We start from the raw sequence: 57,671 nt of genomic DNA on the forward strand, positions 1-57,671 counted from the left end.
GGGTGCTTCCGCACCCGCCGGCCCCGTCCACGGCGTACCCGACGGCCGTTGCCCTCCGGCAGCGTCCTGACGCGCTCCTCGGCTGTTAGGCCTCGCGGGAGCCCGCGTACATGTCGTCGATGAGGTCCTTGTACTCGCGCTCGACGACCGGCCGCTTCAGCTTGAGGCTGGGGGTCAGCTCGCCGTGCTCGATGTCGAGGTCACGCGGCAGCAGCCGGAACTTCTTGATGGTCTGCCAGCGCTGCAGACCCTCGTTGAGGCGCTTCACATAGCCCTCGATGAGCTCCACGGCCTGCGGGGAGGCCACCACGTCTGCGTACGGCTTGCCACCCAGTCCGTTCTCTTCCGCCCAGCCGAGGATGGTCGGCTCGTCGAGCGAGATGAGGGCGGTGCAGAAGTTACGGTCCGCACCGTGCACCAGGATGTTGGAGACGAACGGACACACCGCCTTGAACTGTCCCTCGACCTCGGCCGGAGCGATGTACTTGCCGCCGGACGTCTTGATCAGGTCCTTCTTGCGGTCGGTGATCCGCAGGTAACCGTCCTCGGACAGCTCGCCGATGTCGCCGGTGTGGAACCAGCCGTCGGACTCCAGCACCTCGGCGGTCTTCTCGGGCAGCTGGTGGTAGCCCTCCATCAGGCCGGGGCCGCGCAGCAGGATCTCACCGTCCTCCGCGATCCGGACCTCGGTGCCGGGGAGCGGCTTGCCGACGGTGCCGGTGCGGTAGGCCTCGCCCGGGTTGACGAAGGAGGCGGCGCTGGACTCGGTGAGGCCGTAGCCCTCCAGGATGTGGATCCCGGCGCCGGAGAAGAAGAAGCCGATGTCCGGGGCGAGGGCGGCGGAGCCGGAGACACAGGCGCGGAGCCGGCCGCCGAAGGCCTCACGGATCTTCGCGAAGACGAGGGCGTCGGCGACCTTGTGCTTGGCACCGAGCCCGAACGGCACAGAAGCCTTGCCGGTACGGCGGAAGTTGTCCTGCGACACCTTCGCGTACTCGCGGCCCACGCCTGCCGCCCACTGGAAGATCTTGTACTTGGCACCGCCGCCGGCCCGCGCCTTGGCCGCCACCCCGTTGTAGACCTTCTCGAAGATCCGCGGGACGGCTGCCATGTAGGTCGGCTGGACGACCGGAAGGTTCTCGATGATCTTGTCTACGCGGCCGTCGACCGCCGTGACATGACCGACCTCGATCTGGCCGGAGGTGAGGACCTTGCCGAAGACGTGGGCGAGCGGCAGCCACAGGTACTGGACGTCGTCGGCGGTGATCAGGCCGGTCGCCACGGTGGCCTTGGCCATGTACGACCAGTTGTCGTGCGGCAGCCGTACACCCTTGGGGCGCCCGGTGGTGCCCGAGGTGTAGATCAGGGTGGCGAGCTGGTCGGCGGTGATCGCGGCGACCCGGTCCGTGACCGCGTCCGGGTTCTTCACCAGGTACTCGACGCCACGGGACTCGAGCTCGGCCAGCGTGAGGATCCAGCCCTCGGGGTCGCCCTCCACGGGCTCCGCACCGGCCGGGTCGATGACGATGACATGGGCCAGGTCGGGCAGCCCGGCCCGGTTCTCCCGGGCCTTCGCCAGCTGGGCGGCGTCCTCGGCGATCAGCACACGGCTCTCGGAGTCGGCCAGGATGAAGGCGGACTCCTCGGTGTTCGTGGACGGGTAGATCGTCGTGGTCGCGGCGCCCGCACACATCACGCCGAGGTCGGCGAGGATCCATTCGACACGGGTGGAGGAGGCGAGCGCGACGCGCTCCTCCGGCCGGACACCCAGCCCGATCAGGCCGGCCGCGATGGCGTGGACTCTCGTCGCGGCCTGCGCCCAGGTCAGCGACTTCCATTCGTCCGGTCCCTGACCGGAGGCCGACGGCACGGGGTAGCGGTACGCCTCACCGTCCGGGGTGGCCGCCACGCGGTCGATGAAGAGAGTCGCCACGGAGGGCGGTCGGTTATCGATCAAGGTCTGTGTGTCGCTCACGACGTCCTCCGGGCCTGCGGCATTGCTACGAGGCTGCTGGGTAATGGTGCTGAGTGCTGGGGGGCTGCTGCCTGCTGTTCCTGCTTCTCGTTCCCGCTCGACCTGCTTGTTTAACTGGTGAGTAACTAACGGGTGGTGATCAGAGTAGAGCGCGCGGGTCCGCGGCGTAAGAGGCAACAGGCCGCCGCTTCATAACGAACGGGCCCCCGCGCCGCAGGCGTCTGCGACACAGGGGCCCGTTGGGCTACTCCCGGGTAGATACCAGGAGCGAAGGGCGGCGTTACTTCTTCGGCTTGCCCTCGCCGGCCGACTCGTCGGTCGACAGGACGGAGATGAACGCGTCCTGCGGCACCTCCACATTGCCGACCATCTTCATCCGCTTCTTGCCTTCCTTCTGCTTCTCCAGCAGCTTCCGCTTCCGGGAGATGTCACCGCCGTAGCACTTGGCGAGGACGTCCTTGCGGATGGCGCGGACGGTCTCACGGGCGATGACCCGGGCGCCGATGGCGGCCTGGATCGGCACCTCGAAGTTCTGCCGGGGAATGAGCTTCTGCAGCTTGGCGACGAGCCGGACGCCGTACGCGTACGCCTTGTCCTTGTGCGTGACCGCGGAGAACGCGTCGACCTTGTCGCCGTGCAGCAGGATGTCGACCTTGACGAGCTGGGCGGACTGCTCGCCGGTGGGCTCGTAGTCGAGCGAGGCGTAGCCCCGGGTCTTGGACTTCAGCTGGTCGAAGAAGTCGAAGACGATCTCGGCGAGCGGCAGGGTGTAGCGGATCTCCACCCGGTCCTCGGAGAGGTAGTCCATGCCGAGCAGGGTGCCGCGCCGGTTCTGGCAGAGCTCCATGATCGCGCCGATGAACTCGCTGGGCGCCAGGACCGTGGCACGCACGACGGGCTCGTGCACCTTGTCGATCTTGCCCTCGGGGAATTCGCTCGGGTTGGTGACGATGTGCTCGGTGCCGTCCTCCATCTCGACGCGGTAGACCACGTTGGGGGCGGTGGCGATGAGCTCCAGACCGAACTCGCGCTCGAGCCGCTCACGGACCACATCGAGGTGGAGCAGGCCGAGGAAGCCGACGCGGAAGCCGAAGCCGAGTGCCGCGGAGGTCTCCGGCTCGTACACCAGGGCGGCGTCGTTGAGCTGGAGTTTGTCGAGGGCCTCGCGCAGGTCCGGGTAGTCGGAACCATCCAGCGGGTACAGACCCGAGAACACCATCGGCTTGGGGTCCTTGTAACCGCCCAGCGCCACGGTCGCCCCGTTGTGCAGGGAGGTGATCGTGTCACCGACCTTGGACTGCCGGACGTCCTTCACCCCGGTGATGATGTAGCCCACTTCGCCCACACCGATGCCGTCGGCCGGGGTCATCTCCGGGGACGAGACGCCGATCTCCAGCAGCTCGTGGGTGGCACCCGTGGACATCATCCGGATGCGCTCGCGCTTGTTGAGCTGACCGTCGATGACACGGACGTAGGTGACAACACCCCGGTAGGGGTCGTAGACCGAGTCGAAGATCATCGCGCGGGCCGCCTCGTCCGCCTGCCCGACGGGGGCGGGGACGTCCCTGACCACCCGGTCGAGCAGGGCGTCCACGCCGACACCGGTCTTGGCGGACACCCTCAGTACGTCCTCCGGCTGGCAGCCGATGAGGTTGGCCAGCTCCTCGGAGAACTTCTCCGGCTGCGCGGCCGGCAGGTCGATCTTGTTGAGCACCGGGACGATGGTGAGTTCGTTCTCCATCGCGAGGTAGAGGTTGGCGAGCGTCTGGGCCTCGATGCCCTGCGCCGCGTCCACCAGGAGAACCGTGCCCTCGCAGGCGGCGAGCGAGCGGGAGACCTCGTAGGTGAAGTCCACGTGCCCCGGGGTGTCGATCATGTTGAGGACATGGGTGGTGCCCGTGTCCTCGCCCGTGTTCGGTGCCCACGGCAGACGTACCGCCTGGGACTTGATCGTGATGCCGCGCTCGCGCTCGATATCCATCCGGTCGAGGTACTGAGCGCGCATCTGCCGCACGTCGACCACGCCCGTCAGCTGAAGCATCCGGTCGGCAAGCGTCGACTTGCCGTGGTCGATGTGCGCGATGATGCAGAAGTTGCGGATCAGCGCCGGGTCGGTACGGCTCGGCTCGGGCACGTTGGTAGGAGTCGCGGGCACGCAGGGTCCTGATTCTTGAGACGCCGAACGCCGTGTCTCGGGTCGTTGTCGGGTCGGACGGATCTATACGCAGCTTCCATCGTCCCACGCCTGCGGGGCTGAGACCGGTTTGGGCCGGTCATGGGGCGACTGGTATCGTGGGCAGCTGTGCCTCGTGGCCCTCAGAAGCGGCGTGGCGCACATAGAAGATCCAACGAACCTGAAAAGGCTCTTTCGTGGCGAACATCAAGTCCCAGATCAAGCGGAACAAGACGAACGAGAAGGCGCGCCTGCGTAACAAGGCCGTCAAGTCGTCGCTCAAGACCTCGATCCGCAAGGCCCGTGAGGCTGCCGCTGCCGGTGACGTCGAGAAGGCCACTGTGGCCGTCCGTGACGCGTCGCGCCAGCTCGACAAGGCTGTCTCGAAGGGTGTCATCCACAAGAACGCTGCCGCCAACAAGAAGTCGGCGCTGGCGCTCAAGGTTGCCGCCCTGCAGGGCTGAGCTACTGATGTGATCGCCGGAACGGACTCAGCGGGCCCTCTCTCCCGCTCCTGACCGGCACTCCGTGCCGCACACCGAACCTGCGTTCGCCACGCGGGTGCGGCACACCAAGCGTGAACCGGAGGCCCCGGTCGCCGTCCTCCCCAGGACGGCGACCGGGGCCTTCGGTCTGTGCGACGCGATGCGGCGTGTGCGATGAGTGCGGCAGCTATGCGTTGCGTGCGGTTATGCGTTGCGATGCGCGCAGCTAAGCAGTGCGGCGCTATGCGGTGCGGCGCGTGCGATGGGGTGCGGCGGCTACGCGTTGCGTGCGAACCGCGCGGCGCGCGCGGTCATGCGTTGCGGTGCCTGCGATGCGCGCAGCTATGCGTTGCGGGGCGTGCGACGCGCGCAGCTATGCGTTGCGATCGCGCCCGAGTCGGTCCTAGCGCCCGGACCGGGCCGCGTGCGCGACAGCCACCACGGCTTTCTCCAGGGCGTAGGCAGGGTCGTCCCCGCCACCCTTGACCCCGGCATCGGCCGTCGCGACCGCACGCAGCGCCGCTGCCACCCCGTCCGGCGTCCAACCGCGCATCTGCTGGCGCACCCGGTCGATCTTCCAAGGCGGCATGCCGAGCTCGCGGGCGAGGTCCGCAGGCCGTCCACCCCGGGCGGACGACAGCTTGCCGATCGCGCGCACACCCTGTGCGAGCGCGCTGGTGATCAGGACGGGGGCGACCCCGGTGGAGAGCGACCAGCGCAGTGCCTCGAGGGCCTCTGCCGCCCTGCCCTCGACCGCACGGTCGGCGACGGTGAAGGAGGAGGCCTCAGCGCGGCCCGTGTAGTAGCGGGCGACGACCGCCTCGTCGATGGTGCCCTCGACATCCGCGGTCAGCTGCGAGACGGCGGCGGCCAGCTCCCGCAGATCGCTGCCGATGGAGTCCACCAGGGCCTGGCACGCCTCGGGGGTCGCGGAGCGTCCGAGCGCCCGGAATTCCGACCGTACGAAGGAGAGCCGCTCGGCCGGCTTGGTCGTCTTGGGGCAGGCGACCTCGCGCGCCCCCGCCTTCCGTGCCGCGTCCAGCAGCCCCTTGCCCTTGGCCCCGCCCGCATGCAGGAGCACGAGGGTGATCTCCTCGAAGGGCGCACCGAGGTAGGCCTTGACGTCCTTGACCGTGTCGGCGGAGAGGTCCTGCGCATTGCGGACGATCACGACCTTGCGCTCGGCGAAGAGCGACGGGCTGGTCAGCTCCGCGAGCGTGCCGGGCTGCAGCTGGTCGGAGGCGAGGTCCCGGACGTCCGTGTCGGCGTCGGAGGCGCGGGCGGCTGCCACCACCTGCTGCACGGCCCGGTCCAGGAGCAGGTCCTCCTGGCCCACGGCGAGTGTGACGGGGGCGAGCGGATCGTCGGTGGAATTGCGTCTGGTGGCCATCGCGGTCCAGCATCCCACGCACGTGTGACAACGCGGCGGGGATGCCGGCCCGGCCGTACCGGAGAATGACCGGGTGAGCGATGTGAGACATGTGCTGGTGCTGCCCGACCGTGACGCTGCCCAGGAGGTGGCCGAGGACCTCGGCGACCGGTTCGGCGTCACCGAGGAGCCCCAGCTCGTACGCGACGCCCTGGCCGGCGAGGACGATGCCGAGGACGCCCAGTGGCTGGTGGTCGTGGAGGATCCGGACGGACGCCTGGACTCCGCGGCGCTGGACGCGTTCGCCGCGGAGTACGAGGGGTGGTTGGAAGCGCCTTAGCGGCGGGCCGCCCCGGGTCGCCGCCCAGGAACGGGCCTGCGCCACCGGATACGGGTCAGCGCCACGGAAACGGTCAGCTCCTGGGACCGGGGCGGCCCCCGGGAACGGGTCAGCTCCTGGAGACGGGGCGGCGCCCGGGAACGGGTCAGTTCCTGGAGAAGGGTTTGCTCTTGGGGATGATCTGGATGTCCATGTCGACCTCGATGCTCGAGCCGACCGCCGCGATACCGCGGGCCAGCATCGTCTGCCAGGTGAGGGTGAAGTCCTCGCGGTGCAGTTCGGTGGTGGCCCGGCAGGCGGCGCGGGTCTCACCCTCCAATCCGTTGCCCAGACCGAGGTACTGGGTGTCCAGCGTGACGGTGCGACTCACACCGTGCAGGGTGAGCGCACCGCTGATGCCCCAGCGGCTGCCACCGCGATGGACGAAGCGCTCGCTGTAGAACTCGAGGGTCGGGTAGCGCCCGATGTCGAGGAAGTCACCGGAGCGCAGGTGGTCGTCGCGCATCTGGACGTTCGTGTCGATCGACGCGGCGTCGATGATGACGTGCATGGCGGAGTCCTCCATGCGGTCGGCGATCCGGACGGCGCCGGCGAAGGTGTTGAACCTGCCGTGGATGCGGGCCATGCCGATATGACGTGCCGTGAAACCGATCTGAGAGTGCGTCGGCTCGATATCCCAGTCGCCCGGGTCGGGAAGCTGCGGAGGCACGGACACCTGGAGGGTCACGTCGCCGAGGCTCGCGTGACCGCTCTCGGCGACCGTGACCGGGCCGTGGAACGGGGTGAACCCCTCGGCCGTGACAGCGAGCCGGTAGTCACCTGCGGGAGTGGTGGCGACGATGCTCCCGAAGGGGTCCGTCTCCCCGCCGACGACCTTGCGGCCCGCACTGTCGGTGACGACGAACTCGGCATGACGCACCGGTTCGTTGACGGGGTCGAGTACCCGGCAGCTGAGCAGACCAGCGGTGCGCGGGACTGCGAGTCCGGCGACGGCGCTGCCGAGAGTGTTTCCGGACCTTGCCTTGTTGCCTAGCCAACGGCCGAACATGCGCGCGCACTCCCAAGGGCGGTTCTCACCTCGGACCCCTGACAGCTGGACGTCGTTGTCGGAGCAGCGGCCCGCCGACGAGTGGATATTCGATCACTGATGCAACGTTCGAGGCAAACACGGGAGCTCGTAGGGGGTTGTGACGAGGTGTTACCGAAGGTCCGAATTGATCGTTCCACTTGTGTGTGTCGCACATGTCACGCATTCGGACTCCGGCGCACTTCGGGCAGCACGGCGAGGCGCAGCCCGAAGTGCTCGTCGTAGGCGGCCAGCACCTCGGCATCGGTGCCCAGCTCCGTCTTGTGCCGTTCACCCCGGACGGTCGTGACCAGGGTGCGGCCGCTGAGCGTCACGCGCCCGGTGCCGGTGAGCCGGGAGCAGACGAGGGACCGCGTGAAGTGGGAATCCGGCGAGGTCCGGTGGTACCAGGCCCCTGCCCTGAAGTCCGCCAGTGTTCGCGGGCGGAGATCGAGACGAAACTGCCGCGAGCCCCCGCGCAGCAGATCGAGGTCCCCTTGCGGGGCGGCTCTGAACCGGAACACACCGCAGGGGTCCTCCTGTTCGGTCCGGTCGTCCAGCGCGAGCGGCCGCACGGCGTGGTCGCCGAACCCGACATCGGCCAGCCAGGGGCCCGTGTCGTCGTCGGTCTCCACGCGCAACGCCATGTGGTCGTACGGAATGCCGAGCCTCCCGCCGTCGCCGAAGGCCCGCGCCTGGAGCAGCGTGACGCGGAAGCCGAGCGCGCTCAGCAGCGCGGCGAAGGCACCGTTCAACTCGTAGCAGAAACCGCCCCGCCGCTCCGTCACGATCTTCTCGATGAGCCTCTCCTCCTCCAGGACGATGTCCTCGCCACGGTGGATCGAGAGGTTCTCGAAGGGCACCGTCATCAAGTGGCGGAGCTGCAGCTCGCGCAGAGCCGCCGTGTCGGAGCGAGCGGGGCGGGCGGCACCGATGCGCTCCAGATAGGCATCGATCCACGCGTGGGGGGAGATGGCGGACGTCTCCCGGGGCTCCAGCGATTCCTTGTTCATGACGGAAGTCTGTCCCGGTCCGCGGGACTGCGCCATCAGTCACGGGTCCTAGGACCGACGACGGAGGTCGTGGGCACGGCTGGTGGATAGCGTAGGGACCATGACGATACGAGAGTCGGCACGCGGCCCGGAGCAGCGCAAACAGGACGTGCTCGATCGCCTGGAGAAGGACGAGGACGCCTGGGTCGCCACGGCCTCCGCGGAGGGCGTGCCCTGCCTGGTACCGCTGTCGTTCGTGTGGGACCGCGGAACGCTGCTGCTGGCCACCCGGCGCACCAATCCGACAGCGGTCAACGTGACGCCGTCCGGACAGGCCAGGGTCACCCTGGGCCACACCCGTGATGTGGTGCTCATCGAGGGGACGGCCGAGATCGTGGAGGGGGTGGAGCTCCCCGCCGAGTCCGGGGACGCGTTCGCCACGAAGCTCCACTGGGACCTGCGAGGCCGACCCGCCTGGGTGTACCTGCGCATCACCCCGGACGCCGTCAAAGCGTGGCGGGAGGAGAACGAGCTGACCGGGCGCGAGTTGATGCTCGAGGGGACTTGGCTGATCTGACAGGTGGCCGCGGCGCCGACCGGGCAGGGCGCTCATGAGCGCCCTGCCGCACGCAGTTCGGCCCCGGCACCCGCCACCGCGATCGCACCGTCGGTGTCCGTCCGCAGAACCTTCGCGCCCCCTGCTCCGAGTGCCTCGACCGTACGGGCCGCCGGATGCCCGTACGGGTTGTCCGCACCGCACGAAATGAGGGCGAGCCTGGGACGAGCGCTGCGCAGGAGGGCGGTGTCCTGGTACGCCGAGCCGTGGTGCGCCACCTTGAGCACGTCCACCCGGGGCAGCGTCGGGTAGTTACGCAACACCGCCTGCTGTGCCGGGGGTTCGAGATCGCCGAGGAGCAGCAGGGTCAGCCCGCCGGACCGCACGAAGAGGGTGACGCTGGAGTCGTTCGGCTCCTCGGTGACGAAGGCGGGCGCCGCACCGTGCGAGTCTGCTGCCGGCCAGAGAACCCGCCAGTCGAGCGGGCCGAGCCGTCGGCGCTCCCCGGGGATCGCCGCTACCACGGGAATGTGCGCCGCAGCCGCCGTCCTCTTCACGAACGAGGCCTGGCCCGCCGGTTCGTCGAGACTCGTCGTCTGGATCGCTCCGACCTGCCTTCCACGCAGCGCACCCGGCAGACCCCGCACATGGTCGGCGTGGAAGTGGGTGAGCACAAGGAGCGGCACGCGCGTGATGCCGAGGTCGCGCAGGCACCGGTCGACGAGGCGGGGATCGGGGCCGGTGTCGACGACCACCCCCGCGCCTTTGCCCGCTGCGAGCACCATGGCATCTCCCTGCCCCACGTCGCACATCGCGAACGCCCAGCCCTGAGGGGGCCATCCGGTCACGATCCGGGTGAGCGGCACCGGTCTCAGTACGACGAGGACCAGAAGGAGGGCTGCGGCCGAACAGACCCAGGGATGGCGGGCGAGGCGGCGGGCCGACAGCACCGCGACGGCGGTGCCACCGGCCAGGAGTGCCGCCCCCGGCCAGCCTCCCGGCCAGTCGGCCTCCGCCCCTGGCAGGCCCGCTCCGTAGCGGGCCACGGACGCGATCCATCCGACCGGCCATCCTGCGACCAGGGCGAGCAGTTCGGCCACGGGCATGGCCACGGGGGCCGCCACGAGCGCAGCGAACCCCAGGACGGTCGCGGGCGCCACCGCGAATTCGGCCAGCAGATTGCAGGGAATCGCCACCATGCTGACCCGCGAGGCGAGGACCACGACCACGGGGGCGCACACCGCCTGAGCGGCGCCCGCGGCAGCCAGCGCCTCGGCCAGCCGTGGCGGAACCCGATGCCGTTGCAGTGCGCTGCTCCACCGCGGTGCGAGAGTCAGCAGCGCCCCGGTGGCCAGCACGGACAACAGGAATCCATAACTGCGGGCCAGCCACGGGTTGTACAGCACCAGCAGCAGAACAGCGGCGGCCAGCGCGGGAAGGAGTGATCTGCGGCGGCCTGTGCCGATGGCGAGCAGCGTGATCAGACCGCAGGCAGCCGCGCGCAGAACGCTCGGCTCGGGGCGGCAGACAATGACGAAGGCGAGTGCGATCCCGCCGCCGATCATTGCGGTCATCCGCAGGGAAATCCCCAGCCGGGGTGCCAGACCGCTGCGTTCGCTGCGCAGGGCCGTGCCCGGTGGGCCGATGAGCAGGAAGAGCAGAATCGACAGGTTGGCGCCGGAGACGGCGAGCAGGTGGGTGAGGTCGGTGGCCTTGAAGGCGTCGTGCAGCTCGGGCGGGACCCGGGAGGTATCGCCGACCACCAGCCCCGGCAGGAGTGCCCGCGCATCGGGTTCGAGCCCGTCCGTCGCCTCCCGCAGGCCGGCGCGCAGCTCTCCCGCCGCGCGTTGGAGGAGCGTCGGCCGGCCGATGATCTGCGGCGCCTCGTCGGCGTCCGTGCCCAGCACCGCGGCAAGGCGCTCCCCGTCGTGGCGCGGTGGTGCGAGCCGCCCGCTCAGACGGAGCCCGGTCGACGGCAGCAGCCGACGCCACTGTGCTGCCGTGTCACCGGGCGCGACCATGACGAGGACAGGGGTACGGAGCCGGGTGACGGCACCCCCGGGAACCGTCAGCCGGTCAACCTCGGCGTTGAGGAGCAGGGATACCGGGGTGCTGTGGTCGCCCCGGACCTGCGGCTGGGTCTGCCGCGGGTCGGACGTGACCGTCACCTCCGCCTCGACCCGGGCGTAGTCCCGCGCCAGGCCGGGAACGGGGCCGCTCCGCACATCCGCCGCATGGAGCCCCGCCGCAGCGGCGCCTGCCGCTGCACAGAGCAGTACCGCGGCCGCGGCTGTGGCCCTGGCCCCGGGCCGCCGTGCCCCGGCGGCTCCCCCCGTGGGCCGGTCACCGCCGGTGCCCCCACCGGTCCCGGCTCCTGCCGTCCCTGCCGGCAGCCGGGGCTCCCGTCCACCCCGGGCCGACAGCCTGGGCGCGGCCAGGAACACCAGGGCGACGCAGGCACAGACGACGGCCCCCAGAGCCACCCATCGGCCCGGCACCACAAGGGCGAGCGCGGCCGCAGCCCATGCCGCCAGGGCAGGCGGGACGAGCCGAAGATCCACCGGACCTTCCTGCCGCGGATCGGCGGCACCCAGTCGGCCACCCGCGACCGTATGGACATCGACGCTGCTCATGGCCGGACCAGCGGCCGGAGATCCGCGAATCGGCGGTCACCGATCCCGTTCACCTCGCGGAGTTCGTCGACGGACCGGTAACCCCCGTGCTCGGTGCGGTAGTCGACAATGTGCTGGGCGAGTACGGGTCCGACGCCGGGGAGCGTCTCGAGCTGCTCGACGGTGGCCGTGGTGAGGCTCACCGGTGTCGTGGGTCCCGCCTGTCCGGCACCCTCCCCTCCGCCGCCCGCTGTTCCGCCCGCGGCGGGCTGCACAGCGGGCATGCCCACCACTACCTGCTCACCGTCCGCCAGAACACGCGCCCGGTTGAGTGCGGTGACATCCGTGCCCTCGCGCACTCCTCCCGCTGCGCGCAGAGCGTCGGCGACGCGTGAACCGGCAGGCAGATGCTGGATTCCCGGCCGCCGCACCTTTCCGCTCACATCGACAACGATCAGTCCGCCCGCTGCGACGGTGGGGGGCGGCCCGGCAGACGGCCCGGGCATGAGACCGGGACCTCGGGGATCCGAGGACCCCGGCGCGGCGGCGTGAGCTGCTGTGGCCTCCTTCACCTGCTCGGGGGCGTGTACGGGCTGGGGCCGCGCCGACCAGAAGTGTGTGGCAGCAAGGGCCGCGGCCCCTGCCAGAACAACGGCGAGCGCTGCGAGTGCTCTTGGTTCCAGACCGCACCGGAGCTGCACCCACAGGGGTAACCGCTCCCGCAGGGCCGGACCGACAGCCCGCCACCGCGACACCCCTCCGGCGCCTTCACCCACGGGCGGTGCGCCACGAACCGGGTCCGGCTCCGCCGCCGCCCGGGCGGCGGCAGGCCGTGCCTCCGGCGTGGGAGCCGACGCCCAGGAGGGAATCGTCCTTGCACCACGAACACGCGCAGAGGCGGGGCCGGGAACGCGAGCGGGCGCCTGCGGGGACGCGGAAGCGAGGGACGGCCCCCGGGCCTGGACCGAGCCCTGGGAAGTGGCCGCCCTGGAGATGGCCGGGGTCGGCGGTACGACAGGAGGGCGGGCAACGGCAGTGGTACGGACTACGGCCGGGGCACGGGCTGCGACCGTGTCAGGGATAGTGGCCTCGGCGGAGTCGACGACCGCGGCAGGGACGGCCGTTCCCCTCGCGTGTCGGCCGCCCGCCCCTCCGTACGCCCCCATCAGCGCGTCCGCGCGGCGACGTGAAGCCGCAGCTACCGCAACATCACGCCCGCGCCCGGCCCTGCGCCGATGGCCGTGGCGGGCACCCGGTCCGGTGCCCGCCCCTCCCCCGGGCCTGACGCCGGGACCGCTGCCCGAACCCGGGCCCCTGCCCGAACCGGGCCGGGCATGTTCGGCCGGGTCCGGAATCCGGCCCGGCCCGGGGAACGGTCCGGGCCCGTGCCCGGGCTCGCGTGTGGCGCGGCGTGTGGCGCGGCTGGTCGGTCGGATGGTTGCACGGCTGGCTGCGTGAAGTGATCGAAGGGCCATGCCTCACGACGCTAGGCACTTCTCCCGAAATCTGTTTGGAAGCCTCAATTCCGGTGGATAACCCACTGGTTGTGGATATTTCCCTCACTCGCCGGAGTGAGCCCGGCCGGACGAGCAGGGCAGATCAGCAGGACCGGTAATCCGCAGGGATAGATCAATGGTTGCGATCAGCAGGGCAAGATCAACAGAGCAGGATCAGCAGGAGGGACCAACGGGAGGAGGCAACGGCCGGGTCAACGGGGTGAGACCACTGCCCCCAGCAGACCAGGACCGGTATGCGCCCCGATCACCGCGCCCACTTCGCTGACATGCAGCTCGACCAGCCCCGGAACCCGCTCGCGCAGCCGCTCGGCCAGCCGCTCCGCACGCTCCGGTGCGGCCAGATGATGCACGGCGATGTCCACCGCACCCGATCCGGCCTGCTCGGTAACGATCTCCTCGAGCCGCGCGATCGCCTTGGAAGCCGTCCGCACCTTCTCCAGCAGCTCGATACGTCCGCCGTCCAGCGTGAGCAGGGGTTTCACCGCGAGTGCGGACCCGAGCAGCGCCTGAGCAGCACCTATGCGCCCGCCCCGGCGCAGGTAGTCCAGCGTGTCGACATAGAAATACGCCGATGTGCCCGCCGCCCGCTTCTCCGCCGCCGCGACCGCCGCGTCCAGGCCACCGCCCGCCTCGACCGTCTCCGCCGCGGCAAGCGCGCAGAACCCCAACGCCATGGCGACCATTCCGGTGTCCACCACACGCACCGGAACCGGCGCGTCCTTCGCGGCGAGAAGTGCGGCGTCGTACGTGCCGGAGAACTCGGCCGACAGGTGCAGGGAGACGATGCCTGTCGCCCCCGCCTCGGCCACGGCACGGTAAGTGGCGGCAAAAACCTCGGGGCTGGGCCGGGACGTGGTCACGGAGCGACGTTTCTGCAGCGCCAGAGCCAGCGACCTGGCCGAGATCTCCGTGCCCTCCTCCAGAGCCTGATCACCCAGGACGACGGTCAGGGGCACTGCGGTGATGCCGTGCCGTTCCATCGTCTGGCGCGGCAGGTAGGCCGTTGAATCGGTGACGATCGCGACATGGCGGGACATGAGCCGGAGATTACCTTCCGGGACGGGGGCACGGCAGCTCGGGCCCGGACTGCCGATCATTCCCGGTCGGTCCGGAAAGAATCCTGCCGGTCCCGGCCACGCCGCTCCGTCTCAGTTCGTGGTCTCCGGCCTGGCGGACTTCTGCCACGGGTACCCCGTCTGCAGTCGCGGGTCCGGAGGCGTGAGCGCCTGCGGCGCCTCTCCCTCGGCCGGGCCGCTCCAGCTCTGCCCCGTCGCACCGTCCTGTGCCGCCGACTCCTCCGTCGTCCAGTGCCGCAGAGCACCCGCCTCCACGTCGATCTGCGCGTTCAGCGCCGCCAGATCGTCGTCGGCGAACTGCCGCGCCCGGTCACGCGCCGCCCAGCGCAGCGACTCCGCCGAGTGCGTGATGCGCTCCGTGCGCTCCTTCAGGCTCGGCAGCAGCGTGGCGACCGTCGCCCGGTCGGGTTCGCGCTCCAGCCGCTTCAGTTCGCTGTCGAGCTCACGTCCGTGCGCACTCAGCCGCTGGAACAGCCCCATCGACTCCGAGAGCGAGGAATCCTCTGCCACCCCCGCGCTCAGTGCGTCCTGGGTAGCCCGCATCGACGTCCGCAGAGCGAGCCGCAGCTGCGCAAGCTCCCCCTGGACGCCCGGCTGCCCGTAGCTCTTCGCCCGCAGCGCGGTGTCCTCGACGGAGCGGCGCGCCTGCGTGATCGTACGGTCCACGCCACGCTTGGCGGCGCGGACGGCCTTCACTCCGGCGTACACCCCGAGCGCCATGAACGCGACGAAAAGCAGCGTCAGGATCAGGATCACGGCTTCCATGAACGCCCCTCGGTTCTTGATTCGGCTGCCGGTGTGCGGTCGCCCCTTCTACGGTAAACGGAACGGGCAGGCCAGGGGTTCCTTCGGAACCCCCAACCTGCCCGTAGGGGAAAGCCCCAAGGCCGGCCCGACAACCGTCCCGCGACCGCCGAGCGCGGTCCAGAAGCCGTAACGGACCGGGTCAACGGGCCTCCGCCGTCACGCAGGGACGATGTTGACCAGCTTCGGAGCCCGCACGATCACCTTACGGATCCCGGCTCCGCCCAGTGCGGCCACGACGCTCTCGTCGGCCAGCGCCAGCGCTTCCAGCTCCTCGTCCGTGATCGACGGGGAGATCTCCAGGCGTGCCCTGACCTTGCCCTTGATCTGCACCACGCAGGTCACGGTCTCGTCCACGACGTACGCCGGGTCGGCGACCGGGAAGTCCTGGTGCACGACGGACTCGGTGTGGCCCAGTCGGCGCCACAGCTCCTCCGCCACGTGCGGAGCCAGCGGTGCGACCAGCAGCACCAGCCGCTCGGCGACCGACCGCGACAGCGGGCCGCCCGACTTCGTCAGGTGGTTGTTCAGCTCGGTGACCTTGGCGATGGCGGTGTTGAAGCGCATCCCGGCCATGTCCTGGCCGACACCGTCGATGGCCTTGTGCAGTGCCCTCAGTGTGTCCTCGTCGGGCTCCGTGGCGACCACGGTGACCTCACCGGTCTCCTCGTCGACGACATTGCGCCACAGCCGCTGCAGCAGCCGGTACTGGCCCACCACCGCACGCGTGTCCCACGGCCGTGAGACATCCAGCGGGCCCATGGCCATCTCGTACAGACGCAGGGTGTCCGCCCCGTACTCACCGCAGATCTCGTCGGGCGTCACGGCGTTCTTCAGGGACTTGCCCATCTTGCCCAGGACACGGCTGACCTTCTCGCCCTGGTAGTAGTACGCCCCGTCGCGCTCCTCGACCTCGGTGGCCGGGACGGCGATTCCACGGCTGTCCCGGTACACGAAGGCCTGGATCATGCCCTGGTTGTACAGCTTGTGGAACGGCTCGGCAGAGGAGACGTGCCCCAGGTCGTGCAGGACCTTGGACCAGAAACGCGCGTACAGCAGGTGCAGCACGGCGTGCTCGGCACCGCCGACGTACAGGTCGACGCCACCGGTCGGCCGGCCCTCCCGCGGTCCCATCCAGTACTGCTCGATCGCCGGGTCGACCAGCTGGCGGTCGTTGTTCGGGTCCAGGTAGCGCAGCTCGTACCAGCAGGAACCCGCCCAGTTCGGCATGGTGTTGGTCTCGCGGCGGTACTTCTTCGGCCCGTCGCCCAGGTCCAGCGTGACGTTGACCCAGTCGGCGTTCCGGGACAGCGGGGTCTCGGGCAGGGTGTCGGCGTCCTCCGGATCGAAGGTGCGGGGCGAGTAGTCCTCGACCTCGGGCAGCTCCAGCGGCAGCATCGACTCGGGCAGCGGGTGGGCGATGCCCTCCTCGTCGTACACGATCGGGAAGGGCTCGCCCCAGTAGCGCTGCCGGCTGAACAGCCAGTCACGCAGCCGGAAGTTGACGGTGCCCTCTCCGACGCCGTGCGCCTGCAGCCATTCGGTGATCTTCGCCTTCGCGTCGACGACGCCCAGACCGTCCAGCGAGATCTCGTCGTTCGCCGAGTTGACCAGCTTCGCCTCGTACGAGGCGAAGGCGTTCTCCCACGTCGAGGGGTCCGTGCCGCGGTCGTCCGACGGTTCGACGACGCAGCGCATCGGCAGCTCGAAAGCGCGCGCGAAGGCGAAGTCCCGAACGTCGTGCGCAGGTACGGCCATGATCGCGCCGGTGCCGTAGCCCATCAGGACGTAGTCGGCGATGAAGACAGGGACCTTTGCCCCGCTGACGGGGTTGGTCGCGTACGCGCCGGTGAATACACCGGTCTTGTCCTTGGCCTCGGCCTGCCGCTCCACATCGGACTTGGCGGCGGCCTGCTTGCGGTACGCCGTCACGGCCTCGGCCGGGCTCGCGTGACCACCGGTCCACACCGGGTGGGTGCCCTCGGGCCAGGCTGCGGGGATGATCCGCTCGACCAGCTCGTGCTCGGGTGCCAGCACCATGTACGTGGCCCCGAACAGGGTGTCCTGACGGGTGGTGAAAACGGTGATGTCACCGGCTCCGTCGACCGGGAAGTCGACGCGCGCACCCTCGGAACGGCCGATCCAGTTGCGCTGCTGCAGCTTGATGGCCTCGGGCCAGTCCAGCCCGTCCAGGTCGTCCAGCAGCCGGTCCGCGTAAGCCGTGATGCGCATGTTCCACTGGCGCAGCTTGGCCTTGAAGACGGGGAAGTTGCCGCGCTCGGAACGGCCGTCGGCCGTCACCTCTTCGTTGGCCAGAACGGTGCCCAGCCCCGGCGCCCAGTTGACGGGCGCGTCGGAGGCGTACGCCAGGCGGTACCGCCCCAGGACGTCGGCGCGCTCGGCGGTGCTCAGCGCGCCCCACTCACGGCCGTCCGGGGCCGGGCGCTCACCGCTCTCGAACTGGGCGACCAGTTCGGCGACCGGACGGGCCCGGTCGGCCTCCGTGTCGTACCAGGAGTTGAAAATCTGCAGGAAGATCCACTGGGTCCACTTGTAGTAGTCCGCGTCGATCGTCGCGAAGGAGCGGCGCTTGTCGTGGCCCAGGCCCAGCCGGCGCAGCTGGACCTTCATGTTCTCCATGTTGGCCTCGGTGGAGGCCCGGGGGTGCGTACCGGTCTGCACGGCGTACTGCTCCGCGGGCAGGCCGAAGGCGTCGAAGCCCAGGGTGTGCAGGACGTTGTGCCCTGTCATCCGCTGGTGGCGGGCGTAGACATCGGTGGCGATGTAGCCCAGCGGATGGCCGACATGCAGACCAGAACCCGAGGGGTAGGGGAACATGTCCATGATGAACTTCTTCGGCTTGGCGGCCAGTTCCGGATTGTCCGCCAGATCACCAATCGGGTTCGGCGCCTCGTACGTCCCCTCGGCGTCCCAGAAGTCCTGCCAGCGTGCCTCGATGTCGGCGGCCATCGCTGCCGTGTAGCGGTGCGGCGCAGCCACCTCGACTGCGGAATTCGTCTCGCTCATGATCCTCAAAGCTCCATCGATCGTCATCTGCCGGCGCCCACGTCTACGGACACACGTCTACGGAAACGAAAAATCCCCTCGCACAGGAGGGGACGCCGCGCCGAGTCCGACCAGGCATTCTCACCGGTCGGGAGTGATCAGCGCGGCTCGCTAAGCAGAAGGCGTACGGCACGCATGGCGTCAGGGTACCGCACAGCCCCGGAGCACGGCCCGGCACATACGCGTCGCAGGAGACCCGCAGGAGCACCGAACACACAGGCTGGGGGCCCACGACATCGCCACGACCTCTGCGCAGGACCTACACACTCCGGGGGTTACTCCGCGTACTGCCCTCTATCGGGGCAACAACTCAAACCTCGTACTGGCCGGTATGCAGCGACTTACCATGCGGCAACGGGACCGCTTTGCCGAACCATTCGGAGTCGCCCCCATGAAGCCTCACCGCAGGATCCGCTCATCCCCCTCCATGAGCCCCAGCACAGCAATGAGCCGCCCGGTGCAGGGCGGACTGACCGTCGCCGCGCTGGTGCTCCTCCCTCTGCTCGCCGTCGCAGGGAGCGACGGCTTTCGCGCCGGACTCGACTTCACGACCGGCGTCCTGACGCTGGTATCGCTCACCGCTGCGGTCGCCTGGGGCCTGCTGGCCACCGACCGGATTTTCCTCTCGATCCGTCAGCGGCTGATCGGCCAGGGCATCCACCGGGCCGCCGCTGTCACCTCGCTGGGCTTCCTCCTGCTGCACGGCACCGTGAAGGTCTCGCTCGGGCACGTGGAGCTGCTCGGCGCCCTCATACCCTTCGGCCTCGGCGTGAGTGGCGCGGCCGGCCTCATCGGCTTCGGCTCGCTGGCCGGGCTGCTGATGATCGTCGCCGCGGCAACCGGCGCCATGCGCAGCGCCTTCGCCACCCCGGGGAAGATCGCCGGCCGCTGGCGTGCGCTGCACTCGCTGGCCTATCCGGCCTGGTGCTCCGCACTGGTGCACGGTCTGTACGCCGGACGTCAGCCCGCGACCTGGGTCGTCGTGATGTACATACTCTGTCTGCTCGCGGTGGCCGCCGCCCTGTGCCTACGGCTGCTGCCCGCCCCGACCAAGCGCCTGATCACCGATCTGGTCACCACCCTGATCAGCCCCGACGGCCCTCCCCCGGACCCGGACCCGGTCATTCGCAATTCCCCGCTCCCCGGCGCGGACCAGACGCCTGCGCCGCCGCGCGAGGGGCTGCCGCGTGAGGCGCCCGGGTGGGGTGAGGACCGCGAGGTACGTGGCACCCCGGTCCGTCCCCGTACGCTCGCCGCCCCCTCCCCGCCGCTGTACGAGGCCCCTCCGTACGAAGCCCCTCTCTACGGGGCCACGCTGAACGAGCCTCTGTACGAAGCTCCACCGCGCAGCTCCGAGCGGCTCGGTCGGGGCCCCGACGCCACAACGGCGACAGGGGCCGCGACAGGGCCGGGGCCCGGGCCGGGCATCTCCGCCGCCTATCGCGCCGTCTCCCGGCCGTCTGTCCCCCCGCAGGAACGTGCGACGGAGGGCCACTGGCCCACGCCGTCCCCTGCACCCCCCGCACAGGCGCTCAGGCCTTCGTACGACCCGGACCCTTCCTACGATCCGGAGCACGCCTACGCCCGTACCCAGGAGTCAACCGCGTACGGCACGCCCTCATACACCGAGACCGCTTACGCCTACCCCGATGCCCCATCGACCGGCTCCGTCCCCACCGCCGACCCGGCGGGATACGACGGCAGTGGTTCTTGGAGCAACGCCGACACCGAACAGCTGCCGGGGCTCTATCCGCCTCCCGCCGGAGAACCCTGGCACGCACCCGCAGGAGACCGACCGTGAATGTCCCACTCCCCGATGTGCCCGAGGTCCGCGTAGTCGGCCTTCCCCAGCTGACCACCGGCTTCGACCTGGTGGAGCGGATCGACCTCGCCATGCACCTGAAGGTGCACGGCCCGCTCGAACCGATGACCGGTGAGCGCCTTGCCGAACTGGCCGAGTCCATCTCCTTGCGTGGCCGGGGCGGCGCGGGTTTCCCGTTCGGCAAGAAGCTGCGCGCCGTGGCGAAGGCCTCCATCCGGCGCGGGGTGCGGCCCGTCGTCGTGATCAACGGCAGTGAGGGCGAGCCGGCCTGCCGCAAGGACACCGTGCTGCTCAACCGGGCTCCGCATCTCATCCTCGACGGCGCCCTGCTCGCGGCGGAGGCACTCGGCGCGCGCACCCTGGTCGTCGCCGTCACCCGCAATTCCACGGAGATCTCCATCCGCGCCGCCCTGGCAGAGCGCGGGCTGTCGGACCGGCGGGGACAGCACCTGCGCGCCCGGGTGGTGCGCACCCCGGAGCGCATGGTCTCGGGCGAGGCCTCGGCAGTCATCCGGGCGGTGAACGGCGGCCCCGCACTGCCACCGGGCCGCCGGGAGCGCGCGGCGGAGTCCGGAGTGGGCGGCGCCCCGACCCTGCTGTCGAACGCGGAGACGTACGCACAGCTCGCGGTCGCGGCCCGGATCGGCTCCCGACGCTACGGGCACACCGGCCTGCCCGACGAGCCCGGCACGGTCCTGCTCACCGTCTCCGGGGCCGTGGCGCGCCCCATGGTCATAGAGGTGCCCACCGGAGTTCCCCTGCGGTACGTGCTGCAGCTGGCCGGTGCGCCGCCGCTGCCTCAGGGCGTGCTGACCGGTGGTTATCACGGCAACTGGATCGACGCCATCGCCTCGCACGACGCCGTGGTCTCCCGGGCGTCCCTGGCGGCTGCGGGCGGTGCGCTCGGTGCGGGGGCGATCCTGCCGATCGGGCCGGAGACCTGCCCGATCGGGGAGTCGCTGCGCATCGCGAACTGGCTGGCGGCCGAAACCGCGGGCCAGTGCGGCCCGTGCAAGCTGGGGCTGCCCGCTGCCGCGGGTGGCCTCTCCGATGTGCTGAACGGCGGCGGTCCCGCTGCCCTTGCGGCCCTGCGGGAGGTGACCCAGGCCGTGAAGGGCCGCGGGGCATGCAAGCATCCGGACGGCTCGGCGCGCTTCCTGGCGTCAACCCTGTCCGCGTTCACGGACGACCTGGCGGCGCATGTCCTGGACGGCGGCTGCGGACGCGAGACGCTCGGGGTACTGCCCCTGCCCGCTCCCGGTTACGAGGACGCGGAGGAGTCCATTCCGAGCGGCGAGAAGCTGGCGGTCGACTGGACGCTCTGCCAGGGCCACGGGCTGTGTGCGGACATCGTTCCCGAACTGATCAGGCTCGGCCCCGACGGGTACCCGGCGCTCGCGGACGCGGCCGTTCCGATGCATCTGCGGGGCCGCGCCCAGCGTGCCGTACGGCGATGCCCGGCACTCGCGCTCCGCATCGAGCAGGCTCCTGCCGAACGCCCGGCACTCCCGAGTGCCCAGCGGAAGGCCCTGGGCAGCGGACGCAGTTGACCCGGAGCCCTCGACACCTTCGGGTGCACAACAAGAAGCGGTCCATCCGATTCGGATGGACCGCTTCTTCACTGTGGAGCTAAGGAGAATTGAACTCCTGACCTCCTGCATGCCATGCAGGCGCTCTACCAACTGAGCTATAGCCCCTTGCTTGTCGCCCGGTTCCCCCGGCGACATCGAGAACATTACACGGTCCCCCCGGCCCTTCACCAAATCGTTTCCACTCTGTCCCGATATGCCCTACCCGCGAAGCCCTGACCAGCGGTGGGTCCGGCCACCCGGGCCTCGTCAGGCGGTGGCGAAGGAGTAGAAGCGTTTGAGGGTGCAGTGCTCCTCCAGGAGCCGTCCGTAGATGGGCTCCCCCTCCAGCTCCCGGTACGTCTCGATGGGGTCGCCTTTTATGATCAGCGCCCGGGCGCACTCCTCGCACCAGTACTGGAACTCAGAATTGACCGGATCCATGTCCCTGACAATGGGCGTACCGCTGCCGCACCAGTCGCACTTACGCCTGTGTGCACCCATCGGTCAGCTCCGACTGTGGCCGCAGGCCGTGCACGCGTAGGAGTCCGCTTGCAGGGTCACCGGGCCGGGGTGCGTCCTGGAGGTAAGGGGCAGGTCCGGGACCTGTTCGCGGCTCGCAGGCATCGCGCTCCCTCCCGATCGGTCCGTCGCCCCCTCCGGCGGTCCGATTCTGCCATGGCCCCGCAAGGGGGTCAGCCCGCCGACCATCGGACCGCCTGCCCGAGCCGTACGAACCAGCCACCGCACCCGCGAAGAAGGCTTGAAGAGGTGCACGAGGGGAGGAGGAGAGAGAGGAGGAGAGAGGAGCTGAGCGCTCCGGCTCCCAGGACGGCAGCCCATGTGACTGCAAGACAGCGCAACGGCACGACGGCACGACAAAGATCCCGCCCCCTGCTGGGGACGGGATCTTGATTGTGGAGCTAAGGAGAATTGAACTCCTGACCTCCTGCATGCCATGCAGGCGCTCTACCAACTGAGCTATAGCCCCGCTGTCCGCTGTGTTTCCCTGCGTTTCCGCGCTGCGAACAAGAAGAACTTTAGCCTGCGACCAGCCGGAAAGTGAAATCCGGCCCCCGCCGCCCGGAGACACCCCCCGGACACCCGCTAATCGTCGTCGCCGAGCACCGGTTCGGGGAGTGTCCCGGCGTTGTGCTCGAGCAGGCGCCAGCCCCGCGCACCTTCGCCGAGCACGGACCAGCAGCAGTTGGAAAGCCCGCCGAGCCCCTCCCAGTGATACGACTCCAGACCGAGCAGCCGGCCGATGGTCGTCCGGATGGTGCCCCCGTGGCTCACCACGACGAGCGTGCCACCGTCGGGCAGCTTGGCAGCGTGTTCCAGGACGACCGGAGCAGCCCGGTCGGCGACCTCCGTCTCCAGCTCGCCACCGCCCCGGCGCACGGGCTCCCCGCGCTTCCAGGCGGCGTACTGCTCGCCGTACTGCCCGACGATCTCCTCATGGGTGAGACCCTGCCAGGCGCCCGCATACGTCTCGCGCAGTCCGGAATCGTGTGCGACGTCGAGGCCGGTGACCGCGGCGAGCTCGGCGGCCGTGGCCGCTGCCCGCTGCAGGTCGGAGGCCACGATCGCATCGGGCTTCAGCGAGGCGAGCAGCCGGGCGGACCGGTGGGCCTGTCCGATGCCGGCCTCGGTGAGCTCGATGTCCGTGGAGCCCTGGAAACGGCGCTCCAGATTCCACGCCGTCTGGCCGTGCCGCCAAAGGACGATTCTGCGGCCTCTGCCGCCTTTGCTGCCGTTCAGCTCTGCTCACCTTCCGTGACACCGTGGAGCTGGGCGTGCTCCTCGGCCTTGCCGCGGGTCTTGATCGCGTCCTCGGGGAGGGCGATCTCCGGGCAGTCCTTCCACAGGCGCTCGAGCGCGTAGAAGACACGCTCCTCGCTGTGCTGGACGTGAATGACGATGTCGACGTAGTCGAGGAGGATCCAGCGCGCGTCGCGGTCGCCCTCACGGCGTACCGGCTTAACGCCGAGCTGCTTCTGCAGCTGCTCCTCGATCTCGTCGACGATCGACTTGACCTGGCGGTCGTTGGGAGCCGAGGCCAGCAGGAAGGCGTCGGTGATCGACAGCACGTCGCTGACGTCGTAGGCGATGATGTCGTGCGCGAGCCGGTCGGCTGCCGCCTGGGCGGCAGCGTTGATGAGCTCGATGGAGCGGTCCGTGGCGGTCACATGCAGGCTTTCGTCGGCGGTCAGATCAACCTCTAGGGTCTCACGGACCGCCGACAGCCCTTACGACGTTCACACCGGGCGCTAATCGATCTTGTAGTTCTGGCCGAGCACGACGGACACATCGGCATTCGCCGCGGGCTTGCCCTGCTTCACCGAGCTCGTCGGCAGGCCCAGAGTCTTGGCGACCTCGACCGCCTTCGCCTTGTCCTCGGCAGCCTTGTAGACGACCTGGGAGGACGCCTCGGCGCCTGCCTTCCCGCTGTCGACGAAGGCGTATCCGCCGTTGACCAGCTGGACTCTGGCAAATTCCGTGCCGTCCGCGTCGCCCGTGGCGTTCTTGACTCCGACCCGTACGGCCGCGCCCTGGTCCGGGGCCTTCACCGTGCCGCCCAGGATGTCCTTGACGACGCTCTCCGTCGCCTTCTCCGTGAGGGTGCCGTCGTCCTGGACCGGAAGCAGCGCCGTCTTGAAGTCGCCCACCTTGGCGTGCCCGGCAAGTTTTGCCAGCGAGGCACCCAGGTCCTGCTCGGGCAGCGACGGGTCGAGGATCTGCGCCAGGGTCTCCACTGTGACCGTCGCGGCCTTGGGGTCCTCCGACATCTTGCGCAGAACACTGCGCATGACCTGTCCGAACCGCAGCAGCTGCTTCGCCTCCGGCTCTCCGGGGCCCCGGTAGGTGGCGTACGCGACGGCCATCTGGCCGCTCAGCGTCTGCCCCTCGCCCTTGCTCACGAGCGGTGACGCGCCCTTCTTGGCATCGGGTACGTCGGTGTCGGTATCGACCTCGATGTTGCCCACGAGCTCGACGAGGTTCTCCAGGTACGGGGTGTCGAGCCGCCAGGTGCCGCTGATCCTGGTGCCGAGCAAGGTGTCGATCGCCTCGCGTGTGCCGGTGGACCCGTCGTCGTCGACGGACTTGCCGAGCGTGGTGGTGGACCCGTCGTCCGTGGCCACGGAGAGCGAGTTGGGAAGCAGGACGGTGGTGCCCTGCTTGGTGGTGACGTTGTCGACGAGCAGCGCCGTGGAGGTGCCGCCCTTCTTGGTGTTGTGCAGATGGACGACGATGACGTCCCGCTGCTGCGGGCCCGTTGCCGTGGTGTCCTGCTTGCCCTGGTCCGAGAGGCCGGGGATCTTGCCTGCGTACCAGAGGTAGCCGGCCCCGCCGACCACCATGAGGACCATGACGACTATCAGCGCGACCATCCGCTTGCGCCCGCGGCGTCGCGCTTCCTCGCGCCGCTCGCTGCGGCTCTCGGTGAATTTCAGCCAGTCGATGACGTCTTCGGAGTCCTCGTCGGGCTCCTCGATGAACGAGAACTGCTCGGTGCGGTAGTCGCGGTCGGCGCGGCGCTGCTCGGGGACCACAGGTTCGGGCGCCGGCTCGGGCCCACGCCGCGGCCCGGGCTCCGGTGGCGCGACCGCCGGAGCACTCCGGGGCTGCGGGGCATTCCACTGCTGGGTGGAGTCGTCGACGGCGGGCTGCTGGCCGGTGTCGTACCCGTAGCTCCCGTAGCCGCCGTCGTAGTCGTAACCCTGCTGTTGCGGGTGCGACTGCTGCGGCTGTTGCTGCGGCTGTTGCTGCGGCTGCTGAGGAGCGGCGTACGGGTCGTACTGCTGCTGCGTACCGGCGTACGGGTCGTAGCCGTATCCCTGGCCGGTCCCGTAGTCCTGCTGTGTCTGCCCGTCCTGCCGGGAGGGCTGCTGGGCTTGCTGCGCGTACGGGTCGTACGGTTGCTGCCCCTGCTGCTGCCCCTGCTGCTGGTAGACCGGCTGCCCGTACTCGTCGTAGCCGATGACCTGCGGCTGCTGCTGGTAGTACGGGTCGTACGGGTTCTGTCGGTCGTTCACCGGTGCCCCTCTCCGTGGCTCATTCGCCGCGGTACAGCTGGCGCTTGTCGATGTAGCGGACCACACCGTCCGGCACCAGGTACCAGACCGGATCCCCCTGCTGGACCCTCGCTCGGCAGTCTGTGGACGAGATCGCCAGTGCGGGTACCTCCACGAGCGAGACCCCGCCCTCGGGCAGTCCGTCGTCCGTGAGCACATGACCCGGCCGGGTCACACCGATGAAGTGGGAGAGCGAGAAGAGTTCTTCCGCGTCCCGCCAGGTGAGGATCTGGGACAGCGCGTCGGCGCCGGTGATGAAGAAGAGGTCCGCGTCGCCGTGGACCGCACGCAGGTCCCGAAGCGTATCGATCGTGTACGTCGGTCCGCCACGGTCGATGTCACTGCGACTGACCGAGAACTGCGGATTGGACGCCGTGGCGATGACCGTCATCAGGTAGCGGTCCTCGGCCGGGGACACGTGCTTGTGGCTCTTCTGCCACGGCTGCCCGGTCGGGACGAAGACGACCTCGTCGAGGTGGAAATGGGCGGCCACTTCGCTGGCCGCCACCAAGTGTCCGTGATGGATCGGGTCAAACGTCCCGCCCATCACACCGAGTTGGCGCTTGCCGCGGCCGGTAGGCACTTCCTGCTCTCCCATGCGTGCAGAGCCTACTGGCACAGCTGTTCGCCTCTGCCTCAGCGGTCTCGGTTGAAGCGCGTCGTGATCCACAGAAGCAGCAGGAGCGCGACGAGCGCACCGCCGCCGGTGAGGTACGGGCTGAGGCTTTCGTGGTTACCACCCTGCTCGCCGCCTTCGGAGGCGAGGGTGACCAGCTGGTGCGCGGTGCTCGTGAGGCTCATCTTCGGCAGGACCTATCGATCGGGAGTCGGAAGGAAGACGTCGCGGACATCGTATGCGGGCGCCTCGGGCACGCTCACGCCGACTCAGTCGTTGTTGTCGTCGTTGCGGTATCCGCGCAGCAGGAACCAGGCGAGCAGGGCAGCTCCGACGAGCGAGACGAGCAGCACGATGCGGAGCGTATTGCCGGGCCCCTGGTCCCCGGATACGGCAGCGAGCACTGCGACGGTGTACGGCATTTCGGGCGCTCCTCAAAGTTATCCACAGCCCCCCGCACACCGTAGCGCCAGCACCTACGCTGGGTTTTGTCAGGGGGACGAGCGACGTCTCGTACACACAGGGGGCATCCATGACCGACAACAGTCACGAGAGCGTGCCGAGCAGGCAGCGCAAGCGATTCCCGGGTATCTCCTCCCGGGCGTACGAACACCCGGCGGACCGCTCGGCCCTGGTGGCCCTGCGCAAGCTGACCGGTTTCGACACCGTGTTCAAGGCGCTCAGCGGGCTGCTCCCGGAGCGCAGCCTGCGGCTGCTTTTCCTGTCGGACTCCGTGCGGGTGAGCGACGCGCAGTTCACGCACCTCAACGACATGCTGCGGGACGCCTGTTACATCCTGGACCTGGAGAAGGTCCCACCCATGTACGTCAATCAGGACCCGCGGCCGAACGCCATGTGCATCGGTCTCGACGAGCCGATCATCGTGGTGACGACCGGCCTGGTGGAGCTGCTCGACGAGGAGGAGATGCGGGCGGTCGTGGGCCACGAGGTGGGCCACGCCCTCTCCGGTCACGCGGTGTACCGGACGATATTGCTCTTCCTCACCGGCCTCGCACTCAAGGTGGCCTGGATCCCGCTCGGCAATGTCGCGATCATGGCGATCGTGACGGCGCTGCGCGAGTGGTTCCGCAAGTCGGAGCTGTCCGCGGACCGGGCCGGACTTCTGGTCGGGCAGGACCAGCAGGCCTCGATGCGCGGTCTGATGAAGATCGCGGGCGGGAATCATCTCCATGAGATGAATGTGGACGCCTTCCTCGCCCAGGCCGACGAGTACGAGAAGGGCGGCGATCTGCGCGATTCCGTACTCAAGATCCTCAACGTGCTGCCCCGCTCCCACCCCTTCACCACCGTGCGGGCGGCCGAGCTGAAGAAGTGGTCGGAGACCCGCGACTACCAGCGGATCATGGACGGCCACTACCCCCGGCGTGACGAGGACAAGGACACCTCGGTGACGGATTCCTTCCGGGAGTCCGCGGCGCACTACGCGGACACGGTGCGCACCAGCAAGGACCCGCTGATGAAGCTCGTCGGGGACATCGCAGGCGGTGCAGGTGACCTGGGGGGCAAGCTCCGGGACAAGTTCACCGGGGCAAGCGGCGGGAGCAGCGGCGGCGGGGCAGCCGGCAAGGGCGGTGCCCCGTCCACGGACACTACGGACGGCTCCGATGGGACCTGGCGGCGTCCGGACCCTGAAGAGGGCTCAGGGACGGCAGGGAGCTGACCGCAAGCGTCCCGCACAGCGCCGCGGTGGGCAGGCCCGTGGCATACGGGTCCGTCCCGGCCGGACCTCGGGTGTCGGCCCGCTCACCGGCGAACAACGGACGCAGTGCGCCTGCCGCATCGGCGGAGCACGCCTGCGGCCCGGCCTGGACGTAGGCGCTCCGCACCTCCAGCCGGTGCAGCCGGAGGTCCTCCCGGTCCACGAGGAAATGCAGCTCGCGCCGCACGGTGAACAGCGAGGCGCCGTCCGCACGGTGGGGGCCGGATACGGCCGGTCGCAGGGCGTACGTGAAGGTGTGGTCGGACACCACCTCCAGGGTGTCCGACCCCGCTTCCGCGTAGGAGAGCGTGCCCTGGACCCGTGTCTCCGGATCCGCGAGTTCCACCTCGGCGGGGTCGAAGCGCACGAGCCAGCCCGTCGCCATGTGCTCGCCGTCCCCGTCGGGCGAGCTCATGCTCCGGTCGAACTGGGGTGTCTGGTCCGGGTCGATCAACCTCCCGACCGGCCGCACGATGCCACCGGTCAGCACATCGGGGTCGAGCGAGGACTCCACCAGGTAGTCCTTGACCGTGATCAGGGCCGTCGTCACCTGACTGTCCGAGAAGTTCTTCGTCCGCCGGACCGCCGGCAGGTTGATGCCCGATGCACCGGTCCGGAATTCCGCCGCCGGACCGGTGGCGAAGAGCGCGTCAGGAGTCCCGCCGGGCACGGCGCCCTGCGGGGCGAGAGGAATCAGAGTCGTCCGCAGGGGCTCGGCATGCCTGCCCGCGGGCTCCGGATAGGGGTTGCGGAAGCCCATGTAGACGGCAGCGGCGAAAGTGAGCGCGATCAGCACGACCAGGGCGACGGCGGCCCGGGAGCGCCGGCGCGCGGTGCGGCCGGGCAGGGAACGCACGGCGCGGGCGGGTTCGCCCATCCGTTCCTGGGCGGAGAATTCCTGCAGACGCGCAGCACGAACAAACGATTCGTCGAAGACGAGGGAGCGGTACTCGTCCTCACCTCCCGAGGAGTTCTCGGGAGGCCCTTCCGGCGGTTCTCCGCGGCCTGTCATGACTTCTCCCGATCTCCACGCCACCGGCGAGTGCGGGCGCTGGGGCCGCCTCAGCCGATAGGCATCGGGCGGACCTGTCCGTCACGGGTTCGACGCATGGACAAGTGAAGGGCCCTCTCCCCGGGGACGGGGACGGGAGGAGGGGTCACAGGTTCATACCTTCAGATTGGGTCGATCGTCATCAAGGTAAACGCCGTGCAGGTGGGAGCGCAGGCGGGGAGGCTCGCGGTTACGCCACCGGGTTACGCCTCCGGCAGCCGAACCGGATTGCCCCAACCGCGTGACGCCGGCCGCTGCGCACCGGAGGTTGCCGCCCGCCGGATGCTCCGGCGCGCCGGACGGTGCTGCTCCGAGGGCCGCGCGGACTGCCCCGTCGGCCCGCCGCACCGGTCTGCCGGGCACCCCGACCCGTGAAGCCACCGGCTCTCACCCCTGGCAACCGCACCACCGCGCGGGAACCACGACATTGCACCCGAACCGGGACACCCCACGCGCACCGCGACACCGCTCGGGAACCGAACAGCTGGACCGCCGGGACGAGCAACGCGACCGCATGGCGTCATCCGCAACTGCGGGTCACGGCGTGCGTGGGATCGCGGAGACCGCCGGGCGGGAGTAGTCGGCCGATGCGGAGGGGGCGACGCCGGGCTTGTCGACCCCGCTCGTCACCGGCGGCGGGACCCGGTCCTGCCGGTTGGCCGCAGCACCTCGATAGACGGCACTGAAAGCCAGCGCGACCATCCCGATACCCATCAGGAGGGCGAGCAGCCAAGCGACCGGCCGGTGCCAGCGCGCGGTGCCCCGGTAGGGGCGCAGAGCCCCGCCGTGACGCCCGTAGGGGCCGCTGTCGTCCTCGTAGTCACCGTCGGGGCCGTCCAGGTCGCATAGGTCCCCGAAAGCCCGCTCGCGGCCGTACAGGCCGTCCGGCCCGTCGTCGTAGAGGTCGTCGTCCATGGCAGCGCCGCGCGAACGCGCCTTGGCCGCCTCGGCCTCGGCGCGGTCCTGCGCGGCAGCGAGCAGACGCTCGACCGCAGTGGGTTCATGGATCTCGGCGGACCGTACGAAGTCCTCGTCGAACACCACGGAGGCGAAGTCCTCGTCCGCGCCCCCGCGGTCGTCGTCGGGCTCCCAGCCGTCCGGGAACGGCCTGCCCCCCACGTCGTCCGGCACAGCTTCAGCGTAGCCGCGGCGGGGCGTTTTGGGCAGAGAGCCCACAGATTCACCCGCCCCGCCCCGGGCATGCCGGGGCTACCGGATGTGGCCGTCGCCGGTGACGATGTACTTCGTCGAGGTCAGCTCCGGCAGCCCCATGGGCCCGCGGGCGTGCAGCTTCTGCGTGGAGATGCCGATCTCGGCGCCGAAGCCGAACTGCCCGCCGTCCGTGAAGCGCGTGGAGGCGTTCACGGCGACGGTCGTGGAATCCACCAACTGGGTGAACCGGCGGGCCGCTGCCTGTGACGTGGTCACGATCGCCTCGGTGTGGCCCGATGACCAGAGCCGGATGTGCGCCACGGCCGCCTCCAGCGACTCCACGACGGCCGCCGCGATGTCGTACGAGAGGTACTCGGTCTCCCAGTCCTCCGGCGTCGCCGCCACGACGGTGGCCTTGGACCCCTCCGCGTGCTCCAGCACCCGTTCGTCACCGTGCACGGTGACCCCGGCCTCGGCCAGCGCCTCCAGGGCCCGCGGCAGGAAGTCCGCGGCGATGTCCTTGTGGACCAGGAGCGTCTCGGCGGAGTTGCAGACACTCGGGCGCTGCGCCTTGGAGTTGATCAGGATCTCGACGGCCATGTCGAGATCCGTCTGCGCATCCACGTACACATGGCAGTTGCCGGTGCCGGTCTCGATGACGGGGACGGTGGACTCCTCCACGACGGTACGGATCAGCGAGGCGCCGCCGCGCGGGATCAGTACGTCGACCAGGCCGCGGGCGCGCATCAGTTCGCGTACCGAATCGCGGTTCTCCCCCGGAACCAGCTGCACCGCGTCGGCCGGGAGGCCCGACCCGCCCACTGCGTCCCGCAGCACCCGCACGAGGGCGCTGTTGGAGGCGTACGCGGAGGACGAACCGCGCAGCAGCACGGCGTTCCCCGACTTCAGGCAGAGGGCCGCGGCGTCGACCGTCACATTGGGCCGGGCCTCGTAGATGATGCCGACCACGCCGAGCGGTACCCGCACCTGGCGAAGGTCGATGCCGTTGGGGAGGGTGGATCCGCGTACCACTTCGCCGACCGGGTCGGGCAGGGCCGCCACATCGCGCACATCGGCGGCGATCGCGCGGATCCGCTCGGGAGTAAGGGTGAGCCGGTCGACGATCGACTCGCTCGTACCGGCCTCGCGTGCGCGCTCGACGTCCTCGGCGTTGGCCGCGACGATCTCGCTGGTACGCACCTCGAGCGCGTCCGCGATCGCCAGCAGCGCATCGTCCTTCGCCGAGCGCGGCAGCGGTGCGATGTCGGCGGCGGCAGCGCGTGCCCGGTAGGCGGCCCGGGCGACCGGGGACATGTTGTCGTACGGCGAAAGCGTGGTCATGCCCGCAGGGTAGTGCGCACACTGCGGGCATCCGTCACGTATCCCGTGATGCGAGACAAGCACCCTGGTACCTGTGCACCCTGCAACGTACGCCCGGTCAGTACGGGTGCACCCCGACCGGGGCCGCCGGTGGTGGGCCGTAGCCCTCGGCGATGCGCTGGTGGTACGTCTCCCGGTCGATGACCTCCAGGCCGACGATCTCCCATGGCGGGAGCCTGGCACTCGATCTGTGTTCACCCCACAGCCGCAGCGCAACCGCGGCCGCGTCGTGGAGGTCGCGCGCCTCTTCCCAGTAGCGGATCTCCGCATGGTCGTTGGCATACCGGCTGGTCAGCAGGAACGGATGGTCGTGCGCCAGCTGTTCCAGGCCGCGTCTGACCTCCTTCAGCGGGGTCTCGCTGCCGGAGACGCTGAGGGTGATGTGCCACAGCTTCGACTGGGTCCGCTCCTCGTCCGTCACCACCGGTTCCTGCTCGAGGGTCTGGTCGGTGCGCGGACCGCCGAAATCGGCCCCTGCTCCGACGCTGGTCAGGGCGCGACTGCCCGTTCCGCGGGGCAGCGCCCCCGGGCGCGCTCGTCTCACCGGCGGCCTCCTGTGAATGTAGCTGTGCTGACCCCTTGTATCCCCGTGACAAAGTTGACCAGTCCGGGGCCGGGTGTGGGGCGGTTTTGGTGAAGGTCTCTGCCCGAAGGCTGGACTTTCAGCCGTTTCAGGGGCTGAGGCGGGGTGTGAGGACGACGAGATCGTCCCTGTGTACGACCTCGCGCTCGTAGGAGGGGCCGAGTTCCCGTGCCAGGTCGCGGGTGGAGCGGCCGAGCAGCTGGGGGATCTCCTTGGCATCGAAGTTGACGAGCCCCCGGGCGACGGCCCGGCCGGCGACATCGCGCAGTTCCACCGGGTCCCCCGCGGAGAACTCGCCCTCGACGGCGGAGATTCCGGCCGGCAGCAGTGAGGTACGGCGCTCGACGACGGCCTGGACGGCTCCGTCGTCCAGGGTCAGCGCGCCCTGCGGGGTCGATGCGTGGGCCAGCCAGAGCAGCCGGTCGGCCGAACGGCGCCCGGTGCGGTGGAAGTACGTACCGGTGTCGCGGCCCGCGAGGGCGTCCGCGATCCGGCTCGCGGAAGTGAGGACGACGGGGACTCCGGCGGCGGTGGCGATCCGTGCGGCCTCGATCTTGGTGACCATGCCTCCGGTGCCGACGCCGGCCTTGCCCGCGCTGCCGATCGTGACGCCTTCCAGATCCGCGGGTCCGCTCACCTCGGCGATGCGGGAGGTGCCGGGGGTGCTGGGGTCACCGTCGTAGAGACCGTCCACGTCGGAGAGGAGGACCAGGAGATCGGCATGGACGAGATGGGCGACGAGCGCGGCGAGCCGGTCGTTGTCGCCGAACCGGATCTCGTCGGTGGCCACGGTGTCGTTCTCGTTGACGACGGGGAACGCACCCATCTCCAGGAGCTGGTCGAGCGTGCTGTACGCGTTGCGGTAGTGAGCGCGCCGGCTCGTGTCGTCGGCGGTGAGGAGCACCTGGCCGACGCGTACGCCGTAGCGGGCGAAGGACGCGGTGTAGCGGGCGACGAGCAGGCCCTGCCCGACGCTGGCCGCGGCCTGCTGGCGGGCCAGGTCCTTGGGTCTGCGGACGAGTCCGAGGGGGGCGAGTCCGGCGGCGATGGCTCCGCTGGAGACCAGAACGATCTCGCGCTCCCCGCCACTCCTGACCTTCGCGAGTACATCGACGAGGGCATCGACCCGGTCGGCGTCGAGGCCGCCGGACGCCGTGGTGAGCGAGGAGGATCCGACCTTGACCACGATCCTGCGGGCGTCGGTCACGCCCGGCCTTCGCTCCGCGCCGTCCCCGGAGGGTGTGCGGAGTGCGCCTTCGGAATCCCTTGCCCCTGACACGTACGCCTGTCCCCATCACGTCGTCCTGCTCGGTGCCCACAATCTACGCGAGGAGGCCGGAGCAGCGCTGTGCCGTCTCAGCGCGGCCGGACCGCACTGCGCCGCCCTCGGACAAGCCACCGAAAAGAGCCATTTACGTAATCTCCACCGGTCATTCATCCGGCTACGCTTTACGCGTGACAGATGAACCTTCCCGCCAGAGACGCATTCTTCTCAGATCGGGCAAAAGCCCCTTCGATGTGGCCTCACTCGAACAATCCCTCCACAGAGATGTCTTCGCGACCAACGCAGGCAACTTGATCTTCAGCGACGCGGCGCACAAGATTCTGACGACTCCGCGGGCAGAGGTCTTCTCCAACGGGATCCGGACGGACCCTTCGGCCGCCGAGCGCATAAACGAGGAGTACGACGCGTTCGTCGTACCCCTGGCCAACGCCTTCCGCCCGACCTTCGAGCGGCCGCTGAAGCGAATGACGCAGCTGATCAAGAAGCTGCGCATTCCCGTCGTCGTTCTGGGTGTCGGCGCGCAGGCCTCCCTGGGCTACGACGCGTCCCGGCTGAAGCCCATGGAGCCGACCGTCAGGGAATTCGTCACAGAGGTACTCAACCGCAGCGCGTCCATCGGCGTGCGGGGTGAGTTCACCGAGCAGTACCTCAAGGACATGGGTTTCCGGGACGTCGAGGTCATCGGCTGCCCCTCCATGTTCATGAACGGCGAGACCTTCCAGGTCGAGAAGAAGACCGAGGCACTGACCGCGGATTCGCTCATCTCGGTGAACGGCTCGCACAGCGCCGTACGGTCGCACGGCCTCGACGCCATCATCCGGCAGGCCCACGAGCGCTATCCGCATCTGCGGTTCATCGGACAGAACCTGCTCGAGGCCCAGCTGCTCCACTGGCGGGAGACGCCGAACCCGATCGGCGCCCAGACCTCGATGCCGACCCACCCGTCCCACCCCATGTACCGCGAGGGCAAGGTCAGGCTCTACGTCGACCCGGCCACCTGGATCAACGAACTGCGCGCGTACGACTTCTCGTTCGGCTCCCGCATCCACGGCAACATCGCGGCACTGCTGGCCGGTGTACCGAGCACCGTGCTCTGCAGCGACTCCCGCACCCTCGAGCTGTGCAGGTACTTCGGCATCCCGCACCGCAAGATCTCCGAGACCCCCAGGGACATCGACCCCGCAGAGCTGTACGCGGCGGCCGATTTCGGTGAGCTCGTGGACGGCCACAAGGAACGCTTCCTCCGCTTCACCGGCTTCATGGAGAAGAACGGCCTGGAGAACACGTTCACGCACGGCGACAGCGGCGCGGCCTTCGACGCACAGCTGGCCAAGCTCACCTTCCCGCCCGCCGCGCGCCCGTGGATCGACAGTGATCCCGAGTCGTTGGGCAGCCGGTTCAGCTGGATGCAGAGCCGCATGGAGGAACTCACCGCGCAGAACACCATGTTGAGGAGCCAACTCGACAGGAAGAGCAATCAGGTCAGCGTCAAGGTGCAGGCGGGTGACGGCACAGCCGCCTGGCCGTCCGCCTATCGGCGCGCTCGGCGCGTGGTAGGCCGTCCCGTCAGAAAGCTGCTGCGCCCCGAGCAGTGACGGAGGGCATGTCCACTGCCGCACCGGAGCCGCGCGGCCGCACCCCCGCGCGGGCTCAGACCTTGTGCGCCCGCCGCGGCATGCGCAGGGTGTCCCGGGCCACCCTGCGGGCCTTGCGCGCCAGCCGCCGCACGAGGGCGGCAGTGGACCGGGTCACCGGCGGTACCTCGGTCCTCCCGCTGGCGAACCGTTCGGTCACGGTCACCTCGTACGCCGAGTCGGGCAGCCCCGCACCCTCCCCGAAGTGCGGATAGGACAGGTACAGCCGCGCCCTGGGGCCCTTGCGGACAGCCTTCGGCTCGTGCTTGTCCTTGATGAACTGCAGGATGTCCAGGAGCAGATCGAGCCGGCCCTTCGACACGCAGATCATCCGCAACCGCTCCTGGACCCTGAGGCGGCCGGCCATCCCCTCCGACCAGTAGGCCTCCAGCAGCGGGGCGCCCAGTTCCATCTTCTTCCTGCGTACGGCCTCGGACTGCTTCAGGAGTACGGGGCCGAACTGCGGGAGCAGTGTGACGACGAACGGCCTGACCATCAGGGCGTCCCGCCGGGGCCCCGGCGGGACGTGAGCGGCGATGAGTCCCATCAGTGCGCGGGCCGAGTCGAAGCGCAGCAGGTAACTGCCGCTCTTCGTCACGTGCTTGCCGTCGTCCCGGCCGACCAGGTAGTAGCAGGTGTGGTCGGCGACGACGGAGACACCGTTGCCCCGCAGATACGCCTCCATGGTGAAGAGCGCGTCCTCACCGGTCTTCAGTCCCTCGTCGAATGCCATCCCGAACCGCACGAGGAGTTCCCGCCGGAACAGCTTCTGGGCACTCAGAGTGAATTTGATGTTGGACGAATGGACGTCGGTCCGTTCGACCGTTTCCTTCCACATCGACTTCGGGGCACCGCGGTTGACTCCGACGACCTTCCCCAGCACCACATCCGTGCCGGCCCGGTCACCCATCGCGACCATTCGCTCCAGGGCCTCCTCGCCGAAGTAGTCGTCCGCGTCGAGGAAGAAGACGTACCGGCCGCGAGCCAGTCCGAGGCCGACATTGCGCGGGCCGCTGGGCCCGCCCGAGTTCTCCTGGCGGACGACACGCATGTCGATCGCGGTCCTGGCGGCGAATTCCTCCAGGTACTCCCCGGTCCCGTCCGTGGAGCCGTCGTCGACGGCGATGATCTCCATACGTCCGGCGGGCAGCGTCTGCGCTTCGACGGATTCCAGGCAGCGGATCAAATAGGGCATCGCCTCATAAGCCCCGATTATGACGCTGACATCTGGCGTGCTGCTGCTCATCGCTCCCCGGTCTGTACATATCCGTATCAATCAGGAGAAACGATAGAGCTTCGTTCGAACACCTGCTCTGTGCACGGACACGCCGAACGGCCCGTACGTTCCCCTCCCGAAGGTGGAGACGGACGGGCCGTTGAGTAGGTTGCGTCGCCATCCGGACGACTTTCGAACATCTGGATGACGGCTGGATTACATCTGTTGGCCGGTACTACATCCGGCCGTCAGCGGGCCACCGTGGGACCTGCACCGATACCCGTGTCGGCCTCCGAGACGGCCGTCGCATCGGGATCGGCCGCGGCCGCTGCCTCGGCAGCGTTCTCCAGCGCACCGTCCCCGGCGCCACTGGAAGCGGCCTCGGGGTCGGGCAGGGGGGCGGGCTGCTCCCCGATGCGCTGTCGGACGCCCGCGTTGCGCGCCTCCGCCTTGGCGGCGAGCGTCCGCACGGCCGCGTCGAACCGCTCCAGGGAGGTCGGCTCGTCCGGGCCCAGCAGATAGCTCTTCAGCTCGCGACGGGCATCGGTCAGCGGATCCGCCTGCGCATCGGCGACCGCGTTCAGCAGCTCCCCGATCTCCTCGGCGCTGTTGGAAAGGACGACAGCGGCCCGCACGGCGGTGTTCTGGCGCTTGAACTCCTCCGTGCCGAGCGCCGCCGAGTCCGTGACCGCGTACGGCTTGCCGCTCGCGATGAAGTCGGACACCACACTGGAGATGTCCGAAACCATGGCATCGGCCTGGTTGAAGCAGTCGTACAGCTTCGGCTGCGAGCCGGTCACCGTCCGGTGCTCCCACCAGCCGAAGGAACGCCAGTACGCGTCGTTCCACCCGGCCCGCAGGGTGGCCATCTCGGCCTGGCGTGCCGGGTCGGCGAGCGAGACCCGCGACTCCTCCGACTCGTCGCCGCCGGCCCGGCCGGGCTGAGCCAGCTCGTCCAGCCGTGCCTCGACCCGCGTCAGCTCGGCCTTCGCCGCGCGCTGATCCGCAGCGGCCTTCCCGGCTTCCCCGGCCCAGCGGGGGTCGGCGGCGCGCTCCTGGGCCGCCTTGGCGATACGGGCCACGATCCGGGCGTGGACGGCCTTGGCCTTGGCGCTGCGGATGCCGGTGAAGGGGTGCGGCTTGTAGACGACCCGGACAGGCTTGTCCGCCTCGAGCAGCCGGCGGACGATGTTCTCACCGGCCAGCAGGAGGGAGGTGTTGCCGGGGTTGTCGTCCCAGCCTTCCCAGGTCGGGGCGTACAGCACCGTCGGAATGGGGTTCCTCGCGGTGCCGCTCCAGCTCGTGATGGGTGCCAGCTGCGGACGTCCGACCTCGACGATGTCCTCGTCGCGGATGCCGACGTCGGCCAGTGCGTACCGGTCGCGGCCCGCCCGGCCGGCCGTCCACACCTCGTCGTACACCTTGGAGTACGGGTTGACGCTGGCCAGCTTGTCGCTGTCGCCGTGCCCGATGAAGACGTGCTTCATCGTCGGGACGCGCAGCATGTGGATGTTCTTGCCGACGTTGGCCGGATACAGGCAGACCCGGACAGTGGCGAGGTCCAGATTCATCAGGTGTGTACCCGCGGGGATGCAGACCACGGGTACGGAGGTCTCGCCGAGCAGGGACACCAGGGTGCGCTCCCGCATGACGATCAGCGGACGCCCCTCGATGCCGGCCATGGTGTCCAGCCACATGTTGACCTGGTACGCCGACTCGTTGGAGCCGGAGAAGTACAGCACGACGGTTGGCTGGTATTCGCCCAGCCAGGTGTCCAGGGCCTTGAGCACGGCGGGGGTCGTCGGCACCCGGCGGGCCCGGCGCAGATACGGGACGAGCAGGACGTTGTAGACGACGGCCAGCAGCACCGTGACCCCGGCGCCGACGAACCCGAAGATGTCCTGGCCCGTTCCGGCGGCGATCAGGATGCCGACCACTGCGGGGATGTCCAGGTGGAGCATCTTCTCGGCGGAGCGGTGCAGCAGCCTGCGCGGCGGGGCGTCGGCGATCCGGACGGCGTGCAGGTCCACATTGCGGGTGACGATCGGCATGGTGCGGCGCAGCCGGATGAGGGTCGTCAGGGCGCCGTGCGGTGCCTGGAGGCCGTAGAAGACGAGGAAGCAGGCGACCGCCGCGTAGAAGAGCGGTTCCTCCGCGAGATCCAGCCGCGCCAGCAACAGGATGATCATCAACTGGCGGAGCAGGAAGCGGATGGGCAGCCCCGCCCGCACCTTGCCGAGCCGGTTGACCAGATAGCTCCCGCGCTGGTGCAGGTACCAGTCCGAGATGTACGTGACAGCCGTGGCCGCCGCGAAGAACCAGATATCGGGGAGAAGCGCGGCGATCATGACGCAGGGGTATCCCAGCGTCATCAGTATTGCTGCCGCCAGTTCTGACCGACTGCCCACACGGGCCAGGCGAATGGCTGTCGAAATCACGAAGAACCTGCTCCAGGGGGTGCCGGTTGTTTCACGTATTGAGGGAAATGTGAAGATTCGGCTTCACGCACTCGGGCCTCTGTAGTCGCGTTTTAGCGACAACAGAGGCCCGTTAAAGTACATTTGTCAAGAATTATTACACATCTTCCTGACGGTCCAGCACCGAGGCCAGAGCCTGCTCGAATCCGGAGGATTCGGCGACATCACGCGTCGGGTCCTGCTGGCGTACGTCGATGACATGACCCGTCATCGCCGAGAGCAGGACGTCCAGCGAGGTGCGCGCCACCGCTTCGGAGGAGAGCAGCGAGCCTTCCGGCTCCTGCCCGAACGCCTTGGTCCGCATCGGGGTCGCGGTGCGCTCCGGGTTCACACAGTTGACCCGGATCCCGTCGCCGGCCCACTCGTCCGCCAGCGCCTGGGTGAGGTTCACCATGGCGGCCTTGGTGGAGGAGTAGAGGCTGTACTCGGCGCGGCCACGGGTGTAGCTGCTGGAGGTGTAGAGCAGCAACTGGCCCTTGGTCTCAGCCAGGTACTTGTACGAGGCGCGGGCGATCTGGACGGGCGCCAGGTAGTTGACGTTCAGCGCTTCCTGGATCGTCGTGTTGTCGGTCTCGGCCAGCTTGCCGATGCGCAGCACGCCTGCGGTGTTGATCACGTAGTCGACGCGACCGGTCTCCGCGTACGCCTTGGAGAGCGCGTCGTCCACGTGCTCCGGGTTCTCGACGTGGGTACCGGTGGTGGAACGGCCCAGCGCGTACACGCTGGCGCCGTACTGCTCGGCCAGTGCGGCGATGTCCGCGCCGATCCCGTACGAACCGCCGAAGACGACCAGGGTCTTGCCCGAGAGCAGCTCGCGATAGGCGGCCTCGTCGGCCTGGCGCGGGGCTGCGGTGGAGGCCAGCTGGAAGAGCTTGTCGGTGATGAAGACGTCGACCGGCTGGGTCACCTTCATGTTGTACTCGTCGCCCGCGACGACGTAGATCGGCACGTCGGGGAGATACCGCAGAACCACCGAACAGTCGTCGGTGGCCTGGAAGTTCGGGTCGCCCGCCGCGATCGCGTACGCCTTGCGGATCGTGGAGAGCTTGAAGGCCTGCGGGGTCTGGCCGCGGCGCAGCCGGGACCGGTCCGGGACCTCGGTGATGAATTCCCCGTCCTCGCCGTGCGTACGGGTCACGATGATCGTGTCCGCGGACGGGATGGCGACGTCGACGGCCTGGTAGCGGTCGAGGGCGTCGACACAGTCCGTGATGACGCGCTGTGACAGAAGGGGACGGACCGCGTCATGGAAGAGGACGTTGCGGTCCTCGCCCTCCGCGAGCCCCTCGCCGAGGGCCGCGATGGCCCGCTCGGTGGTCTCGTTGCGGGTGTTGCCACCTTCGATGATCTTGACGACCTTGGTCAGCCCGGCCTTGGCGACGATCTTCTCGACGTCGGGCACGAAGCCCGGCGCCATCAGCACGATGACATCGTCGATGCCCTCGGCGTTCTCGAAGATGGACAGCGTGTGCTCGATGACTGCCTTACCGGCGATCTTCAGCAGTTGCTTGGGGATCGCCAGCCCCACGCGCTGACCGGTACCACCGGCGAGCACGACCGCTGTGGTCCGGGGCTTGGCTTCATGCGGCACAGACACAGACGACCTACCTTGCGATGACAGGGGGGAACAGTGTGATGGTCGCACTCTCCGTGACCGTCTCGCAAGGCGGACGCCTACCGCTGCTCGCCTCCGGGAAACCCGCAGTTCACCGCCTGGCCAGGGAGGTTGGGCTCCACTGGGCCCCTGCATGGAGTGACGGACTCCACAGACGAGTTACGCAATCCGCACATCGTCAGCCACTGGGCCGCCGCTACCTGGCAGTTCCCTGTGAAACCGGGCGCCCGCCATGCGGAGGGCGCCCGGCCGGGGGTCTGTCGTTCGGATCGGGCCGGATCAGGGAGCCGAGCCCCGCGAGCCCGGCATGATCCGAGCGAGAGGCCCGAGGTGCCTAGAAGGGGTTGAACTCGTTGTACTCGCGCTGCGCCTCGTCGCGATCGGTCTCCCGCTCGCGGCGGCGCTGCTCGGCGGGCCGCGGCGCCTCGAGACGGTGGTCCTCGCCACGGCGGCCCAGCATCTCCGCGCCCGCCGTCATGGTCGGCTCCCAGTCGAAGACGACTGCGTTCTCCTCGGGCCCGATGGCCACGCCGTCACCGGCCTGGGCGCCCGCCTTGCGCAGCGCGTCCTCGACACCGAGACGGTTGAGCCGGTCCGCGAGGTAGCCGACGGCCTCGTCGTTGTTGAAGTCGGTCTGGCTGATCCAGCGCTCGGGCTTCTCGCCGCGCACGCGGTAGATGCCCTCGTCGTCCCTCTTCACCGTGAAGCCCGTGTCGTCGACGGCCTTGGGACGGATGACGACCCGGGTCGACTCCTCCTTCGGCTTCGTGGCGCGCGCCTCGGCGATGATCCCGCCAAGGGCGTACGACAGCTCGTTCAGGCCCTTGTGCGCGATGGCCGAGACCTCGAAGACACGGTAGCCACGCGCTTCCAGGTCCGGGCGGATCATGTCGGCGAGGTCCTGGCCGTCCGGGATGTCGACCTTGTTGAGCGCGACGATGCGCGGCCGGTTCTCGAGGCCGCCGTACAGCCGCAGCTCCTCCTCGATCATGTCGAGGTCGGAGACGGGGTCACGGTCCGACTCGAGCGTCGCGGTGTCCAGGACGTGTACGAGGACGGAGCAGCGCTCGACGTGCCGCAGGAACTCCAGGCCGAGGCCCTTGCCCTGGCTGGCGCCCGGGATGAGCCCGGGGACGTCCGCGATGGTGTAGACGGTCGAGCCCGCGGTGACGACGCCCAGGTTGGGTACGAGCGTCGTGAACGGGTAGTCCGCGATCTTCGGCTTGGCGGCGGAGAGCACCGAGATCAGCGAGGACTTGCCGGCGCTCGGGTAGCCGACGAGAGCGACGTCGGCGACGGTCTTGAGCTCCAGGACGACGTCCCGGCTCGTCCCGGGCTCACCGAGCAGCGCGAAACCGGGCGCCTTGCGGCGCGCAGAAGCCAGCGCGGCGTTGCCGAGGCCGCCGCGGCCGCCCTGGCCCGCGACGAAGGTGGTGCCCTGGCCGACCATGTCCGCCAGGACGTTGCCGTCCCCGTCGAGGACGACGGTGCCGTCCGGGACGGGCAGCACGAGGTCCTGGCCGTCCTTGCCGGAGCGGTTGTCACCCGCACCGGGCTGGCCGTTCGTGGCCTTGCGGTGGGGGCTGTGGTGATAGTCCAGCAGCGTGGTGACGGCCTGCTCGACGACGAGGATCACGTCGCCTCCGCGTCCGCCGTTGCCCCCGTCGGGGCCGCCCAGCGGCTTGAACTTCTCACGGTGAACGGAGGCGCAGCCGTGGCCTCCGTTACCCGCGGCGGCATGCAGCTCGACGCGGTCCACGAAGGTGGTCATGGTTGGTGCCTCCAGGTAATGCGGATAAATACAGGAATGTCTCTAGACGTAACGCGCCGAGGGCGGACCCGCTTCCCCGATTACCGGGAAAGCTGAGATCCGCCCTCGGAAGGTGCTGTGTCGTTCAGCCGCACACCTGAAATCAGGCAGCGACGGGAACGATGTTCACGACCTTGCGGCCACGGTGCGTACCGAACTCCACCGCACCGGCGGTCAGCGCGAACAGCGTGTCGTCGCCGCCACGGCCGACGCCCGTGCCCGGGTGGAAGTGGGTACCGCGCTGGCGGACCAGGATCTCACCGGCGTTCACGGCCTGACCGCCGAAGCGCTTCACGCCGAGCCGCTGGGAATTTGAGTCGCGCCCGTTCCGAGTGGACGATGCGCCCTTCTTATGTGCCATGTCTCCTCAGTCCCTTACTTCGCAGCCGCGGGGATGCCGGTGACCTTGATCGCCGTGTACTGCTGGCGGTGACCCTGGCGACGGCGGTAGCCCGTCTTGTTCTTGTAGCGAAGGATGTCGATCTTCGCGCCCTTGTGGTGGTCCACGATCTCGGCCTGGACCTTGATGCCGTCCAGAACCCAGGGGTCGCTGGTCACGGCGTCGCCGTCGACAACGAGCAGGGTCGAGAGCTCGACCGTGTCGCCAACCTTGGCGGTGGGAATCTTGTCAACCTCAACGATGTCGCCGACAGCAACCTTGTGCTGGCGACCACCGCTGCGCACGATGGCGTACACGCGGATCTCTCTCTCACTCGGAACGGATCCCCCTGAAGCCAGCCGTTCGCGCAGGCCGGGGCCCACGACAGTCCGGAAGGATGAGCGGCCTCTCACGGGGACGGATCCACCGCGAGGGATGTGCTCAGGGGTAGGCGTACGGAAACACGCCGAGGGCCAAGGCTACGGGGCGGGGCGCGGGGGGTCAAACCGGGTCGCTCGCACCCCGGCGCGGCGATCACCCCTCGCCGGCCGCAGCCGGAATGCCTGGCGCGCGATGAGCGGACGCGAGCGCTCCTCGGCTGAGCCACGATTCGTCCAGGCCACCGCCCCGGCGCGGAGCATCAGCCGTGGACGCGTCGCACGTGAGGGCGAGGCGTGACTGGGACTGCCGAGGCCCGGAGCGGATGTGTACCGCCCCCGCAGCGGCCGCGTTCGGGGATCGTATGCTTTCCCCTGATCCGCTCCCCGAAAGGTGCAGCACGTGACCTACAGAGTCCAGCCCACGGCCCAGGTGGACGACCGCGCCGAGATCGGCGACGGCAGCAGTGTCTGGGAGCTCGCTCAAATCCGTGAGGGTGCCAAGCTCGGCGAGGGCTGCGTGGTCGGCCGCGGCGCCTATGTGGGTACTGGTGTGCAGATCGGCAACAACGTCAAGCTGCAGAACTACGCTCTGGTGTACGAGCCGGCCGAGCTCGGCGACGGCGTTTTCGTCGGTCCCGCCGTCGTCCTCACCAACGACCACAATCCGCGCTCCGTGGACCCGGACGGCAAGCAGAAGCGCGGCGGTGACTGGGAAGCCGTGGGCGTGAAGGTCGCCGAGGGAGCTTCACTCGGAGCACGGTCCGTATGTGTCGCGCCGGTACGGATCGGCCGGTGGGCGATGGTTGCCGCGGGTGCCGTGGTGACCAAGGACGTCCCGGACTTCGGTCTGGTCGTGGGCGTACCGGCCCGCCGGATCGGCTGGGTGGGCCGTAGCGGGGTCAAGCTCGTCGAACGGGCGGACGAGCCGGGTGTCTGGGAATGCCCGCAGACGGGCACCCTGCACGACGAACACGACGGTGTGCTCACGGAACGGGAATCTCTGGCGCTCTGACGCACGACGTACGCCGAAGGGCCCTGGCGAGACCGCCGCCAGGGCCCTTCGGCATACGCGGGCGGTCAGTCCCCGAGCAGCAGGCGGTCGAACTGAGGACTGATCACGGACCAGTCCCAGGTCGTGAGCGAGTGCTCCGCCGCAGCCGCTGTCGCCGTGCGCCAGTCGTCCTTCGAAGCCGTCAGCGCGAGGATGCGGTCAGCGGCCTCCTGCGGCGAGGTGACCACCCAGTCTCCCGGGAAGAGCGTCCGTGCGCTGTGCTCCTTCCCGGCGAAGAACGGCCAGTCGCGGACCACAGGGAGTGCCCCGCTGACGGCGCCCTCGACCAAGGCACAGTGGAAGCTCTCACGCACCGAGCTGCTGATGATCACCCCGACGTCGGTGAGTGCGCCGGGGACGTCCTCGGTGCGGCCCAGCAGGCTGACCGCCCCCGTCGGTTCCAGGTCGGCCAGGTCCTTCCGGAGCAGGTCGTCGTAGGCGCGGGCAGCGGCGCTCGCCTTGCGGTCGATGCCATCGCCGATGACGACGAGGCGGTAGCGCGCGTCGTGCTCACGCAGTGCCCGCAGGACGTCGAGGGTCCATCGCGGATCCTTGGCCACGACCCCCACCCCGACCAGTCCCAGCGTGAAGCGGGCCTCGTCGCTCTTCTGCCGCCGGAACCGCTCCAGATACATGGCGTTCGCGATCACGTGCAGCGCGGGGGCTCCCGGCTCCCGCAGCTGCGGAAGGGCGTCGGCCACGAGATCCCGCAGGTGGTCCCCCACGAAGACCATGTCGTCGACCCGGGACATGTCCACCAGGTGCGGCCAGAAGGTGAACGCCTCGTAGCTGTGCAGCCGGACGATGATCCGGGTGGTGCCCGGGTCGACCAGGGTGAACAACGCGGCAGCGTTGGTGCACCAGTCGACGAAGACGGTGTCCGCCCAGTCCAGGTGCGGCCGAAGCGCTTCCTCCACCGCGTCGCCGAAGGCCGGCTGGCCGCCGAGGGCGTACTCCATCATCCGCTGCGCCCCTCGGGCCAGCGGCCGCAGGGTTTCGTCGTCCTTTATGTCGAGGAAGCGGACCTCGACGCCGGGGTGGTCCGCGTACCGCTCACGGATCGGCTGGAGGAAGTTGGCGTTGGAATACGTCGTCACCAGCAGTCGCAGCGGCCGGCCGGCCGGCGCGGGAGCGCTGGGGAGTTCACGCCCACGCGGCGCGGTCATGGCCTTGAACGCACTGCCGGCATGGAACGGGGCCAGGTACCCCTCGGGGTCCGCGGCCAGCGGGGACGTCACGGAGTCGAAGTGGACGGCCCGGGGGAAGGCGAGCGTGAGGGCGGAGGAGAGCGAAGCCGCTGCGCGTTTCGCGTCCCCCCTGGCGTACCTCTGGTCGGCGACCGCGAGCGCCGCTCCATAGGCTGCCCGTCGCAGTTCCGGATCGTCGTGCCCACGTGCGAGGTCGGCCCGGGCGGCCTCGGCGAGCAGGTCCGCACGAAGGACGCGGTCGCCGGTGCGCCGGGCGGCGTCGTTCAACACCATGGTCGCGCCGGCCCGGCGGCCGCCCTTCGCCATGCTCGTGCTGACCCTGCGGGCGAGCTTGGCCCGCAACCGGTCCGGCACCTTCGGGGCCACGACCACGCCGCGCCAGGACTTGGCACCGAGTGCGGTGCGCATGACAGCCGGAGAGGAAGCGCGGCGCAGAGCCACGCCTGCCCCGTGCCGGGCGGCCCGCTTCGTGGAACGAGCGGCAACGACCGGAGACGGCACGATGCGTGCGGCGTCTCGCAGCGCATAGTGCACGGGACGCTCACGGCGGGCCTCGATGGCCTTGAGAGCCGGGGCTATACCGAAGACCGCGTGCGCCCGTCGGTTCAGCTGGGCCAGCCGCCACACCGTGTACACGGCGGCGGCATCCAGTGCCACCAGCACATGGGCCCGTCGGCCCGCGCGGCGCACCTGGCGGTCACGCTCCGCGGATACCCATACCCGCCGCGGCCCGGAGAGCCTGGCGACACGTCTCTCGAACGGACGCCCGCGCTCGGCCGCGGCCTCGGTCAGTGACCGCAGCCCGGCCAGATCGAGATCCGGGTCGACATCGTCCGGGGAGAAGAGCCCAGCCAGTTCGACGGTGGCACCCACCGCCCGGAACTTCTCCAGGGATGCTTTGAGAACCGCCGGTTGCGGCGTCGTTCCGGCGATCAGGAGTACGTGCGTCATACCGAGAGATCCTCCACCTCGTGCGTGCTCGAGGCCGGAGACGTCGGTCCGGATCCCTCGTGTTCCTGATGGGCCGGGTCGACGAGCCCGATGAGGCGGCGCACCGCCGGGCCCATTTGAGCGGATCGCGCGTACTGCGCCGCGTGCTGCCTGGCGGCCGCCCTGTCGGCGTCGCCGGCCTCGACAGCGATCCTCGCCGCACTGGAGTACGCGGCGGCGAGCGCCTCCTCGTCGAAACCACATGCCCCGGTCCACAGCGGGTGCCCGGTCATCACGGTGGTCGCATCGTGTTCCACGGCGTGGGCCGACATCACGGGCAGACCGGTCGCGGCGTACTCGTACACCTTCCCGGAGGTCATGTACTTGCCACCCATGATCATGAGCAGGAGTACGTCCCAGCCGGCGAAGATGTCCGGCACCTCGGCCTTGGGAGCGGGGCCGCCGAAGCTGACCGCCTCCCCCCGGGCCTGGGCCTGCCGGATCATCTCCACGTGCGCGTTGGCTTCGCGGGCGGCGCCGGAGCCGATCTGGCCGCGGATCTCCAGCCGGGAGCGGGCGACGAGGGGATCGCGTTCCCGGGCGATGCGCCAGCCGTCGAGCACGGCCTTGAGGATGCGCGGCGGCGAGGTCACCACACCGAGGTGCCCGAAGGTCAGGCCGGCCTCGGTGTCCGGCGTTCGGGTGGCCGGCGGAACGCTGTCCTCGTCGTAGCCGTTGCGCACCACGTGGATGCGGTCGGCGAGATCGGGGTGGCGTTCGCGGTACCACTCGGCGATCGGGTCGTTCACCAGCCACAGCGACAGTGCATGGCTGAGAACCTTGCGTTCCCACCGGCCGGAGAAGGAGTCGGGGGCAAATGCCTCACCGCCTCCGATCACGTCGACGGACCAGCCGTCGCGGAAGTCGATGGCGTACGGGACACCGTGCGTTTCCCACAGGTGCAGGGCCGCCGCCATGTTCACGTACGGCACACAGGTGGCCAGGACCAGGTCGACGGGCTTCGCCCGGTGGATCTCCTCGACGGCCCGTTCCAGATCGGCTTTCCAGCCGCCGTAGATCGGCTCGGGAAAGTCTTTCATGCCCTTCTTGCGGTACGCGTCGGCCCACTGGGCGGGCCGCAGCGCGCGGTCCTCGGAGAACATCCGGATGTCGGTCTCCAGGTCCTCACGCACCAGGGGAAGCTTCACGATGCGCACGCGCGGGTCGACGCGCTCGGAGAGTGTGTGGTCGAGGCCGAAGTCTCGCTCCCAGGACTCGTCGGCGATCGTGACGACCGTGACGTCCCAGCCCGCGGAGACGAATTGGTTGGCCGTTTCACGCATCCGATAGGCGCAACTCTTCGCGGCGGGAGGAAACCCGATCGCCAGGTAAGTTACGTGCTTGGGAGCAAGGATGTTAGACACCCGAAAACGCTAGCATGGCGGGGCCTTCCCCCCTCCCTCCGCCTGGGTCGCTGTCCAGGCCTGTCCGCCGGCGGCGGCCCGTGGAAAGCTCATCCTCCGTCGGTCGTCGGTCTCTCGACCGGCCTCCCCTGTTACTCGTTCCTGTCCCCGGGAGAGTCTGATGCCGCAGTCCCCACCACCACCCGGTCTGGTCATCCTGGCCGGCCCGGATGTGACCGTCGACTCCCGTACCGGCCGGACGGCTGTCGCCGCGGCACGCGACGGATGGGACGTCACCGTCCTCACTCCCGGTTCGGGCAGGAAGGCGGAGCACACCGCTTTCGGGGAGATCCCTGTGATCGGTGTTCCGGTCGGCACCGCTCTGCTCGACCGTGCGGCACAACAGGCCGAGGGGCACCGGCTGCGTCGGAGGGTGACCCAGTACGGCCTGACCGGCAAGGACGAGCTGAGTCGTTTCCAGGCTGCTCACGCCAGCTGGGTCCGCGGCTCGAGCGCCCGGGCGGTCTCACTCGGCACGCCGGCCCGGCAGGGCTTCAAACTGTGGATACGGATACGACGTGAAGCCCACCGGCTGCGGATCCGCGCCCATCGATGGGAGAACCTCCGCACGCGGAAGGCTGCCGTACCGAGCGGCGACTGGCGGAGCGACTGGCCCTCGCTCCTCGACCAGGACCTGGCTCTGGGAAGTGAGCTGGAGAAGCGACGGCCCCTTCTGATCATGGTCCACGATGTGTCGTTCGTGGCAACCGCTTCACTCAGCGCTGCCCGCCTGAACGCCCAGGGCGTAAAAACCCGGTGGCTCTACGACATAGCCGCGTCGCACGGAGCGGCGGACTCCGCCCCAGGACACCGGGAGAGCGCCTACCGCGCGCTGGAACGTGAGTTCGTCGGCCGCGCGGACGCTCTTACGGCGGCGACGGCGGGGCTCGCCGTCTCTGTCCCCGGTGACGTCCTGGTCGTCCAGGACGCACCGATGACGCCGACGCCGACAGGCGATGAGCCCCTGCCCACCGTGCGGAACCTCTGCGGGCTGCACGGAGCAGGGCCCCTCTGGGTGTACGCCGGTGACTTCCGCGACCATCATCTGGAAACCGCCTTCGCCTCGCTCGCGCAACTGCCGGATCACCATCTGGCACTGGTCGGGGCCGCCGGCGAGGACGAACTGCTCGCGCTCGCCGAGAAATTCGGCGTCCGGGACCGTGTCCACACTCCGCCGCCCGCCGAGCCGGGACTGTCCACCGCCTACCTGGCCTCTGCCGACGTGGGGGTCGAGAGCTGCGGCTGCGCGGCGAACGGCGAGGCCGCGCGCGATCTGCTCATCGCCACCTACGTGCAGGCCGGCCTCCCGTCCCAGAGCATGTGCGGGCAGGCCCCGGACACGTTCGCCAAAGCGGTGGGAGAGGCCGTCGACCCGGCCCGACGGCCGGATCAGCGCGTACGGCAGGAATACACCTGGGAGCACCGGGTGGCGCCGCTGCTGAAGCTGTGCCGGGACCTGGCGGGAAAGGCCGCACCGGCCCCCGCCGGTCCCGAGCACGACCGGCCCGGCCGCCCCGCCCCCGTGCCCGAGAAGGCCTCGGGCGCCTCCAGGCCCCGGCCCACGTGGACGCCGCTGACCAGGCAGACCGGGATCAGGCTCGGTCTCGGCCCCGCGAACTACGCGGGTCAACTGGCCGCGTTCGCCCATGCCGTGTGCCGTGTCCGGCCCGACGTGTCCGCCCAGGTCTTCATGGCCACCTCGCCCGGAACGTTCTCCTACCCCGCGGACGTCTATCTCGACAGCGCGAAGCTGGGCCGGCTGACGGTCATGCTGGAGCAGGCGGAGCGGGTCTTCCGCAATTACACGCACCTGCTCGGTGATGCCTTCCTCCCGGTCCTCGGCCGCCTCAACGGCAGCCACCTGGAGCACGACCTGCCGGCACTGCTGCGGACCAGCATCAAGGTCGCGCTGCTGGCCCACGGGAGCGAGATCCGCCACCCGCTGAACCACATGGAGCGAGTGCCGCACTCCCTTTTCCATGACGCACCCGAAGGCGCGGTGGAGCGGCTGACGAAGGTGGCCGAGCGCAACCGGGCCACGGCTGAGAGGTTCTCGCTGCCGTCCTTCGTCACCACCCCCGATCTGCTGGACGATCTGCCGTCCGCCGCGTGGGCGCCGCTCGTGGTCGACGTGGAGGCGTTCGCCTGCGACCGGCCGGTGATGGAACGGAAACGCCCCGTCGTACTGCACGCACCGTCCAAGCGCTGGACGAAGGGCACCGACCGCGCCCTGCCGGTACTGACGGATCTCCACGACAAGGGGGTCATCGAGTTCAGGCTGGCGGAGCAGGTCGACTGGCCCCGGATGCGGCAGCTGGTCAAGGACGCGGACATCGTCGTCGACCAGTTCGCGATCGGCAGCTACGGGACCTTCGCCTGCGAGGGCATGGCCGCGGGCAAACCGGTCATCGCGTATCTGACCGACACGGTGTCCAAGGCCCTGGGTGAGGAGAACCCCGTGGTCGGCGCCACCCCTGGCACACTGCGCAGCGCCTTGGAAGCGATGCTCGACGACCGGCACGGTACCGCGCTGCTGGGTGAGCGCTCCGCCCGATTCGCGCGCAAGTATCACGACGGCACACGGACCGCCGCCGTGCTGGCGGACTTCTTGCGGTAGCCGGAAAAGGAAAGAGGTAGCAGCCCCGTGCGGGGCCGCTACCTCTTCCACTACCTCGTGCGAGTGTGTCAGCCGCCGATGACGACGCGGCGTACGCCTTCCCACTTGGCCGGGTCCGTCGTACGGCGCCCGTCGACCAGGACGCGGACGTCCGGCAGGTCGGTGGCAGCCAGATCGCGGTACTCGGCGTGGTCGGCCTGGAGGACCGCTGCGGTGACTGCCTGGCCCTGGTGCGGCACGAGGCCGTGGGCGGTCAGCTCGTCGGCCGTGTACATCGGGTCCGAGACGAACGGCACCGCGCCGCGCGCCTTCAGTGCCTCCACGACTCCGAAGACACCGGAGAACGCGGTCTCCTTGACGCCACCGCGGTAGGCGGCGCCCAGCACCAGGACCCCGACCCCGTCCAGGTCGCCGTAGGCGGCGGCCAGCAGGTCCACGGAGTACTCGGGCATCGCGGCGTTGGCCTCACGGGCCGAGCGCACGACGGTGGCCTCCGGGTCGTTCCACAGGTACATCCGCGGGTAGATCGGGATGCAGTGGCCACCGACGGCGATGCCGGGCTGGTGGATGTGGCTGTACGGCTGGCTGTTGCAGGCCTCGATGACCTTCTTGATGTCGATGTCGTTCTTGTCGGCGAACCGGGCGAACTGGTTGGCCAGACCGATGTTGACGTCGCGGTAGGTGGTCTCGGCGAGCTTGGCGAGCTCGGAGGCCTCCGCCGTGCCGAGGTCCCAGACGCCGTTCGGACGCGGCAGGTCCTCGCGGTCGTCGAAGTCGAGCACGGCCTCGTAGAACTCCACACCGCGCTGCGAGGACGCCTCGTCGATGCCGCCCACGAGCTTGGGGTAGCGGCGCAGGTCGGCGAAGACGCGGCCGGTCAGCACCCGCTCCGGGGAGAAGACGAGGTGGAAGTCCACACCCGGGGTCAGGCCGGAGCCCGCGGCGAGCATGGGTGCCCAGCGGGTACGGGTGGTGCCGACGGGCAGCGTGGTCTCGTAGCTGACGAGGGTGCCCGGCTTGAGGCCCGCGGCGATCGCCTTGGTCGCCGAGTCCATCCAGCCGAAGTCGGGGGTCCCCTCCGCGTCCACGAAGAGCGGGACGACGACAACGACGGCGTCGGACGCGGCGACCGCGGCCGTGGTGTCGGTCGTCGCGGAGAGCAGTCCGGCGCCCACGGTCTCCTTGAGCTTGACGTCCAGGTCGTGCTCGCCGGGGAAGGGTTCGGTGGCCGCGTTGACCAGCTCGACGACCTTCTCGTTGACATCCGCGCCAATGACCTTGTGGCCCTTGGCCGCGAACTGCACGGCGAGCGGAAGGCCGATCTTGCCGAGCGCGACTACACAGATGTTCATCGGGTTACTTTCCTCTTCAGCCTGGACAGCATGTGGCGCAGCCGCTTGCCCGCACCGGGTTTGATCTCCCACAGCGGTGCCGTCGTGATCACGAGCCGGCCCTTGGGGTTCTGGTTCGCCGCCACCCTGTACGGGACGGCCTGCCGCCAGCGGCGGGCCAGGGGCAGCGGCTTTCCGCCGGTCTTCACCGGGATCTCGTACGTCGAACCTGCCACGTCCACGTACACCCGGACACCGAGCTTCGACTTCGCCGCGTGGACCGGGATCCGGGCCCGTATCGTCGTCGCCTGGCCGTCATCGGTCACTGTCTGGCTGAACTCTCCCTCAGGAGCTGAGAGTTCATGGCCGGACGGCAGACGGCGCGCGCCGGGCTTGTCCGCGCTCTTGGGCATGGCCCCCTTCGCCAGGCGCACGGTCAGGGAGCCGGTGTCGCCGAGGACACCGGTGCGGGCCGTGAGCACGAGAGCCAGGTGGTCGCCGGTCTGGTCCCATTCGGCGGCGAGGAGCTCCGTGCCCTGCGCCAGCCGTCCGGGCACGGCCTCGCCGACCAGCTCATAGACCCGGTCGGGAAGGCCGAGGGCCTCGTCGCGGAAACCGGGATACAGAGCGAAGGCCCGGCCGTCCTCGAGGCGGAAGGGCGGAGCACCGTGCTCGGCCTCGTCCTCGATGGCTCGGATCAGCTCGTCCACGGCGCCGGCCTGCGCGAGACAGATCCGCACCCGCCGCTTGACGTCCAGGGAATCCCGGAGCCCGTCGGTGAGGTAATCCTCGGCGAGGACGGCGATCCCCGCGCAGACCTCTCGCCGGGTCTCGGCGTCCAGTGCGGGAAAGTCGCCCTGGACGAGCTTGGCGAGCTCCCACGTGAAGTGCCGCTTGAAGAGCGCGTCCCGGTCGGGACCCGCTGCCACGAGCGAGGCCGTGTGCCGCATGATCGCGGCCGTGCACCGCAGCCTGGACAGGTGATCGGCCCGGTAGGTGATGTTGCTCGCGTCGCCGCGTTTCACGGCGTAGTAGAACGTGTAGTCCGAGAGAACCGAAATCTTCCGGGCTCGGACGCACGCCTCTATCGTGAAGGGCTGATCGGATCCGACCGGAAGATCTTCGGGGAAGCGCAATGAGTGTTTGTCGACCAGCTCACGCCTGAACAGCTTGGTGTTGGCCAGGGTGAACGGCAACGCCGAATCGTAGAGACTGACGTCCGGGTCGTCCTTCTTGTAGAGCGCCTGGTGTACGTAGCGCCCGTTGGTCCCCACCATTTTTCCGACCACGATGTCGGATCCGTGCTCGTCGGCATAGGAGACCATTCGCTCCAGGGCTTCCTCGCCCAGGTAGTCGTCCGAACCTATGAAGTAGACGAAACGCCCGGTAGCCACGTCCAGCGCACGGTTGCTCGGAGCGGCGGGCCCACCCGAATTCTCCTGATGGATCACCTTCACCGTGTCCGGGTACTCGGCCGCGAAGCGATCGAGTTCAAGGCCACTGTCGTCTGTCGATCCGTCATCCACCGCAACGATCTCCAGGCGTTCCTTACCGATGCTCTGCCCCACAAGGGAGTTCAGGCATTCAGTGAGGTACGGCATGGTGTTGTAGACGGCAACGACGACGCTGACGTCAGGGGTTACGGCCATCCCCTGCTCCTCGCATCAGTCGGGTGTAAACCTCGTCAAGAACCTTGGCCTGGGCTTCCCAGGTCCACTCGTCCAGCCTGCCCTCGACCTCGTAGGCGGCTGTGTACCGCTTGGGGTCGGACAGCACGGCCCGGACGGCTCGTACGTAATCGGTGACGTCCTCTGCCCGGAAGACTTCGCCCTGGCCCGTCTCCCGGGTCACCTCAGCCATGGTCTTCACGTCGCTGACGACCAACGGCAGCCTGGCGTGCGAGTACTCGAAGAACTTGGTGATCAGGGCGATCTCGTGGTTCGGCCAGTGGTGGATCGGAATGATCCCGACGTCTGCGGTCGACAGGAAGGGAACAACCTGCCAGTGCGGTACGTAAGGCAGGCAGTGCACCCGGTCCTGGACACCCAGCGCCTCGGCCCGGCGCATCAGTTCCTTGATGTACGGGAGTTCGGGACTGCTTGCCACGAACACCGCATGGGCCTCGGCAAGCTCGGTCAGCCCCTCGACCATGATGCCGAGGCCGCGCTGACGTGCGGCGAGGCCGCTGTACACGAGCAGGGGGACATCCGGTCCGATGCCGCACAGGGCCCGCAGATCCGGTACCGGCTCGTCCGTGAACCGCGACGTGGCCTCCGCATCGGGCGCGTTCAGCACGACGGCAGGGCGCTCCGGCAGATGATGGGTTTCCTGCAGGAGGTCGGCCAGGCCGCCGGACACGGTGAGTACGGCGTCGGCGTACTTGGCGTGCTCCCGCTCGTACGCCACCATCGCGGGGAGCTTCCGCTCGTTCGCCCAGGAGCGCACGCCGGGCAGGAACTCGTGGGCGTCCCAGACGAGCGAGACCTTACGGCCCGCGGCACGGGCCCGAAGCGTGGCCCGGGCGCCGACGCCCAGCATCCGGAAATCGTTGGCGTGGATGATGTCCGGCCGCAGTTCGTCGATGACGGGCCCGTAGGACAGCTCGAAGTCCCAGACACCCGGATCGAGCCGACGCCAGGCACGGTCGCCCATCGTGGCCAGCCAGAAAGCGGTGGTCGCCCTGTCGAGGACGGCAGCACGGGTCCGCCGGATGTCGCGCAGCTTCCTGGTCTGACGGTTGCGCAGCTTCACCCAACGGGTGGTGGCCTTCGCCGCCCCCCGGGGCACCGCGAGCCACGCCCGCCCGCCCGCGGGTCCGAGCGCGGACCGGCCGTCGCCGGTCTTCAGCGCGGCACCACGGACACGAAGATCCGCGCGCCAGGCCTTGACCTGCTGTGTGCGGAACTCGGCAATCCGTTCCGAGGAGTAGGCGAGCGGGCGCCGCAGCGGCGCCCCACGCAGATCCCTCGGGCGAATCGACATCTTCGCCTTCATCTCTATGAGGCGGACCTCCGCCTCACCGATCCGCCAGCTCGTCTCTTCTTCCTTGCCGGAGAACTTTCCCAGCAGGATGACGTCCCAGCCGGCCTCGGCCGCGGAGCTCGCTTGCTTCTGCACTCGGGAATCGCCGTGCACGCCGTTGTCGACGAGCATGACGATCCGCCCCCGCGAACCCTTCGTGGTCCGCGAGGCGCTGTCTGCGTAATCAGGGTTGTCAGGTGCCATTTTCCGTCCGGTCCTGAGCCGCGAGGGCGACGGTCGTGCCGCTCACGGCCGACTCGAGTACCGCGGCCGCCACCTCGACAGTCCGCAGGCCCTGCCTCAGGGTGCAGATATCGGCCGCCGTGCCCAGCACAGCGTCCCTGAAGAGCTCGTGCTCGACAAGCAACGGCTCGCGCTTCGGGATCGCGTAACGGATCATGTCACCCTCGGAGACACCGCGGAACGCGCGCAGCGCCTCCCACTCGGTGGTCACCGCGGCGTTCGAGTGGAACGTGAGGTCGGCGGTGAGGGTGTCGGCGATGTAGCAGCCGCGCTCGCCGGTGACCGAGGTGAAGCGCTCCTTGAGCGGGCTCAGCCAGTTGACCAGGTGGTTGACCATGGTGCCGTCGGAGAGCTGGCCCACGGCGGAGACCATGTCCTCGTGCGGGCGCCCGGACTTCGACACGGTGTGGGCCGCGATCGACGTGTACGTCTGGCCGGTCACCCAGCCGGTCAGGTCGATGTCGTGCGTCGCGAGGTCCTTGACCACGCCGACGTCCGCGATCCGGTGCGGGAACGGACCCTGACGGCGGGTGACGACCTGGAAGACGTCGCCGAGCTCGCCGGCCTCCAGCCGGCTGCGCAGCGAGCGCAGGGCCGGGTTGCAGCGCTCGATGTGGCCGACTCCGGCCACCAGGTTGCGCGACTCGAAGGCCTCGACGAGGCGGCGGGCGCCCTCGACGGTGTCGGCCAGCGGCTTCTCGATCAGGGCGCAGACACCGGCGTCGGCCAGCTGGAGGCCGACGGTCTCGTGCAGCGCGGTCGGGCAGGCCACGACCGCGTAGTCGACACCGAGGGCGATGAGCTCCTCGACGGTCGACAGGACGGGGGCGCCCTGCGCCCAGCCGTTCTTGTCGCCCATCGGGTCGACGACGCCGACCAGGGTCACGCCGTCGAGTCCGGCCAGCACACGTGCGTGGTGGCGCCCCATGGAACCCAGGCCGATGAGCCCGGCCCTCAGTACGGCGGCGGTCACAGGTTCTCCCCCAGTGCGTTCACGGCGGCCGCGATGCGCTCCAGCTCACCCTCGCTGAGCGACGGGTGGACGGGCAGCGAGACGACCTCGGCGGCCGCCCGCTCGGTCTCGGGCAGGTCCCAGGTACGGCCGGCCTTCTGGTCCGGCTCCCAGTAGGGCTTGAGCCGGTGGATCGGGGTCGGGTAGTAGACGGCGTTGCCGATGCCCGCCTCGGTGAGCTTCGCCATGGCGGCGTCGCGGTCGCCCTGCACCCGGATCGTGTACTGGTGGTAGACGTGGCGGGCGCCCTCGGCGACCGGCGGCGTCGTCACGTTCGGCGCGGTGATGTGCGCGTCGAGGTAGGCGGCGTTGGAGCGACGCTGCTCGGTCCAGCCACCGACCTTGGTCAGCTGTACGCGGCCGACGGCTGCGGACACGTCCGTCATGCGCATGTTGGCGCCGACGATCTCGTTGGCGTAGCGCTGCTCCATGCCCTGGTTGCGCAGGAGGCGCAGGGTGCGGGCGAGCTCGGCGTCGGCCGTGGTGACCATGCCGCCCTCGAGGGCGTGCATGTTCTTCGTCGGGTAGAAGCTGAACGTTCCGCCCTCGCCGAACGCGCCGACCGGGGTGCCGTTCAGTGCCGCGGCGTGTGCCTGGCAGGCGTCCTCGACCACGGCGAGTTTGTGCTTGTCGGCAATGGGCATGAGCTTGTCCATGGCCGCCGGGTGACCGTAGAGGTGCACCGGCATGATCGCGGCGGTGCGCGGCGTGATGGCCGCCTCGACCGCGGCGGGGTCCAGACCGTAGCTGCCGGGCTCGATGTCGGCGAAGACGACATCGGCACCGACGAGGCGGACCGCGTTGGCGGAGGCCGCGAAGGAGAAGGAGGGGACGATCACCTCGTCGCCCGGACCGATACCAAGGGCAAGCAGCAGAAGTTGCAGCGCGGAGGTACCGGAGTTGACGGCGACGCAGTGCCGTCCGTCGACCAGCTCGGAGAAGCCCTCTTCGAAAGCGGCGACCTCCGGACCCTGTACGACGCGGCCACTGCGCAGCACGCGTACCGCGGCCTCGATCTCTTCTTCACCGATGACAGGGCGGGCAGCAGGAATCGGCTGCTCGTTGATGCTCGTCATGGACGTCCTCCTTGAACACCGCAAGAGCTCTTTACAGGCAGAGGACTGGGGTGCGGGACGTCTCACGAGGCCGCGCATAACCCCACCGGCACAATGCCGACGCCCTACCGAGGAATCTGGGCCCAGTCTGTCCTGAACCGGGTCGGTCACCGACCGTAGTTCTGTGAGAGAACCTGACAGGCCGACGACCGCCGTCACATTATCAGGGATTTCTCAGGCGATTTCGGGCCCGTTAACCGCCAAGTGCATCAGTTCTGAAACAAAGCAGGTGTCCCGCCCCGAAGGCTTCGGGGCGGGACACGGATCGGTGAACAACCGGTTACGAAATGCTCAGCCGATCGCTGATCAGGACGGGTCGGCCGGTGCAGAAGCGGTCACGGACTGCGATGACTGCTCGGCGGCGACGGTCTTCTTGGCCGTTGCCTTCTTCGCAGTCGTCTTCTTCTCAGCGGTCTTCTTCGCGACCGTCTTCTTCGCGACCGTCTTGGTGGCCGCCTTCTTGGCCGTCGCCTTCTTGGCGGTCTTGCGAGCCGTCTTCTTGGCCGGGGCTTCCGCTTCCGTGCCGGACTCGTCCTCCGCCGGGGCGTCGGACGGGGTGGCCGGCTCGGTCACGGGGCTGCCCGTGACCACGACGACCGCCGCATCCTCCGCACCGGTCGGCGAACCTGCCGGAGCGGTGACCTTGCGGGTCGCCCGGCGGCGGGCACGCGGCGGGGCGGCCGGAGCGGACACCTCGTCAGCTGCCGGAGCCTCGGGAGCCGGCGCCTCGGCCGCGGGGGCCTCGACGACCGGGTCCTCGACCGCGACGGGTTCCGCCGCGGGCTGGGCCGGCTGGACCGGCTGCGCGACATCGGCCGACTTGGGCGAACCGGCCGGAGAGGTCGCCTTCCGGGTGGCCCTGCGGCGCGTACGCCCCGCGGGTGC

General features: G+C 69.3%; 45 protein-coding genes and 2 tRNA genes (1 of these 47 running past the window's edge). 9 read left to right on the forward strand and 38 right to left on the reverse strand.

The features are described from left to right. Positions 1-85: 85 nt before the first annotated feature. Positions 86-1,975: an AMP-dependent synthetase/ligase gene (locus tag ACFWBQ_RS33005; protein WP_385505715.1), complete on the reverse strand. Its 1,890-nt coding sequence runs from the start codon at positions 1,973-1,975 to the stop codon at positions 86-88. 280 nt (positions 1,976-2,255) lie between these two features. Continuing rightward, on the reverse strand, positions 2,256-4,130 hold the full coding sequence (lepA, locus tag ACFWBQ_RS33010) for a translation elongation factor 4 (RefSeq protein WP_385505716.1): 1,875 nt from the start codon (positions 4,128-4,130) through the stop codon (positions 2,256-2,258). Between the two features lie 215 nt (positions 4,131-4,345). Here lepA and rpsT point away from each other — a divergent pair, with 215 nt between their 5' ends. Further along, positions 4,346-4,612, forward strand: a complete 267-nt coding sequence (gene rpsT / locus ACFWBQ_RS33015) for a 30S ribosomal protein S20 (RefSeq protein WP_014156344.1) — start codon at positions 4,346-4,348, stop codon at positions 4,610-4,612. Positions 4,613-5,036: 424 nt separating this feature from the next. Here rpsT and holA read toward each other — a convergent pair whose 3' ends face one another. Next, positions 5,037-6,023 carry a DNA polymerase III subunit delta gene (gene holA, locus ACFWBQ_RS33020; RefSeq protein WP_385505719.1) on the reverse strand — a complete coding sequence of 329 codons (987 nt, stop codon included), beginning with the start codon at positions 6,021-6,023 and terminating at the stop codon, positions 5,037-5,039. A gap of 73 nt (positions 6,024-6,096) precedes the next feature. Here holA and ACFWBQ_RS33025 point away from each other — a divergent pair, with 73 nt between their 5' ends. Beyond that, complete coding sequence (locus ACFWBQ_RS33025; protein WP_385505720.1) at positions 6,097-6,342, forward strand: hypothetical protein; 246 nt, start codon at positions 6,097-6,099, stop codon at positions 6,340-6,342. A 145-nt stretch (positions 6,343-6,487) separates the two neighbouring features. Here the strand turns inward: ACFWBQ_RS33025 and ACFWBQ_RS33030 are convergent, their stop codons facing one another. Together ACFWBQ_RS33030 and ACFWBQ_RS33035 are read right to left on the reverse strand one after the other, a co-directional pair. Beyond that, on the reverse strand, positions 6,488-7,390 hold the full coding sequence (locus ACFWBQ_RS33030) for a YceI family protein (RefSeq protein ID WP_385505721.1): 903 nt from the start codon (positions 7,388-7,390) through the stop codon (positions 6,488-6,490). Between the two features lie 197 nt (positions 7,391-7,587). Beyond that, entirely contained in the window at positions 7,588-8,421 is an 834-nt protein-coding gene (locus ACFWBQ_RS33035; protein ID WP_385505723.1) for an arylamine N-acetyltransferase, read from the reverse strand. Positions 8,422-8,521: 100 nt separating this feature from the next. Here ACFWBQ_RS33035 and ACFWBQ_RS33040 point away from each other — a divergent pair, with 100 nt between their 5' ends. After that, positions 8,522-8,977, forward strand: a complete 456-nt coding sequence (locus ACFWBQ_RS33040) for a pyridoxamine 5'-phosphate oxidase family protein (protein WP_385505724.1) — start codon at positions 8,522-8,524, stop codon at positions 8,975-8,977. 32 nt (positions 8,978-9,009) lie between these two features. Here ACFWBQ_RS33040 and ACFWBQ_RS33045 read toward each other — a convergent pair whose 3' ends face one another. The 5 genes from ACFWBQ_RS33045 to leuS all read right to left on the reverse strand — a co-directional run bounded on the left by ACFWBQ_RS33045 (position 9,010) and on the right by leuS (position 17,992). Further along, positions 9,010-11,589, reverse strand: coding sequence for a ComEC/Rec2 family competence protein (locus tag ACFWBQ_RS33045; RefSeq protein WP_385505726.1), 2,580 nt, complete (start codon positions 11,587-11,589; stop codon positions 9,010-9,012). Continuing rightward, on the reverse strand, positions 11,586-12,074 hold the full coding sequence (locus ACFWBQ_RS33050; RefSeq protein ID WP_385505729.1) for a helix-hairpin-helix domain-containing protein: 489 nt from the start codon (positions 12,072-12,074) through the stop codon (positions 11,586-11,588). The genes ACFWBQ_RS33045 and ACFWBQ_RS33050 overlap by 4 nt, the downstream gene beginning before the upstream one ends. A 1,202-nt stretch (positions 12,075-13,276) precedes the next feature. Further along, positions 13,277-14,122, reverse strand: a complete 846-nt coding sequence (locus ACFWBQ_RS33055) for a DegV family protein (protein ID WP_385505731.1) — start codon at positions 14,120-14,122, stop codon at positions 13,277-13,279. Positions 14,123-14,233: 111 nt separating this feature from the next. After that, positions 14,234-14,926, reverse strand: a complete 693-nt coding sequence (locus ACFWBQ_RS33060; protein ID WP_385505733.1) for a hypothetical protein — start codon at positions 14,924-14,926, stop codon at positions 14,234-14,236. Between the two features lie 198 nt (positions 14,927-15,124). Then, positions 15,125-17,992, reverse strand: coding sequence for a leucine--tRNA ligase (gene leuS, locus ACFWBQ_RS33065; protein ID WP_385505738.1), 2,868 nt, complete (start codon positions 17,990-17,992; stop codon positions 15,125-15,127). 484 nt (positions 17,993-18,476) lie between these two features. Here leuS and ACFWBQ_RS33070 point away from each other — a divergent pair, with 484 nt between their 5' ends. Continuing rightward, the gene (locus ACFWBQ_RS33070; RefSeq protein WP_385505843.1) at positions 18,477-19,832 is read left to right on the forward strand and encodes a hypothetical protein; all 1,356 of its coding nucleotides are present in this window, start codon (positions 18,477-18,479) and stop codon (positions 19,830-19,832) included. Next, complete coding sequence (locus ACFWBQ_RS33075; RefSeq protein WP_385505741.1) at positions 19,829-21,403, forward strand: ferredoxin; 1,575 nt, start codon at positions 19,829-19,831, stop codon at positions 21,401-21,403. The genes ACFWBQ_RS33070 and ACFWBQ_RS33075 overlap by 4 nt, the downstream gene beginning before the upstream one ends. Before the next feature lie 74 nt (positions 21,404-21,477). Here ACFWBQ_RS33075 and ACFWBQ_RS33080 read toward each other — a convergent pair. The 9 genes from ACFWBQ_RS33080 to ACFWBQ_RS33120 form a co-directional block, all read right to left on the reverse strand. Next, positions 21,478-21,550: transfer RNA gene (locus ACFWBQ_RS33080), tRNA-Ala, on the reverse strand. 141 nt (positions 21,551-21,691) lie between these two features. Further along, positions 21,692-21,925 (reverse strand): hypothetical protein, encoded by a 234-nt coding sequence (locus tag ACFWBQ_RS33085; protein ID WP_329211167.1) that lies wholly within the window; start codon positions 21,923-21,925, stop codon positions 21,692-21,694. Positions 21,926-22,339: 414 nt separating this feature from the next. Then, a tRNA-Ala gene (locus tag ACFWBQ_RS33090) sits at positions 22,340-22,412 on the reverse strand. A gap of 116 nt (positions 22,413-22,528) precedes the next feature. Next, positions 22,529-23,182 (reverse strand): histidine phosphatase family protein, encoded by a 654-nt coding sequence (locus ACFWBQ_RS33095; RefSeq protein ID WP_385505845.1) that lies wholly within the window; start codon positions 23,180-23,182, stop codon positions 22,529-22,531. Continuing rightward, positions 23,179-23,610 carry a ribosome silencing factor gene (gene rsfS / locus ACFWBQ_RS33100; protein ID WP_385505747.1) on the reverse strand — a complete coding sequence of 144 codons (432 nt, stop codon included), beginning with the start codon at positions 23,608-23,610 and terminating at the stop codon, positions 23,179-23,181. Before rsfS ends, ACFWBQ_RS33095 begins: the two co-directional genes overlap by 4 nt. 81 nt (positions 23,611-23,691) lie before the next feature. Then, positions 23,692-25,458 (reverse strand): LCP family protein, encoded by a 1,767-nt coding sequence (locus tag ACFWBQ_RS33105; protein ID WP_385505752.1) that lies wholly within the window; start codon positions 25,456-25,458, stop codon positions 23,692-23,694. 19 nt (positions 25,459-25,477) lie between these two features. After that, positions 25,478-26,095: a nicotinate-nucleotide adenylyltransferase gene (nadD, locus tag ACFWBQ_RS33110; RefSeq protein ID WP_385505754.1), complete on the reverse strand. Its 618-nt coding sequence runs from the start codon at positions 26,093-26,095 to the stop codon at positions 25,478-25,480. Between the two features lie 38 nt (positions 26,096-26,133). Next, a complete protein-coding gene (locus tag ACFWBQ_RS33115) occupies positions 26,134-26,298 on the reverse strand; it encodes a hypothetical protein (RefSeq protein ID WP_175420871.1) in 165 nt (54 codons plus the stop codon). Between the two features lie 84 nt (positions 26,299-26,382). Then, positions 26,383-26,535 (reverse strand): hypothetical protein, encoded by a 153-nt coding sequence (locus ACFWBQ_RS33120; protein ID WP_385505757.1) that lies wholly within the window; start codon positions 26,533-26,535, stop codon positions 26,383-26,385. Between the two features lie 110 nt (positions 26,536-26,645). On the opposite strand from ACFWBQ_RS33120, the gene ACFWBQ_RS33125 reads away from it, so the two are divergent. Then, positions 26,646-27,794, forward strand: a complete 1,149-nt coding sequence (locus tag ACFWBQ_RS33125) for a M48 family metallopeptidase (RefSeq protein ID WP_385505760.1) — start codon at positions 26,646-26,648, stop codon at positions 27,792-27,794. On the opposite strand, the gene ACFWBQ_RS33130 is transcribed toward ACFWBQ_RS33125, so the two are convergent. The 5 genes from ACFWBQ_RS33130 to proB form a co-directional block, all read right to left on the reverse strand. After that, positions 27,724-28,845: a hypothetical protein gene (locus ACFWBQ_RS33130; RefSeq protein ID WP_385505763.1), complete on the reverse strand. Its 1,122-nt coding sequence runs from the start codon at positions 28,843-28,845 to the stop codon at positions 27,724-27,726. The genes ACFWBQ_RS33125 and ACFWBQ_RS33130 overlap by 71 nt on opposite strands. Before the next feature lie 576 nt (positions 28,846-29,421). Continuing rightward, the gene (locus tag ACFWBQ_RS33135) at positions 29,422-30,015 is read right to left on the reverse strand and encodes a hypothetical protein (protein WP_385505765.1); all 594 of its coding nucleotides are present in this window, start codon (positions 30,013-30,015) and stop codon (positions 29,422-29,424) included. A gap of 78 nt (positions 30,016-30,093) precedes the next feature. Beyond that, entirely contained in the window at positions 30,094-31,377 is a 1,284-nt protein-coding gene (locus ACFWBQ_RS33140) for a glutamate-5-semialdehyde dehydrogenase (protein ID WP_385505767.1), read from the reverse strand. A 97-nt stretch (positions 31,378-31,474) separates the two neighbouring features. Then, positions 31,475-31,960, reverse strand: coding sequence for a hypothetical protein (locus tag ACFWBQ_RS33145; RefSeq protein WP_385505770.1), 486 nt, complete (start codon positions 31,958-31,960; stop codon positions 31,475-31,477). Between the two features lie 127 nt (positions 31,961-32,087). Further along, a complete protein-coding gene (gene proB / locus ACFWBQ_RS33150; RefSeq protein WP_385505774.1) occupies positions 32,088-33,206 on the reverse strand; it encodes a glutamate 5-kinase in 1,119 nt (372 codons plus the stop codon). A 248-nt stretch (positions 33,207-33,454) separates the two neighbouring features. Here proB and ACFWBQ_RS33155 point away from each other — a divergent pair, with 248 nt between their 5' ends. Continuing rightward, positions 33,455-34,879, forward strand: a complete 1,425-nt coding sequence (locus ACFWBQ_RS33155) for a polysaccharide pyruvyl transferase family protein (protein ID WP_385505775.1) — start codon at positions 33,455-33,457, stop codon at positions 34,877-34,879. A gap of 55 nt (positions 34,880-34,934) precedes the next feature. On the opposite strand, the gene ACFWBQ_RS33160 is transcribed toward ACFWBQ_RS33155, so the two are convergent. The 6 genes from ACFWBQ_RS33160 to rplU all read right to left on the reverse strand — a co-directional run bounded on the left by ACFWBQ_RS33160 (position 34,935) and on the right by rplU (position 42,732). Beyond that, a complete protein-coding gene (locus ACFWBQ_RS33160) occupies positions 34,935-36,164 on the reverse strand; it encodes a glycosyltransferase family 2 protein (protein WP_385505777.1) in 1,230 nt (409 codons plus the stop codon). A gap of 218 nt (positions 36,165-36,382) precedes the next feature. Further along, positions 36,383-38,482, reverse strand: coding sequence for a hypothetical protein (locus ACFWBQ_RS33165; RefSeq protein WP_385505778.1), 2,100 nt, complete (start codon positions 38,480-38,482; stop codon positions 36,383-36,385). Between the two features lie 226 nt (positions 38,483-38,708). Continuing rightward, positions 38,709-40,208, reverse strand: coding sequence for an SDR family NAD(P)-dependent oxidoreductase (locus ACFWBQ_RS33170; RefSeq protein WP_385505780.1), 1,500 nt, complete (start codon positions 40,206-40,208; stop codon positions 38,709-38,711). Between the two features lie 352 nt (positions 40,209-40,560). Next, on the reverse strand, positions 40,561-41,997 hold the full coding sequence (gene obgE, locus ACFWBQ_RS33175; RefSeq protein WP_385505781.1) for a GTPase ObgE: 1,437 nt from the start codon (positions 41,995-41,997) through the stop codon (positions 40,561-40,563). A gap of 142 nt (positions 41,998-42,139) precedes the next feature. Further along, a complete protein-coding gene (gene rpmA / locus ACFWBQ_RS33180; RefSeq protein WP_056785490.1) occupies positions 42,140-42,397 on the reverse strand; it encodes a 50S ribosomal protein L27 in 258 nt (85 codons plus the stop codon). Between the two features lie 14 nt (positions 42,398-42,411). Beyond that, positions 42,412-42,732, reverse strand: coding sequence for a 50S ribosomal protein L21 (rplU, locus tag ACFWBQ_RS33185; protein WP_018551604.1), 321 nt, complete (start codon positions 42,730-42,732; stop codon positions 42,412-42,414). A 463-nt stretch (positions 42,733-43,195) separates the two neighbouring features. Here rplU and ACFWBQ_RS33190 point away from each other — a divergent pair, with 463 nt between their 5' ends. Next, entirely contained in the window at positions 43,196-43,807 is a 612-nt protein-coding gene (locus tag ACFWBQ_RS33190; protein ID WP_385505784.1) for an acyltransferase, read from the forward strand. Between the two features lie 65 nt (positions 43,808-43,872). Here the strand turns inward: ACFWBQ_RS33190 and ACFWBQ_RS33195 are convergent, their stop codons facing one another. Continuing rightward, positions 43,873-46,005, reverse strand: a complete 2,133-nt coding sequence (locus ACFWBQ_RS33195; RefSeq protein WP_385505786.1) for a glycosyltransferase — start codon at positions 46,003-46,005, stop codon at positions 43,873-43,875. Next, entirely contained in the window at positions 46,002-47,327 is a 1,326-nt protein-coding gene (locus ACFWBQ_RS33200; protein WP_385505788.1) for a glycosyl transferase, read from the reverse strand. Before ACFWBQ_RS33200 ends, ACFWBQ_RS33195 begins: the two co-directional genes overlap by 4 nt. A 241-nt stretch (positions 47,328-47,568) precedes the next feature. On the opposite strand from ACFWBQ_RS33200, the gene ACFWBQ_RS33205 reads away from it, so the two are divergent. Beyond that, complete coding sequence (locus tag ACFWBQ_RS33205) at positions 47,569-50,064, forward strand: glycosyltransferase (protein WP_385505790.1); 2,496 nt, start codon at positions 47,569-47,571, stop codon at positions 50,062-50,064. A gap of 68 nt (positions 50,065-50,132) precedes the next feature. Here ACFWBQ_RS33205 and ACFWBQ_RS33210 read toward each other — a convergent pair whose 3' ends face one another. From ACFWBQ_RS33210 to ACFWBQ_RS33235, 6 genes are all read right to left on the reverse strand, one after another. Then, on the reverse strand, positions 50,133-51,416 hold the full coding sequence (locus tag ACFWBQ_RS33210) for a nucleotide sugar dehydrogenase (RefSeq protein ID WP_385505792.1): 1,284 nt from the start codon (positions 51,414-51,416) through the stop codon (positions 50,133-50,135). Continuing rightward, positions 51,413-53,044, reverse strand: a complete 1,632-nt coding sequence (locus tag ACFWBQ_RS33215; RefSeq protein ID WP_385505794.1) for a glycosyltransferase family 2 protein — start codon at positions 53,042-53,044, stop codon at positions 51,413-51,415. The genes ACFWBQ_RS33210 and ACFWBQ_RS33215 overlap by 4 nt, the downstream gene beginning before the upstream one ends. Further along, positions 53,028-54,620: a glycosyltransferase family 4 protein gene (locus ACFWBQ_RS33220; protein WP_385505796.1), complete on the reverse strand. Its 1,593-nt coding sequence runs from the start codon at positions 54,618-54,620 to the stop codon at positions 53,028-53,030. The genes ACFWBQ_RS33215 and ACFWBQ_RS33220 overlap by 17 nt, the downstream gene beginning before the upstream one ends. Further along, complete coding sequence (locus ACFWBQ_RS33225; RefSeq protein ID WP_385505797.1) at positions 54,610-55,632, reverse strand: Gfo/Idh/MocA family protein; 1,023 nt, start codon at positions 55,630-55,632, stop codon at positions 54,610-54,612. Before ACFWBQ_RS33225 ends, ACFWBQ_RS33220 begins: the two co-directional genes overlap by 11 nt. Next, positions 55,629-56,747, reverse strand: a complete 1,119-nt coding sequence (locus tag ACFWBQ_RS33230; protein WP_385505799.1) for a DegT/DnrJ/EryC1/StrS family aminotransferase — start codon at positions 56,745-56,747, stop codon at positions 55,629-55,631. The genes ACFWBQ_RS33225 and ACFWBQ_RS33230 overlap by 4 nt, the downstream gene beginning before the upstream one ends. Positions 56,748-57,092: 345 nt before the next feature. Then, positions 57,093-57,671, reverse strand: partial view of a ribonuclease E/G gene (locus ACFWBQ_RS33235; RefSeq protein WP_385505802.1) — the end only. The gene runs 3,642 nt beyond the window's last position; only the last 579 of its 4,221 coding nucleotides appear in the window; its start codon lies beyond the right edge, outside the window — the gene reads right to left on this strand; it ends in the stop codon at positions 57,093-57,095.

It is taken from the genome of Streptomyces sp. NPDC060035 (genome assembly GCF_042736635.1).
In the GTDB taxonomy this organism is placed as follows: Bacteria; Actinomycetota; Actinomycetes; order Streptomycetales; family Streptomycetaceae; genus Streptomyces.

Excerpts from the sequence above, each read along its gene's own strand:
- holA (WP_385505719.1), bottom strand. The coding sequence starts at position 6,023 with ATGGCCACCAGACGCAATTCCACCGACGATCCGCTCGCCCCCGTCACA.
- ACFWBQ_RS33030 (WP_385505721.1), bottom strand. The coding sequence starts at position 7,390 with ATGTTCGGCCGTTGGCTAGGCAACAAGGCAAGGTCCGGAAACACTCTC.
- ACFWBQ_RS33035 (WP_385505723.1), bottom strand. The coding sequence starts at position 8,421 with ATGAACAAGGAATCGCTGGAGCCCCGGGAGACGTCCGCCATCTCCCCC.
- ACFWBQ_RS33040 (WP_385505724.1), top strand. The coding sequence starts at position 8,522 with ATGACGATACGAGAGTCGGCACGCGGCCCGGAGCAGCGCAAACAGGAC.
- ACFWBQ_RS33045 (WP_385505726.1), bottom strand. The coding sequence starts at position 11,589 with ATGAGCAGCGTCGATGTCCATACGGTCGCGGGTGGCCGACTGGGTGCC.
- ACFWBQ_RS33050 (WP_385505729.1), bottom strand. The coding sequence starts at position 12,074 with ATGCCCGGGCCGTCTGCCGGGCCGCCCCCCACCGTCGCAGCGGGCGGA.
- ACFWBQ_RS33055 (WP_385505731.1), bottom strand. The coding sequence starts at position 14,122 with ATGTCCCGCCATGTCGCGATCGTCACCGATTCAACGGCCTACCTGCCG.
- ACFWBQ_RS33060 (WP_385505733.1), bottom strand. The coding sequence starts at position 14,926 with ATGGAAGCCGTGATCCTGATCCTGACGCTGCTTTTCGTCGCGTTCATG.
- leuS (WP_385505738.1), bottom strand. The coding sequence starts at position 17,992 with ATGAGCGAGACGAATTCCGCAGTCGAGGTGGCTGCGCCGCACCGCTAC.
- ACFWBQ_RS33070 (WP_385505843.1), top strand. The coding sequence starts at position 18,477 with ATGAGCCGCCCGGTGCAGGGCGGACTGACCGTCGCCGCGCTGGTGCTC.
- ACFWBQ_RS33085 (WP_329211167.1), bottom strand. The coding sequence starts at position 21,925 with ATGGGTGCACACAGGCGTAAGTGCGACTGGTGCGGCAGCGGTACGCCC.
- nadD (WP_385505754.1), bottom strand. The coding sequence starts at position 26,095 with ATGGGAGAGCAGGAAGTGCCTACCGGCCGCGGCAAGCGCCAACTCGGT.
- ACFWBQ_RS33115 (WP_175420871.1), bottom strand. The coding sequence starts at position 26,298 with ATGAGCCTCACGAGCACCGCGCACCAGCTGGTCACCCTCGCCTCCGAA.
- ACFWBQ_RS33120 (WP_385505757.1), bottom strand. The coding sequence starts at position 26,535 with ATGCCGTACACCGTCGCAGTGCTCGCTGCCGTATCCGGGGACCAGGGG.
- ACFWBQ_RS33125 (WP_385505760.1), top strand. The coding sequence starts at position 26,646 with ATGACCGACAACAGTCACGAGAGCGTGCCGAGCAGGCAGCGCAAGCGA.
- ACFWBQ_RS33130 (WP_385505763.1), bottom strand. The coding sequence starts at position 28,845 with ATGACAGGCCGCGGAGAACCGCCGGAAGGGCCTCCCGAGAACTCCTCG.
- ACFWBQ_RS33140 (WP_385505767.1), bottom strand. The coding sequence starts at position 31,377 with ATGACCACGCTTTCGCCGTACGACAACATGTCCCCGGTCGCCCGGGCC.
- ACFWBQ_RS33160 (WP_385505777.1), bottom strand. The coding sequence starts at position 36,164 with ATGAGCAGCAGCACGCCAGATGTCAGCGTCATAATCGGGGCTTATGAG.
- ACFWBQ_RS33165 (WP_385505778.1), bottom strand. The coding sequence starts at position 38,482 with ATGATCGCCGCGCTTCTCCCCGATATCTGGTTCTTCGCGGCGGCCACG.
- obgE (WP_385505781.1), bottom strand. The coding sequence starts at position 41,997 with ATGACCACCTTCGTGGACCGCGTCGAGCTGCATGCCGCCGCGGGTAAC.
- rpmA (WP_056785490.1), bottom strand. The coding sequence starts at position 42,397 with ATGGCACATAAGAAGGGCGCATCGTCCACTCGGAACGGGCGCGACTCA.
- ACFWBQ_RS33195 (WP_385505786.1), bottom strand. The coding sequence starts at position 46,005 with ATGACGCACGTACTCCTGATCGCCGGAACGACGCCGCAACCGGCGGTT.
- ACFWBQ_RS33200 (WP_385505788.1), bottom strand. The coding sequence starts at position 47,327 with ATGCGTGAAACGGCCAACCAATTCGTCTCCGCGGGCTGGGACGTCACG.
- ACFWBQ_RS33205 (WP_385505790.1), top strand. The coding sequence starts at position 47,569 with ATGCCGCAGTCCCCACCACCACCCGGTCTGGTCATCCTGGCCGGCCCG.
- ACFWBQ_RS33210 (WP_385505792.1), bottom strand. The coding sequence starts at position 51,416 with ATGAACATCTGTGTAGTCGCGCTCGGCAAGATCGGCCTTCCGCTCGCC.
- ACFWBQ_RS33215 (WP_385505794.1), bottom strand. The coding sequence starts at position 53,044 with ATGGCCGTAACCCCTGACGTCAGCGTCGTCGTTGCCGTCTACAACACC.
- ACFWBQ_RS33220 (WP_385505796.1), bottom strand. The coding sequence starts at position 54,620 with ATGGCACCTGACAACCCTGATTACGCAGACAGCGCCTCGCGGACCACG.
- ACFWBQ_RS33230 (WP_385505799.1), bottom strand. The coding sequence starts at position 56,747 with ATGACGAGCATCAACGAGCAGCCGATTCCTGCTGCCCGCCCTGTCATC.